The organism is Bradyrhizobium liaoningense, from assembly GCF_018130955.1.
In the GTDB taxonomy this organism is placed as follows: domain Bacteria; phylum Pseudomonadota; class Alphaproteobacteria; order Rhizobiales; family Xanthobacteraceae; genus Bradyrhizobium; species Bradyrhizobium liaoningense_C.
The window spans coordinates 1-48495 of record NZ_JAFCJM010000051.1; the positions used below are offsets into that span (position 1 = coordinate 1).

The following is a 48495-nucleotide window of genomic DNA, read 5'->3' on the forward strand; positions in this document are numbered from 1 at the left end:
CAACAGACCTGAACGAAACAAGAATTGTGTTACCCATGTCGTCGGTTTGAACTGTTACCCATCTCGCCGGTTGCTCAGAAGCGGCCTCAATACAACAAGCGACGTCCCGGGATCGAAGCTGCTACAGTCAGCTTCGCGCGCATGAACCCATGGGAATGAGATGGACGGTCGCAAGCTCCGGATCGCAATCCTTTTCGGCGGACGATCTGCCGAGCATGATGTGTCGCGCGCGTCGGCAGCCAACGTACTGCGCTCCCTCGATCAGGATCGCTACGAGCCGATCCTGATCGGAATCACGCGGGAGGGCCGCTGGATTGCGGCCGACGCCGGCAATGGCGCCGGAACAGGTAGCTCGGCTCTGGTCGTGCCGCAGGACGGACCGCAGGTCTCGCTCCTTCCTGGCGGCGGCGGCAAGGCGCTGCTCACGAACGATACGGGATCGCAGGCCCGTCAGCTTCCCGCCTTCGACGTCGTCTTTCCGGTCCTGCATGGTCCTCACGGCGAAGACGGCACCGTGCAGGGCGCGCTCGAATTGGCCGACGTTCCCTATGTCGGATCGGGTGTGGTTGGCTCTGCGGTCTCCATGGACAAGGACGTCGCCAAGCGGCTGTTGCAGGATGCGGGGCTGCCGATGGCCCGCTTCATTGCGGTCACGGCGCCTTCGGCCATCGACTATGACGACGCCGTCCGCGCTGTCGGCACCAAGGAGCTGTTCGTGAAGCCCGCGAACATGGGCTCATCGGTTGGCGTGTCCAGGGCGCGAACCGCCGAGGAGTTCGTGGAAGCCTGCACGCACGCATTCCGGTTCGACAGGAAGATACTGATCGAGCAGTGCGTGCCGTCGGTGCGCGAAATCGAGTGCTCGGTCCTGGAGGACGCGAACGGCGAGGTGAAAGCGTCCGAGCTCGGCGAAATCGAGCCCGACGACAAGCACGGCTTCTACTCCTACGATGCCAAATACATCGACGCTGATGGCGCCAGTCTCGTCGTGCCTGCCCGGCTCGCGCCTGACCTGAGCGAGGCCATCAAGCTCTTGGCTATCAAGACATTCAAGGTGCTGTGCTGCGAGGGCATGGCACGCATCGATTTCTTCCTGAGCGGTCAGGACGTCTTCGTGAACGAAGCCAACACGCTGCCGGGCTTCACGAGCATCAGCATGTATCCAAAGCTCTGGGAAACCAGCGGCCTGCCGCAATCGAAACTGATGGACGTGTTGATCGCGCATGCAATCGCGCGCCATCGTCGGTCGAAAACGGTCTCGGTGCATCGCTAGCGCCTCGACGCGCCTGCTCACCGAAGTGCTGCTGGAAGCGGCGAGCTAGGCGCGAACAATGAGCTTTTCCCTTCTCCCCTTGTGGGAGAAGGTGGCGCGAAGCGCCGGATGAGGGGTCTGCCTCCGCGAACTCAAGTCGAGAGAGGTTTACATGCGGAGAGAACCCCTCACCCGTCTCAATCGCGCTTTGCGCGATTGATCCACCTTCTCCCACAAGGGGAGAGGGGAAGCACCATCCCGCCTAGCCACCGGCGCTGTCACGAAGGGTTGACCGGGATCAAGGACTGCGTCCGGTGCCGGGATATGGTACTCAAGCCGTGCTGCGGCCCGAAAGGTAAACAGATTACGATGCGGTTCGTCCGTACCATCCTGGCATTCGCGATCGCCATCTCGCTGGCGGTGCTGCCGCTCGGCGCATCGGCGGCCGGCTTCGCGATGTCGTCGGACGACATGCAGGCCAGCATGTCCATGGCTGGCGATGCCGGCATGTCGATGGACGAATGCTGTCCGGACGACATGAAGGGAGCCGCCTCGCAAACCGACAGCCACAAGTGCGGGATGGGTTTCTGCTGCATTGGCGGAACCGTCGCGCTCGGCGACGTCCGATCTGTCGCCTTCGATTTTCTCGCCGTAGCGGCGAGCAAGGTTGCCATTCCCGCGGATCAGGTCGTCTCGTTCCGCGGTGGTAGTCCACCCTTCCGACCTCCTCGAATCTGATCTCGCAAAGCCCGACGCGCGCAGCATGCCTGCTCGCGACGACGACTGACGTGCGCGCACCAATCGCGCCACGGATCGAGATCATTTCATGAGGACAGGACAATGCTTTCCAAATTCACCACCGCGGCTCTCGCCGCCACCCTTTCGCTCGCCGCTTCGGCCGCGATGGCGGGCGCCGGCGATTACACCTTCGAGCCGCTCAATCCGGAGATGAAGAAGGGCGACGACATCACGCTCGCCATTCGCTTGACCAACAAGCGGACCGGCAAGCCGGTGTCTGACGCAGTCGTCTTCAAGACCCGCGTGGACATGGCTCCGGACGGGATGGCCGAGATGGAATCCGCGGTCACGCCGCTGCCGTCCAAGGAGCCGGGCGTGTACGCCTTCAAGACCGACCTGCCGATGGCCGGCCGCTACCAGGTGACGCTGTCCGCGAAGGTGCAAGGCGAGCCGGACACCGTCACCGGCAAGGTGATCGTCAAGGCGACCAAGTGAGCGCTTCGGGCGCCGCGCGACGGCGCCCGATGTCCCCTTTCCATTGATACGGACGCGCGCAACTGAGCGCGCGATACACGCCATGAAAACGCTGCGTCTTCTGACTGTTCTCGCGCTGGGCGGCGGCCTGGCGCTGGGCGCCTATTGGTACGCGGGCGACGGGCACCGGCCTGCGCACGCCGACATCGCCACGGCCGCGGCAGCCGCCGACCGCACGCCGCTCTACTACCGCGACGCGAGCGGCGCGCCGCTTTGGTCGGCCGGTCCGAAGAAGGACGATCGCGGACGGGACTATTTGCCGGTCTACGACGATCCGGCGGTGCCCGAGCCGGCGAAGCCGAAGCAACAGGCGGATTCCTCGCGAAAGATCCTCTACTACCGCAATCCGATGGGACTGCCGGACACCTCGGCTGTGCCGAAGAAGGATCCGATGGGGATGGACTACGTCCCCGTCTACGACGGCGACGATACCGACGACGGCTTGGTAAAACTTTCGCCCGGCAAGATCCAGCGCACGGGCGTCAGGTCAGAACCCGTCGAGCGGCGCGCGATCCGCGTTGCGGTGAAGGCGCCCGGCACGATCCAACTGGACGAGCGCCGCATGTCCGTGATCGCCATGCGCGCCGAAAGTTTTGTGCAGAAGGTCGCCGACGTGACCACGGGGACCCGCGTCAAGGCGGGCCAACCTCTCATGGAGATCTACAGTTCGGCGGTCGCCTCCGCGGCTGCGGAATATCTCGCGACGATCACCTCCAGGACGGTCGGCGGCGTCGAGATGTACGGCCGCGGCTCCCGCCAGCGGCTGATCAATCTCGACGTTCCGGAAGCAGTCATCGCGGAGATGGAGAGGACGCGGATCGCGCCCGTCACCGTGCACTGGTCGGCGCCGCGCGACGGCATTGTGCTCGAACGCAACGCGATCGAAGGCATGCGGGCCAATCCGGGCGACGTACTGTTCCGGATCGCGGACACCTCGCTGGTGTGGGCCCTGGTCGACGTCGCCGAACGCGATCTCGGCAACATCGCGGTCGGCCAGCAGGTGGCCGTCCGCGCGCGCAGCTTTCCCGGCAAAATCTTCGAAGGCAAGATCGCTGTCGTGTATCCGCAGGTGAACCGCGACACCAGAACCGTTCGTATCAGGATCGAGCTCGCCAATCCGGACGCCATGCTGCTGCCGGACATGTATGTCGATGCCACCATCGACACCGCCGATTCCGCACCCGTCCTGGCGGTCCCGGACAGCTCGGTGCTCGACACCGGCAGCAGGCAGGCGGTGCTCGTCGACAAGGGCGACGGGCGCTTTGAGCCGAGGGACGTGAAGCTCGGCCGGCGCGGCGGCGGCTACATCGAGGTGCGCGGTGGCCTTGCGGATGGCGAGGCCGTGGTCACCTCGGCCAATTTCCTGATCGATGCGGAAAGCAATCTGAAAGCGGCGCTCAAGGGTTTTGCGGACGCGGCGCCCCAGGCTCCCGACGCCGGCACCGGCCAAGCGATGGGAGATCACAAGTGATCGCCCGCATCATCGCCTGGTCCGCCCGCAATTTGCTGCTGGTGCTGTTCGGCACCGGCTTTGCGGCGGCCGCCGGCCTCTACGCGCTGGTTCACCTTCCGCTGGACGCGATCCCGGACCTCTCGGACACGCAGGTGATCGTCTACACCGAATATCCCGGCCAGGCACCGCAGGTCATCGAGGACCAGGTCACCTATCCGCTGACGACAGCCATGCTGACGGTGCCGAAATCGAAGGTGGTGCGCGGCTTCTCCTTCTTCGGCGTGTCGTTCGTCTACGTGATCTTCGAGGACGGCACCGACATCTACTGGGCGCGCTCGCGCGTCATGGAGTTTTTGAACAGCGCGGCGTCGCGGCTTCCGGCCGGCGTCACCCCGACCATCGGGCCCGACGCGACCGGCGTCGGCTGGGTCTACCAGTACGCGGTGATGTCCAGGGAATTGAACCTGGCGGACACCCGCACGATCCAGGACTGGAATCTGAAATTTGCGCTGGCCAAGGCCGAAGGCGTCGCCGAGGTCGCCAGCATCGGCGGCTTCGTCAAGCAGTACAACGTCGTGCTCGACCCGCAGCGGATGCGCGATCGCGGCATCAGCATGCAGAAGATCCGGGAGGCCATTCGCGCCAGCAACGCCGACGTCGGCGGCCGCACCGTCGAACTTTCGGAATTCGAATACGTCATCCGCGGCAAGGGCTACATCAAGGGCATCAACGATCTCGGCAACATCGTGCTCAAGACCTCCGGCGGCACGCCGGTGCTGCTGCGCGACGTTGCCCATGTCGAGCTTGGCCCGGACGAGCGGCGCGGCATCGCCGAGCTGAACGGCGAAGGCGAGGTCGCGAGCGGCATCGTGCTCCAGCGCTTCGGCCTCAACGCGCTCGACGTGATCGAGAACGTCAAGAAGCGCTTCAAGGAGATCGCGAGCAGCCTGCCGAAATCGGTCGAGATCGTCCCGGTCTACGACCGCTCGAACCTGATCTACGCCGCCATCGATACGCTCAAGCACACGCTGGTCGAGGAGAGCATCGTCGTCGCCCTGGTCTGCATCGTGTTCCTGCTGCACGTCCGCAGCGCCCTGGTCGCGATCCTGATGCTGCCGGTCGGCGTGCTGATGGCGTTCGGCGCCATGAAGCTGCTGGGGCTGGGCTCCAACATCATGAGCTTAGGGGGCATCGCGATCGCGATCGGCGCGATGGTGGATGCCGCGATCGTCATGATCGAGAATGCGCACAAGCACCTCGAGCGCGCCACGCCGGATCAGTCGCGCGTCCAGATCCTGATTGATGCGGCGTCCGAAGTCGGGCCGGCACTGTTCTTCAGCCTGCTGATCATCACCGTGTCGTTCATGCCGATCTTCACGCTGGAATCGCAGGAGGGGCGGCTGTTCAGCCCCCTGGCGTTCACCAAGACGTTCTCGATGGCCGCGGCGGCGCTGCTATCCGTCACGCTGGTGCCGGCGCTGATGGTGATCTTCGTCCGCGGCAAAATCGTCCCGGAGCACCGCAATTTCATCAACCGTTTCCTGATCTGGATCTACCGTCCGGTGATCAAGGGTGTGCTGCGCGCCAAGACGCTGGTGATCCTGGCGTCGGTTGCGGTGCTCGCCGTCACGATCTGGCCGGCCCGCCAGCTCGGCACCGAGTTCATGCCGGCTCTCAACGAGGGGACGCTGCTCTACATGCCGACGACGTTGCCCGGCATTTCCGTCACCAAAGCGGCCGAGCTCATGCAGATGCAGGACCGGATCATCAAGACCTTTCCGGAAGTCGCATCCGTCTATGGCAAGGCCGGGCGGGCGGCGACCGCAACCGACCCGGCGCCGACCGAGATGTTCGAGACCGTCGTCAACCTGAAGCCGAAGGAGCAATGGCGGCCCGGCGTCACCATCGACAGCCTGATTGCCGAGATGGACAAGGCGCTGCAATTCCCCGGCGTCTCCAACGCCTGGACCATGCCGATCAAGGCGCGCATCGACATGCTGTCCACGGGCATCCGCACCCCTGTTGGCATCAAGGTGATGGGCACGGATCTCGTCGAGATCGATCGGCTCGCCAAGCAGGTCGAACGCGTGGTCAAGACGGTACCGGGCACGTCGTCGGCCTACGCCGAGCGGGGCATCGGCGGCTACTATCTCGAGATCGTGCCGGACCGGGAGGCGCTCGCCCGTTACGGGATCCTGATCCAGGATGTGCAGGACACCATCGCGGCGGCTCTCGGCGGCCAGACGGTGACGACAACCGTGGAGGGCCGGCAGCGCTTCTCGGTGAACATGCGCTACCCGCGTGATCTCCGCGACAATCCGAATGCCGTCGCCAGCGACATCCTGGTGCCGATGCCGGCGGGCGGCGCCGTGCCACTCGGCGAGGTCGCCAGGGTCGAGCCGGCGCGGGGGCCGACATCGATCCGGACCGAGAACGGGCAGCTTGCGACCTACATCTATGTCGACATCCGCGATCGCGACATCGGAAGCTACGTCGCGGATGCGCAACGAGCCGTCACGGAAAGCATCCAGTTTCCGGCCGGCACCTACGTCGTCTGGAGCGGCCAGTACGAATATCTGCAGCGGGCCGCTGCCCGCCTGAAGATCGTGGTCCCGGTGACGCTCACGATCATCTTCCTTCTGCTGTATCTGAACTTCAGGGCCATGACCGGGACCCTGATCGTGATGCTGTCGCTGCCCTTCGCGCTGGTCGGCGGCATCTGGATGATGTGGTGGCTCGGCTTCAACCTCTCCGTCGCCGTCGCCGTCGGCTTCATCGCGCTCGCCGGCGTCGCCGCCGAGACCGGCGTCGTGATGCTGATTTACCTCGATCACGCGTTGGCCGAGATGAAGGCCAGGTGCAGCGCCGAGGGCCGTGCCTTCACGCGCCGGGATCTCCACGATGCCATCATGGAGGGCGCGGTCGAGCGCGTCCGTCCCAAGATGATGACTGTCGTCGCCATCATGGCGGGCCTGCTGCCCATCATGTGGAGCACCGGGACCGGCTCGGAGATCATGCAACGCATCGCCGTGCCGATGATCGGCGGCATGATCTCGTCGACGCTGCTCACCCTGATCGTGATCCCGGCGATCTACGGCCTGGTGAAGGGGCGCGGGCTTTCACGCGAGGGAGAAGCGGCCGACGGACCTGCAGCCGGCGGCGCGCAAGAGGTGCCCAAGGCGGCTTGAACGAAGACGTCGGCGAGCTAGGCGATCGGCTCTTCCCTTCTCCCCCCTGTGGGAGAAGGTGGCGCGAAGCGCCGGATGAGGGGTCTCTGTCCGCGATCTCCATTGTGTGCCGAGTGACTCGCGGATACACACCCCTCACCCGTCTCGCCGCTACGCGGCGAGCCACCCTCTCCCACAAGGAGAGAGGGGAAGCAGGCCGCACTGGCGTTACGCGATCAGCCCGTCGAGATCGGAATAGATGACGTCGGCCGTGCGCTGATAGTGCTGCTGGAGCAGGCGCACGGCCTCTTCGCTGTCCTTGGCGAGAACCGCCTGGAGGATCTCGCGGTGCTCGGCGCCGACCTTGCGCGCGGGATAGGCTTTTGCGATCGACATCATGCGATAGCGATAGAGTCGGTCGGCGAGTTGTTCGCAGAAGCCAAGCAGCGGCCGTGAACCGCATAGCCCGATCAGCGCCGCGTGGAAGGCGCGGTGCACCTTCTCCCAATCCGGATTGTCCTCGAACGTATCGGCTTTCAGCGAACGCGGCGTGCGATCGAGCCGGTGATGTGCCACCAGCAGGGATTCCTCCCAGGCCTGGGTCGCATTCTGCATGGACTCCCGGAGCGCCAGGCCTTCGACCCAGCACTTCGTCTTGGTCAGTTCCTGGAGCTCTTCCCTGCTGACATCCTTCACATAGAAGCCGCGCTGCTCCATGCCGACGACGAACTCTTCGGTCGTCAGGCGGTTGAGCGCCTCGCGCAGCGGGGTCTGCCCGACATTGTACTGCTCCATCAGGAAGCGCGACTGCAGCTTGCGTCCGGGCGGCAGCCGCGTGGTCAGGATGTCGGCCTTGAGGCGCGCATAGATCGTCGTCGCCAGCGTGGCCGGCTGGTCCGCCTTCGGGATTGGCAGGTCAGAGCTCATGGGCGTCCGTCGGAATCGTCGGTCTTTTTTGTACATCAGCGGACCACAGTGCAATAATTTATAAATTCTTTCTTTACTAGCACTTTTTTACATATTAAGGAGCTTGTCAGTTCGCGTCCCCTGACGAGGAAGCCCAATGTCCGATTTTCCGGTTGCGGCCCTGCGCAGCGTCGAGATCACGACGCCGCACCTCGCCGGTTCGGTCGATTTCTACACCGGGGTCTGGGGCCTCGACATCGCGGCGGAGGTGGGCGGCACGGTGTACCTCGCTGCAATGGGAAACGACTTCCATGTTCTCGAGCTCACGCCGGGCGAGGCGACGTCGCTCAAGAAGGTTAGTTTCCGCGCCCGCTCGCGCGAGGATTTGCACCGCCTGTTCGACCGCGCGCGGCAGGCCGGCTGCGAGGTGATCAGTTCGCCCGCGCCATCGCCTGCGCCGTCGGGCGGCGAAAGTTTTGTGGTTCGGGAGCCGCAGGGCTGCGCCATGGAGTTCGTCCACGGCGATCGCACCAAGGCGGCGCGCGTGATTGCTGATCGCCCCGAGCGGCTGGCGCATGTCAACATCAACAGCACTGACGTCGAAAAGCTGTCGGCCTTCTACCAGGACGTCTTGGGATTCCGCCTGTCGGACCGATCGAAGCTGATGGCGTTCCTGTGCTGCAACAGCGACCACCACGCGGTCGTGCTTGCAGAGGCACCTGGCAACGGCCTCAATCACATCGCCTTCCTGATGCCCGATCTCGAATCCGTCATGCGCGGCTCCGGCCGCATGATCGATCACGGCTATCCGATCGGCTGGGGCGTCGGCCGGCACGGACCGGGCGACAATGTGTTCGCCTATTTCGTCGATCCGACCGGGGCCGTCATCGAATACACCGCCGAAGTCTTGCAGATCGACGACAGCTACGTTGCGAAAGGACCCAAGGATTGGGTTTGGCCGCCGGGACGAACCGATCAGTGGGGCATCGCCCCGCCAAAATCCGACGCCTGCAAGACAGCGCAGCTCGCCGTTCCCTTCACGACGGCCCGCGCATGACCGAAGCGGCCGCCACCGACTATGACGTGCTCGTCGTAGGCTTCGGGCCGACCGGCGCTGTTGCCGCAGGCCAGCTTGGCCGCCTCGGTCATCGCACGCTGGTGATCGACCGGCTCACCGACGTCCATGACAAGCCGCGCGCGATCGCGCTCGATCACGAGATCTTTCGGCATCTCGACAATATGGGCCTCGCTGAGGCGATCGCGCCCCATGTCGAGCCCTTCACGGCATCGGAGCATTTTGGCGTCGACGGCCAGTTGATCCGCCGCATCGACATGGTCGCAAAACCCTATCCGCTCGGCTACACGCCGAGCATGGTGTTCAGCCAGCCCGCGGTCGAGGCTGAACTGCGCCGCCACGCGACTGGTTTTTCCAATGTGCGGGCCGAGCTCGGCGTCGAGCTGCTCGATCTCGTCCAGGCGCCTGACGGCGTCGAGGCAAAGCTGAAGGACGCCGACGGGCAGCTCCGTTCCGTGACGGCGCGCTATGTGCTCGGCTGCGACGGCGCCTCGAGCACGGTGCGGGAGATCGCAGGCCTTGCGCTCGAAGACCTCATCTTCGACGAGCCCTGGCTCGTGGTCGACATGCGCGTGAACGAGGCTGCGCTTGCCCGCCTGCCGCAATGCTCCGCGCAGTTCTGCAAACCGGCGCGCCCCGTCAGCTTCCTCATCGGCCCGAAGAACCACCGCCGCTGGGAGATCATGCTGCTACCGGGCGAAGACGCGCGGCAGATGGAACGGCCGGACAACGTCTGGAAGTTGCTCTCGCCCTGGCTCACGCCAGAGGATGGGGAGTTGTGGCGCGCGGCCTCCTACCGCTTCCACGCTCTCGTTGCCGATGTCTGGCGCAACGGCAAAATCCTGATCGCCGGCGATGCCGCCCATCAGCAGCCGCCCTTCATCGGCCAGGGCATGTGCCAGGGCCTGCGTGACGCCACCAATTTGGTCTGGAAGCTGGATCGCGTGCTCAGGGGGGTTTCGCCCCATTGCCTGCTCGACAGCTACACGGTCGAACGCAAGCAGCACGTGATCGAGCTGACCGGCCGGATCAAGGCGATCGGCCAATCGATCTGCGAACGCGATTTTGTCGCGGCGCGCCGGCGCGATGCGCAGATCCTGGCCGATGGCGGCGGCAAGCCGCTGCTGATGACACGGCAGGAGATCATTCCGCCGCTGCGCGCTGGCTTTCTCGGGCAGCACGAAGGGCCGGCGCGCGGCAGCCTGTTTCCGCAGCCACGGATCGCGAGCGCCGGCACGGTCCGCTTGCTGGACAAGGTGACCGGATCAGGCTGGCGCGCGTTCATCGACGGCCGCAGCAATGATGCCGCCGCCCTGCTCGCACTCTGCGCCGCGCGCCCGGACATTTTTGCGGCGGCCATCGCGCCTGCCGGCTCCACCGCGCCGGACGCGCTTGAGGAGACCGAGGGCGTGCTCGCAAACTGGTTCGACCGTCATGGTGTCGTCGCCGCGCTCGTGCGGCCCGACCATTACGTCTTCGGCACGGCGCGCGACGCCGCCGAGCTCGGCGATCTCCTGCGCGAGATCGAGGCGCTCTGCATGACGTCCCGGCCGGGCGAGACAACCACAATTCCGATCTGACAATGGAGAGAACGCCGTGATACTGGCAACTGTAGCGATCGATGGCCGCACCACCTGGGGCCTCGTCGAGGGCGAGACTTTTTTCGATGTCGGTGCCGCGCTTAAAGCCCGCTATGCCGACCTGAAGGCAGCCATCGGCTCCGCGTTCGCAGGCGTTGCGGATGCAAAGTCCGCGGCAGCTAGCGTCCCGGTCTCGAAAGTCACCTGGCTGCCGGTCATTCCGAACCCGGACAAGATTTTGTGCGTAGGCCTGAACTACGAGACCCACCGCAAGGAAACCGGCCGCGCCGAGGTCGAGCACCCCACCATCTTCTCGCGCTATGCCAACAGCCAGACCGGGCATTTGCAGCCGATCGTGCGGCCGCGCGTCTCGACCGACCTCGACTTCGAAGGCGAGCTTGCGGTCATCATCGGCAAAGCGGGGCGCTACATCTCCCGCGCCGACGCCATGGACTACGTCGCCGGCTATTCCTGCTACAATGACGGCAGCATCCGCGATTTCCAGCGTCACACCCATCAGTTCACGCCGGGCAAGAACTTTCCGGACACCGGCGCGTTCGGGCCCTGGATGATGACGCCGGACGAGCTCGGCGCGCTCGGCGAGCTCAAGCTCGAGACCCGCCTCAACGGACAGGTCGTGCAGGAGGCGCGGATCAAGCAGATGATCTTCGATATCCCGCGCCAGATCGAATATTGCTCCACCTTCACGCGGCTCGAGCCCGGCGACGTCATCGTCAGCGGAACGCCCGGCGGCGTCGGCGCGCGGCGTGAGCCGCCGCTCTGGATGAAGCCCGGCGATGTCGTCGAGGTCGAGGTCGAACGTCTCGGCGTGCTCAGGAATGTCGTCACCGACGAAACCTGATCGACAGGCGGCAGCCCGCGATCGCGCGGGCTGCGCGCTCATGTACGCCTCAAAACGACAAGAGCCCGAAAAGGGCACCCTCCAGGAGGAACACCATGTCAAAGCTATCCCGTCGCCTGCTGCTCGCCGGAGCTGCCCTTTGCCTCTCCTTTCCGGCCTTCGCGCAATCATGGCCGCAACGGCCCGTGACGGTGATAGTCCCCCAGCCCGCGGGCAACAGCCCGGACGTGATGTGCCGCCTGATCGCTGACAAGCTATCCCGGGCCTTCGGGCAGCAATTCGTTGTCGAGAACCGCGCCGGCGCCGCAAACCTCGTCGGCACGCAGTCGGTCGCCCGTGCCGCAGCAGACGGTTACACATTCCTGTTTGCCACGTCGGCCGCGCTCGTCACCAACCCCTACACGTTCAAGAAGCTGCCCTACGATCCCGTGAAGGATTTTGTCCCGGTCGCGATGGCGGCCCGCAGCAACCACGTCCTTCTCGTCAATCCCGAGGTGAAGGCCAAGTCGCTGCCGGAATTGATCGCGCTGGAAAAATCGGCACCCGGCACATTGAGCATGGCCGTCGACGGCGCGCGCAACCTCTCGGGCCTGATCGCGCAAGCCATCAACAAGCACGCCGGCACCGGCTTTGTCCTCATCCCCTACAACACGACGACGAACGCAATCCAGGACGCCGTGACGGGCCGCGTTCAGGTGACGATCCAGGCGGCGTCGATCGCAGAAGCCTTCATCAAGGCCGGTACGCTTCGCCCGATCGCCGTTGCAGGCGCCAAGCGGATCGACACCCTGCCGGATGTTCCCGCGATCGCCGAAACGCTGCAAAGCGTTGATCTGCAGGGCTGGTTCATGTTCATGGCGCCTAGCGGCACGCCCGCCGACATCGTCGACAAACTGAGCGCCGAGATCGCAAAAGCCCTGGAGTCGCCGGAGGTGCGCGAGCGCGCCCCTGCCCTCGGCTTCGACGTCCGCATCGGCGATGCGGTGACGCCTTCAGGCGCAAAGCGCTTCCTCGACGGCCAGCTCGCCTCCTCCGGCAAGATCATTCAGGCGCTTGGTATCGAACCTGAATAGCCGGGCCGCCGGGCCGTCACTGCATTGCGACAAAGAACCTCGCCGGCGGCCGCGATCGCCGTTGATCTACGTCAACGTTTCCGGCTCCCGGCGCTCATGTACTTCTCGCGTCGCAATAGCTCCGCCACCTTTGGTTCGCGAGCGCAAAGGAGTATCACCATGCATGCGAGGAAGCGTCTTTCGATCAAGTCGATGACAGCTGCAGGAATTGCTGCCAGCGCCCTGCTGGGAGTTGCAGGTGTTACTCTCAATCCCGCACCGGCCGGGGCGGTCGTGTATTGCCAGTATGTCGATTACCCGCCGAGCTGCGTTGCGAGACCCGGTGTCGTGCTCAGGCCGCGCCCCGTGGCGCGTGCAGCTGTCCGGGCTGGCACGGCGAGCCCAACCAATCTGAATGGCGGCGTCAATCGCGTCGGCGTGCGGCGGTAAGGACTTGCGGGTCACGAGCCTGGACGGCAAGTGACGCGAGCCCGAGGATCGGTCCGTCCAGCACGGTCGACATCCGGCTTACATTGTTCTCACCAGCGGCTTAGTGTTCGCGCTCCGGAGCGTCGCGACCAAAAGCCTCTGGATGAGGTCTGCCATGCTAACACCGGACATGAAGAGACTGATCGAGGAGCAGCGCCTCGGGTTTGTTGCGACAGCGTCGCTCGATGGAATGCAGAACGTCTCGCCGAAGGGGACCTTCGCCGTCCTGGATGACCGGACCATCGCATTCGGCGAGATCCGTTCACCCGGCACGATCCGAAACCTCAAGGCGAATCCGCGCGTCGAGGTCAATTTCGTCGATGCTTTCGTGCGCAAGGGCTATCGTTTCGCTGGCATGGCCACCGTGGTGGAACGGGGCGAGCCCGCCTTTGACACGCTGCTTCCGAACTTGCGCAGTTCGCTCGCGCACAGAATCCGCGCCATCGTGACGATCGCCGTGACCAGGGCGTTGCCCCTCACTTCGCCAGCCTATGATGAGGGAACGACCGAACCGGAGCTGCGCCGGGCCTGGACCACCCGCTTCCGCATGCTCCAGCCATCCGGGCGGTTCGAGGAGTGACCATTCGACGGTGCAATCGGGTCAGCTTCCGGCCCGCGGCAAACATTCGCCAGGTCCAAGTTTTCCAGTGGCAATGCAACTCCTGCTCGTAGTAACATCGTCGAACCGGATGTCCTCGAGCCCGCCTGCCTGAACTTCATGACATCAAATGGAGGAAGGGAAAATGTCGGTCCCTTGCAAGTTCGAACGCAGCCTGCTCAGCCACGAAGAATATGAGACGATCCGTCTCACGCACCATCCCGCCATCTATGACATCGAGGCAGCTGAGCTTGAGGCCATGCGCCCCCGCTTGCGCAAGATGCGCGACAAGGAGCGAACGCAGAGCCGGCACAAGCAGCGAGAGCAGCGCGGGAAAGGCGAGGCCCGCGGCGCAAGCTTTCCAGGCACCGCCGAGCACGCATCCAAACGCAAGCAGGTCTTCGCCGCGGCGCTCAAGCGGGTGAATTCCGAGGTCAGGCGTCTTCACAATTTGGCAGCCAAGACCGCAAATGTCGAAGCAGCTCGAAAGGCTCTCGCGCTGCATCGAGCCGCCAACTTCATGACCTATCCCGCCGCCGGAGCTACGGCGAACGAAGGCATGGCGCCGAACCCGAGTTCGCGCCGAAGAAAGATCATCACAGGTGCAAAAATCGGGCGAGTGTCGCAGTCGACGAAGGTCGCACAAGCGGTGCGCGACGCGCGAGGCGCGGCTTAGCGGACCTAACGCTTCCGCTCTCCCCGCCACATTAGCTCAACCGAAGAGCATCGAGCGAGTGTCATTCAATCCCGGTGTGCCCCTTCCCACTCTTTTGCAGCCTTCACCGACTCTTCGAAGGCGCCCCCGCTTTCGAGCAGCGCACGTTTGAGCGCGGGGTCGAGCAGCTGTTCGATTCCGCTATCGTCGAGCGGCATCCTGTCCTCGCGCACCGCCGCCATTAGCCGGGCGATTTCGCCTGCTGCGTGGGCCGGTGTATGCATCAGCACCAGCCGGCGCATCTTCCAGGGGTTGTTCGGCACGTGGCAGCTATCGCACTGCGCGTCGCGCATCCGTAGCGCCAGGGTCCTGTATGTGACGTCGAGCTTCTGCAGATAGGGATTGTCTTGCCGGAACAAGCCGTCGAAAAGCGTCACGCGCGGCTGGATGCGTCCCTCCTTGTCCGTCCACATCCACTTGCCGTCGAACTTGGGCCTTATCGGTTGCGTGGAGACGACAGGGCTTCCGTTGCCCCGCTCCGTGAATTGCCCGATGACGATCTTCGCGGTCTTTGGATTGACCCAGAGCAGAACCGAATTGGCGGCCTGATAGACACCCCACTTCGCCTCGTCGTGCCAGAACGGATACGGAAAATTCCCTGGCGCCAAAAGGTTGCGGAACCCTGCTCGCAGACGCATCACGTACAATCGCTCGCGCTCGACGTACTCGATGCTGTACTCGCCGCTATACATGAACAGCGAGAGGTAGAGCCCGGCAATCACATCGGGCGCAAACTGAGTGAGATTGGTGTCCTTGAGTGCTGCCCCGGCGTCCTGATTCCGACGGCCCCACAGGAGCCTCGGCGCGAGGCTCCGCCTTAGCGCGGAGTCGCCAAACAGACTGCGCCGGCATCGGTCGAAGGCTGCCTCGTCTGAGGGTGACGCTGGCGAACAGACTTGCTGCAGCTCGAGTGCGACCTCGGAGGCCATCTGCGCGATCTGGTCAGCAAGGTCGGGAAGATCGTCGTCGTTTTCCGCGGCGTCCACGGTCAGCAAAGCGGCGAGCAGCAGTGCGCCGCTTGTTACCAGGCGCCTGGCGATGGCGCCGAACATGGATTTACCTCGTCGGTTTCATATAATTTGCGACAACATGGTCGGCGATCTTGTGACCCATCGCTTCTCCGGTCTCTAGCGAATTGCGGAAATGGATACCGCCCCAGATACGCACCTCCTTGTGCTCCTGGTCCATCTGCGCAAAGCTGGCGAATTGGCGTGACAGGCGCGCATCGGAAGTGTCAGTCACGACGAAGCCTTCCGGCCCGCTGCCGAAAACAGCTTCCAAAACACCACGCGCCGCACCCGCGTTGATGCCCGCTTGCGACGGGTATTCCGGATGCATCGGTGTCGTGTTTAGAGGCTGCCAGCCTGCATCGCGTTCGGTCGCATCGTTGCCGTCCTGGTCGCCGTTGCGGATCGCGGTGATCGGCCGCCAGAAGTTGTACTGGAACTTGGCGTCCCAATCGACGATGAAGCAGTTGGCGAGGGCCATGGACATCAGCGCGAACACTCGCGCACTTTCTGCCAAAGAGAGGCCGCGACGAGCAGAAACCTGCCAGGCTGCCTGGTACCATGCCGGCCCAAGGTTAGCCTGCGTCCAGAAGCGCACGGCGTCGGACTGCGCGTCGGTCCGCTTCGTGCTCTTCACTCCGCCCATTTCCTTGGTTTCGTTGTAATCACGCGCGTACAGAGCACTTTCGAGAGCAGGCGGTGGACCCGGGCGGAACTGACTTGCGCTGTCCATGCCCCACGGCTTGGCCGTCGCATATTGTGGGAACAGGGGCGGCGTTGTCGGCACCCAGACGCCAGGCGTGGTGAGCGGGCGGTATGTGTCGGGCGTGTTTGTCGCATCGCTCTGCCGTTCGGTGAAAACGGCGGCCGCGACCTTTTCGCCTAAAGCAATGCCCGCGACCCGCGCCGAGTTGTTCGGAATGCTTTGAATCGTCTCCGCGAAGGTTGCATCTATCCGTGCCTTCTGGCCGGGATATTGACGCATCAGAATTTCGCGTGCAGCAGCTGCCGCCGCGGCCTCGGCCGAGGCGTTCGGGTCAACTGGAAGCTCCGTCGACGCGTAACGGGAATATCGATTCTGCACCGAGTTGACCGCGTCAGACATGGATACGTTCACCAGAGCCATGCTGCGCGTCCACGGATTACCCGCCACGTTGACCGCCTTCATCACGTCCATGGCTGTGATGTTCCAATCGGCGATGACGTCGGCGCGGACCAGTGTATCGCCCGAAATCAGGGCTAAGCCGACGATTGCAGCTTTCAACACGTTCATCGTTGCCTCCTTCTCCGAAAAAGAATCCTTCAGACGGCCGCCGATGTGGTGCGAAATGTATCCCGATTATCCTTTTGAACGTGCGCGCAGTGGCGCCTTACCACACGAAGCGTCGCTGCGCTCGCGCGGGGCGACTGCTCTGGAATGGTTTCGCGGAACCATAACTCCGCCAGCAGCCGAAATCGCTACCGATGTTAGTCCCTGAAGTCTCCGAAAGGTTCAACGCGGACCGATGATCCGATGGGTCAAAGTGACTGCACCTCTGGCCGATTGCAAGAGATCCTCAGCTTCTGACGGATGTGAATGCAAGCGATGTGATCGAACAAGACGTTCAAACAGGTCGCTGCAGCCCGCAGAGCTAGCGGATGTCGCGAGAGGGTCGGCGAATGTCTTGTGGCCCCAACCTGACATCGCGGATGTCTGAGTGCCTGCCTACTCCCGCCTGCGCCGCAGCCCCGCGACCAGCACGAGCCCCGCAACCCACGACACCGCGGCAAGGCCGCCCCACACCAAGCCGGCCTGTTCGAGATACACGTCTTGCGAGACCGGATCGTAGCAGCGGCCGAGCTCGTTGAAGCAGTCGCGCCAGCGCCAGTAGCGCGCCTCGAAAGCGAGCGCGAACAGCGCACCCAATCCGATCAGAACGGCGGCGAGACCACCCCTCAGCCAGCGCAGCATCGGCGACGTTACCGCGGCGTCTTCATCTTCGTAAACCGCACGCTGGTGCCATCCGGCATCCGCACCGCCTTGAAGCCCGCGGCAAGAACCGCCTCGCGTTGCGGCATCTGGATGTCGGGGCTGCGCAGGCTGTCCCACCACGAGGCACGTTGCGCCGCACGCGGCAGCGCAGCGCCGATGATCTCCTCGATCTGTTCGAAGCTCAGCACGAATTCGGCCTGCTTCTGCCGCTTCAGATAATCGCGCAATGGATCGTAGTCGTTCACCGCAGTCCTCGAGCCGTTCGTCCGCACCGCTTTTGCCTGAAAGCGACACGGGTGGAAACCATTTCTTAACCGATCGCGGCAGGAACGTCGCGGCTTAAACACTACGCAAGAATTCAGGCGCATCCACTAGTATCGGGAGCAGACGATGCGGTTCGGATGGCGCGACGGCACGGCCAGGCGGACGTGGCGGATTTCGGCGAAGCTGCTGATCATCTCGTCGGTCGTGACGGTGATCGGCTTTTCGGCCATTTGTGTCAACGTCATGCTCGACATGCGCCGGGGCGAGGAGGCGCTGGCCCGCCAGACGCTGGAAAACCTCGCCACCACCATCGAGGCCGACATCGGCCGCAACATCGAGATCTACGATCTTTCGCTGCGCGCGGTCGCCGGCAACATGCTGCTGCCGGAGATCTGGGCGGTCTCGAAGCCGATCCGGCAACTCATCCTGTTCGATCACGCCACCACGGCGCGCCACTTCGGCGCCATCCAGGTCTTCGACACCGAGGGCAGGCTGACGATCGACGCCTCCACGCTCGATCCGGTGCCGGAGAACCGGAGCGATGAGGACTACTTCAAGGTCCATCGCGACAACCCGAACGCCGGCCTGTTCATCAGCCGCCCGATGCTGTTTCGCGGCGCCTACGCCATCGTGCTCTCCCGGCGCGTCAGCGACCAGGACGGCGGCTTCATGGGCGTCGTCGCCGGCTCGATTCGCTTCAGCTATTTCCACGAGCTGTTCGAGCGGCTGACGCTCGACCCCGAAGATACCATCACCGTGCTCAAGCGCGACCGCACCATCATGATGCGGCGTCCGTTCGATCTCGACATCATCGGCAAGAATCTCAGTGATCGCGCCAACTGGAAGGCCGACAATCTCAAGGCCGGCGGGACCTATTCCGGCCAGGGGCCGGTGGATGCGACGCCGCGGCTTTACGCACGCAGCAGCGGCAGCGGCCCCCTGTTCGTCGTGGCCGGCAAGCCGCTGAGTGCCGTGTTCGCGCTGTGGAAGACCGAAGCTTTCCGGATCGGCGCCGTGGTGCTGACGCTCATCCTGTTCGTGCTGGGCTCGACGCTGGTGCTGGCCCGCGAGATCCGCCGGCGCGCCGATGCCGAAAACAAGCTCGAGGAAATGGCAACGACGGACGCGCTGACGGGCCTGCGCAACCGCCGCAAGTTCGATTCTGTGATCGACGTCGAATGGCGGCGCGCGATGCGCCAGCAGACGCCGGTGGCGCTGTTGATGATCGATGCCGATCACTTCAAGGCCTACAACGACACCTATGGCCACCAGGCCGGCGACCAGGTGCTGGTCGGTATCGCGATCTGCATTTCCGACTCCGTGCACCGCGCCGGCGATTGCGCCGCGCGCTATGGCGGCGAGGAGTTTGCCGTGCTGCTGCCGGATACGGCGGCGGACGATGCGTTCAAGGTCGCCGAAAAAATCCGCGGCAAGGTGCAGGGCTGGTCGGACGACGGCGCGATGTCGACCGTATCCTGCGGTGTCGCGAGCCTCATTCCCACGGCCGGAATGGACTGGTCGATCCTGGTCGCCGCCGCCGACAAGGCGCTCTACGCTGCCAAGGCCGGCGGCCGCAACCAGTCCGTGGTCGCGAACATTCCGAAACTGTCGCTGGTGGCGTAAGGCTGCCCGCTGCTCGCGAGCAATCTCCACTCACTCGATGTCGTCCCGGCCTTTGCCGGGACGACGTTGGAGAGATGGCACGCCTTCGCTGCGAATTTGCGCCTGAGCTGCCGATTTATCCGACGCATCAAGCACTTTCGCAGCATGAGTTCGCCATCACGCCATCAACCCCACGCTACTGTGCATGGGGTTGTTTTCGACACTTTGTCGGAGGGGCCTCAAGTGCCCCAGGGCTTCACTGCCCCAGATACTTCTTCATCTCCGCGATCAGCCCGTCGCGCAGCTCGGGGCGCTTGAGGCCGAAGGCGATGTTGGCGCGCAGGAAGCCGGCCTTGGAGCCGCAATCATGGCGCTCGCCCTCGAACTCGACGCCGTAGAAGGCCTGCGACTTGGCGAGCGTGATCATCGCATCCGTCAACTGGATCTCGCCGCCGGCGCCGCGCTCCTGCGTCTCCAGGATCTTGAAGATCTCCGGCTGCAGGATGTAGCGGCCGGTGATGGAGAGGTTGGAGGGCGCGGTGCCCTTCGGCGGCTTCTCCACCATGCCGTCGACCTCGAAGATCTTGCCGGTGCGTTTTCCCACGCCGCAGATGCCGTATTGATGCGTGAGCTCCGCCGGTACCGGCTCGACCGCGATCAAATTGGACTTTTCGCCGAGCTTGCCTGCGGCCTCGATCATCTGCTTCAGGCAGCCCGGCGTGTTCAGCACCAGCTCGTCGGGCAGCACGACCGCGAACGGCTCGTTGCCGACGATGTCGCGCGCGCACCACACGGCGTGTCCGAGGCCGAGCGGCGCCTGCTGGCGCGTGAAGCTGGTGGCGCCGGCCGGCGGCTGGTTCTCCGCCAGCACGTCCTGCTCGGCCTTCTTGTTGCCGCGCGAGGCCAGCGTCGTGTCGAGCTCGAACATGCGGTCGAAATGATCTTCGATGACGGCCTTGTTGCGTCCGGTGACGAACACGAAATGCTCGATGCCGGCCTCCCGCGCCTCGTCATAGACGTACTGGATCAGCGGCTTGTCGACGATGGTCAGCATTTCCTTGGGCATCGCCTTGGTGGCGGGCAGGACGCGGGTGCCGAGGCCGGCGACCGGGAATACAGCTTTGCGGATTTTCATGGGATGGATCGAAGACCTTGGAACGTGAAGGGAGCAATGGATGTGATGCCAGCCGCTTTGCAGCCGGCAACAAAGGCGGATGTTGGGCCCCCGCCCGAAAGACTTTAGACGGGGAGCGCCTACAAAACTTCACCTTTGTTAAGATATTGGCAACCGTAACAGGGCCTCCTGATGCCGGATTTTGGAGGAAACCAGGTGGGAACGATGCGACCGACGGCGGGACTGGCAAAATTGTCCGGCGCGACCATGATGGCGGCTGCGCTCCTGTTCCCGCTCGAGGTGCGCGCGCAGGCCTCCAACAACGGCCTGTCCAACCTGTTTGGCGGGATCTTTTCCGGCCCAAACGCCGGCCCATCGCAACCGGCGCAAGGAACGGATGGACCAAAGGACGGACCAAAGCCTTGGAGCGGCGAGGACGGCGCCTCCGGCCATCCCCTGATGACGGCGGCCGCGATCCGCCAGGCGGCGGCGAACTTCGATGCTTGTGTCCAATCGATGTGGCCCGATGCCGCACGGCGCGGCGTGACCCAGGAGAATTTCCAGCGCTTCACGACCGGGCTCTCGCCCGATTTGCGCATCATGGACCTGATGGATTCTCAGCCGGAGTTCACCAAATCGATCTGGGACTATCTCGACATCCTCGTGAACGACAACCGGCTCGCCAAGGGCAAAGAGGTCCTCGCCAAATACAAGGCGCAGTTCGACGCGACGGAGAAGACCTACGGCGTCGACCGCTACATCATCGCCTCGATCTGGGGCATCGAATCCAACTACTCGACCCAGATGGGCGATCGCAGCGTGCTGCAATCGACCGCGACGCTCGCCTGCATCGGCCGCCGCCAGGCCTATTTCAAGGACGAGTTTCTCTCCGCGCTGGAGATCCTCAATCGCGGCGATCTCAGGCCAGAGCAGCTGCGCGGCTCCTGGGCCGGCGCGTTCGGGCCGACGCAGTTCATGCCGACCGCCTTCAAGCGCTTTGCCGTGGACGGCGACGGTGACGGGCGGCGCGACGTCGTCGACAATCCGACCGATCTGATCGCATCGACCGCCAACAATCTGAAGAAGGACGGCTGGCAGGCCGGCCAGACCTGGGGTTTTGAGGTCACGGTGCCCCAGGGCTTCAACTACATGCTGGCCGACCGCGCCAAGGTGATGACGATCGCGCAATGGGAGAAGCTCGGCGTCGTCAGGGCCAACCGCCAGCCGTTCCCGCACCCGGCCGAGAAGGCCTATCTGCTGGCGCCCGCCGGCGCCGCCGGTCCGGGCTTCCTGATGCTGCAAAACTACCGCGTGATCATGAAGTACAACCCGGCCGAGGCCTATGCGCTGGCGATCGGGCACTTTGCCGATCGGCTGCGCGGCGGCCAGCCCTTCGTGCAGCCCTGGCCGCGCCAGGAACGCGAATTATCCCGGACCGAGCGGCTGGAGCTGCAGCAGCTCCTGGCCCAGCGCGGCTTCTACAAGGGCACCCCGGACGGCCAGTTCGGCGGTCAGACCCGGGAGGCCCTGCGCAACTTCCAGGCCTCGATCGGGGCCCCCGCCGACGGATTTGCCTCCTCGGACATGCTGGAACGGCTCCGCGGGCGCTGAAAGGCGGCCAAAAGTAACCCTGAACGCGGAATTCGGCCCAAATCCTTGACGGGACTGGCCGACCGCCGGTGTATGACGTAATCAAATCTGCCCGTTTGCGGCCCGATTCCGCTATTATATTTGCCGTCTCCAAACTCCCTTGTCCGACGATCGCATGTCGAAGCCGAAATCATTCTTCAGAGCGTTGACCCAGACCGGCCCGTTGATCGCGCTGGCGACGGCGCTTGCGATTCTGGTTTCGATTGCGGGGCCCGCCTCGGCGCAGTTCTTCAACTTCCCCGGCTTCGGCGGACCGTCGCGACCCGCGCCACCGCGCAGCGGCGGTGGTGGCGGCGGCTGGTTCGGCGGCGACTTCTTCGCGCCCTTCCAGCAGCAACAGCCGCAGGCCCCGCGTCAGGATTTTTCGCGCGCACCGGCACCGGCCAAGCGCGACACGATCCCCGAGCGCAACATCCTGGTGATCGGCGACGGCATGGCAGACTGGCTAGCCTACGGCCTGGAAGACGCCTACACCGAGCAGCCCGACATGGGCGTGATCCGCAAGCACAAGACCACGTCGGGCCTGATCAAGTACCAGCCGAAGGGCGAGCCTTCGGACTGGGCAGCCGCTGCGAAGGGCATCCTCGAAACCGAAAAGCCCGACGCCATCGTCGTCATGCTCGGCCTCAACGACCGCATGGCAATGCGCGAACCCGCCGCCGACAAATCCGACAAGGCGACGGACAAGAAGAACGACAAGACCGCACGCGGCAAGCCGCCGGCCAAGCCGGGTGATGCCAAGCCGGACGCTGCCGCAAAATCCGACGACAAGCCGGCTGATGCCGACCTGCCGCAGGATGACGCCGACAATGCGGATACGCCGCAGGTGACGGCGCCGGAGAAAACCGCGCGCTCGCCCAACGGCCTCTATGAATTCCGCGACGACCGCTGGGTCGAGCTCTACAGCAAGAAAATCGAGGAGCTGATCGGCGTGCTCAAGGCCAAGGGCGTGCCGGTGCTCTGGGTCGGCCTGCCCGCGATCCGCGGGCCGAAGGGAACGGCCGACATGCTGTTCCTGGATTCGCTGTATCGCGAAGGCTCGAACAAGGCCGGCATCACCTATGTCGACGTCTGGGACGGCTTTGTCGACGAGGCCGGGCGCTTCCTCCAAAAGGGCCCCGACTTCGAAGGCCAGATCCGCCAGCTGCGCACCGGTGACGGCGTCTATTTCACAAAGCCCGGCGCGCGCAAGCTCGCGCACTATGTCGAGCGCGAGATCACGCGCCTGCTCGCTGGACGCTCCGGCCCGATTGCGCTGCCGAGCGAGCCCGCCACGCCCGACACCAGCGCCGAGCCCGGCAAGCCGGCGCCCCGGCCGCTCGCAGGACCGATCGTGCCGCTGGTTGCGGCTTCGATCTCGACCGATCAATTGCTGGGTGGACCGGGATCGCGCCCCGCCGCCGTCGATGCGCTTGCCGCGCGCACGCTGGTGAAGGGTGAGCCGCTCAGCGCGCCCGCGGGCCGCGCCGACGATTATGCCTGGCCGCGCCGCGAAGTCGGCCGCGAGCAGGCCAAGGGCGATACGCCTGTGGCAGCGACCACGCCGGGCGAGAACGGTGCAAATCCGGGTGCTGCGGCCGCGATTGCGCCGCCAAAACTGTTGCCGAAGAAGCCGCCGGTGCAGCAGCCCGCGCAGCAGGCAACACCGTCGCTGCGCGATTTCTTCGGCTTCGGCTCGCCCTCTCCGCCTCCGCAGCCGCGGCAGTTCGCGCCTCAGCCGCGCAATCCGGCCAACCCGGCGATCCCGCGTCCGCCGGGCAGCATCGGCCGATCGGCCGAACTCCCCGGCACTCCGGTGCGCTGATCGCACTCGTGTCCCGGACGCGGCACAGCGCGTAGCGATACGCCGCAGAGCCAGGACCCGCCTGCACACCCTCTCAAGAATAGGCCCCGGCTCAGCAGCGCAGCACTTCGCGCCGCGCTGCAATCCGGGGCACGATATTTGGCTGACCTCGACTTAGCCGTAGTAGCGCCAGCGCGGCGGCGGACGGCGCGCGGGGCGCGACATCAACAATGCAAGCGCAAAGCCGATGCCGCCTGCGATCAGCAGCGCGCCGAGCGGATTGTCATGCACCTTCTTCGCGAGCGCCTGCGAGCCGTCGCGCAGCGTCTCGCCGCCGCTCTCATAGGCGTCCTTCGCGTAAGCGGCCGCGGTCTCGCCGGCTTCGCGGGCGGCGTCCTTCGCCTGGCCGTACAGATCTTGCACGGAGCCGGCGGCCTCGCGTGCGCGGCCGGAGGCCTGCGTCCTTGCATCGCCTGCGACATCGCCCACGGCACCTTCGACGCGTCCGGCAAACTCCTTGGCTGATCCGACGATCCGATCCTTGTCCATGATGGTTTTCTCCCTCGGGGTCAGCCGAGGTAACCGATCAGGCACGGCGCGGTTCCAAGCGCGATATTTGAGATGTACCCCGGATGGAGCGCAGCGAAATCCGGAAGGCAAGCAGGACGCCTCGGCCCCGGATTACGCTTCGCTCCATCCGGGGCTACAAGATAAGCCCGCCATCGACCACGAGGGTCTGGCCGATGATGTAGGACGACAAGGGCGACGCCAGGAACAAGGCCGCGCCCGCCATGTCGGCGGGCGTGCCCAATCGCCGCAGCGGAATGCGCGACAGCGCGCCTTCGAGCCGCTTGGGATTTGCGGTCGTCACCTTCGTCATCTTGGTATCGACGAGACCCGGCGCGATACCGTTGACGCGAATGTTGTCCTCCGCCCAGGCCTCGCCGAGCGTCCGCGTCAGACCGACCGCGCCGGTCTTCGACGCGTTGTAAGCCGGGTTGCCCATGGTGGAGTGATAGGCTGCGGTCGACGAGACGATAATCAACGAGCCGCTGGAATCCCGCAACATGGAATGAAAGCGCGTGGCGCACGCCATCAGGCTCATCAGATTGACCTCGACGACCTTGCGAAATCCCGCCATCTCGAATTCACCGCGGCGATAGATCACGGCACCCTGCGCGAGCACCAGCACATCCAATCGGTCGAAGGACGGCTTGAACGTTTCGATCGCGCTGGCATTGCTGACATCGAGCTGCGCGTAAGCGAGGCCTGTAAGGTCGGAGCCGTCCTCCGGCGAATAATCCTTTGCATTGGCGCGCGTGCCGCAAACCGCCACCTGCGCTCCCTTGGCGCGAAAGGCTTGCGCGATGCCGTTGCCGATGCCGCTGGAACCGCCGACGACCAGCACCTGCTTGCCGCTGAAATCGAGCTCGTTCATCGCGTGATCCTCCGCTTCTTATTGGTTTGTTTGACCTGTGTGCGGATCGGTGCCAGCCTTGTCAATCGCATAACAAGAAACGACGAAGCCCGGGGAAACAGCATGTCCGAGTTCAGGGAGCTCAGCCGGTCCGTGAAGGGACTGACCGTTCTCGTCACCGGCGCGGCCAGCGGCATGGGACGCGCCACCGCGCGCGTCTTCGCCGCAGAGGGCGCCAATGTCGCGGTCACCGATTACGACGCCGCCGGTGCGGAAGCCGTCGCGAAAGAGATCGCGGATAGCGGCGGTTCGGCAAAAGCCTGGAAGCTCGACGTCTCCGACGCGCGCGAAATCACGCGCGTGGTCGATGCGGTCGCCGCGCAATTCGGCGGGCTCGACGCTGTCGTCAACAATGCCGGCATCTCCGTGCGCGTGCCGATCGATGATCCAGGCTATGAGGACGCCTGGGCAAAGGGCATCGCCGTGATGCTGACGGCGCATCCGCGCATCATCCGGGCGGCGCTGCCTTACCTGCGCAAGTCGAAGAGCCCGCGCATCGTCAACATCGCCTCCACCGAAGCGCTCGGCGCCACCGCAACGCACAGCGCCTATTCGGCCGCCAAGGGCGGCGTCGCCAGCCTGACGCGCTCGCTGGCGGTCGAACTCGGCCGCGAAGGTATTACGGTGAACTGCATCTGTCCGGGCCCGATCCGCACCGCCATCACCGATCGCATCCCGGAGGAGCACAAGACGATCTATGCCAAGCGCCGCACCGCGCTCGGCCGCTACGGCGATCCCGAGGAGGTCGCGCACATGACGCTCAGCCTGTGCCTGCCGGCGGCCTCCTTCCTGACCGGCGCGGTGATCCCGGTCGATGGCGGCCTGATGGCGCGCAACGCGTAAGAGGTATGCCGCCGGAGCGTTGACATCGCAGGGCGCGAGAGTAGCTTTTTCCGTGACAGAGCGGGGAAACCGCTCGCGCCCGCGGGAGAAAACGCCATGACGATCGCCATCCGGCAGCTTCATAAGCATTTTGTCGGCGAGGTCTCCGGCCTCGATCTGCGTCAGCCGCTGACCAACGAGCAGGCGCGCGAGGTCGAGGCAGCCATGGACAAATATGCGGTGCTGGTGTTCCACGATCAGGACATCACCGACGAGCAGCAGATGGCTTTTGCGCTCAACTTCGGCCAGCGGGAAGACGCGCGCGGCGGCAACATCACCAAGGAGAAGGACCACCGGCTCACCTCGGGGCTAAACGACGTCTCCAACCTTGGCAAGGACGGCAAGCCGCTCGCCAGGGACAGCCGCGCCAATCTGTTCAATCTCGGCAATTGCCTCTGGCATTCCGACAGCTCGTTCCGGCCGATCCCGGCAAAATTTTCGCTGCTGTCGGCGCGCTTGGTCAATCCGAAAGGCGGCAACACAGAATTCGCCGACATGCGCGCGGCCCATGATGCGCTCGATGACGAGACCAAGGCCGAGATCGAGGACCTGATCTGCGAGCACTCGCTGATGTATTCGCGCGGCTCGCTCGGCTTCACCGAATATACCGACGAAGAGAAGCTGATGTTCAAGCCGGTGCTGCAACGGCTGGTGCGCACCCATCCCGTGCATCGCCGCAAATCGCTGTATCTGTCCTCGCACGCCGGCAAGGTGATCGGCATGAACGTGCCCGAGGGGCGGCTGTTGCTACGCGATCTGAACGAACACGCGACGCAGGCAGACTTCGTCTACGTCCATAAATGGAAGCTGCATGACCTCGTGATGTGGGACAACCGCCAGACCATGCATCGCGTCCGCCGCTACGACCAGTCGCAACCCCGCGACATGCGCCGCGCCACGGTCGCCGGCACCGAGCCGACAGTGCAGCAGCAGGCAGCGGAGTAGCTGCGTATTCCGCCGTCGTCCCGGACAAGCGAAGCTCCAGACAACGCGCAGCGTTGTCCGGAGCGGAGCGCAGATCCGGGACCCATAACCACAGGAAGTGGTTTGGCGAAGACTGGAAGTTTACCTTGGTACTCGCACCGCGCGCACTCGATAGACCTCGCGGTGGGTCCCGGCCCCCGTGCGCAATTGCGCACTAGGCCGGGACGACGATGCTGAGCTACGCGTGCCCTGCCTCGTTCGACAACATGCCGGGATCGATGCCGATCTTGCGCAGCGCGCGGGCGTACTTCTCCTCGACATCGTCGCCGAAAATCAGATCGGCGTCCGCGTCGCAATGCAACCAGCCATTGCTCTGGATCTCGGTCTCGAGCTGCCCCGGCGCCCAGCCGGCGTAGCCGAGCGCGAGGATGGCGTGCTTCGGGCCGGAGCCGTTGGCGATGGCTTTCAGGATGTCCACGGTCGCCGTGAGACAGACGCCGTCGTCGATCCGAAGCGTCGCATTTTCGATGAAGAAGTCGCTGGAATGCAGCACGAAGCCGCGGCCGGTATCGACCGGGCCGCCGCGCAGCACCTTCATGCTTTCGGCGTTTTCCGGCAGCTTGATCTGCGCGCCCTTCTTGATGATGCCGAGTTGCATCAGCAGTTCGGGAAAATCGATGCTGCCGGCCGGATGATTGACGATGATCCCCATCGCGCCCTCGGCGGAATGGGCGCAGAGGTAGATCACCGAGCGTTCGAAACGGGAATCGCCCATGACGGGCATTGCGATCAGCAGCCTGCCGTCGAGATAGCCGGCCGAATTAGGGACCGCTGGGCCGGCCGTTGCGGTGCTGTCGCCAGTCCTTTTACCTTCAGGAGCCATGGTGAAGCACTCCGGTTTGAATTCCTATCCTGATGTCGGGCTGGGCGGCTGTCAAATCAAGGCTTGCCCGCACGGATTTCCGAGGCATCCTTCACAAGCAATTCAATGGTTTGCGCCGGGGCGACCCTGTAAAGACGTGCCATGTTCAGCATAGTTCCCCAGCGCGCCGCGATCGCCGTCGCCGCAACCCTGCTCGTGTCGGCGCAATCGACCATCGCCCGTGCCGACGATTCCTCGCCCTGGCAGCGCGACAGCCATTCCGCCGTCCGCCTGCTGGCGGGATCGCGGAGCGGCGCGGTCCTGCTCGGCGGGATCGCGTTCCAGCTCCAGCGCGGCTGGAAGACCTATTGGCGCATGCCGGGCGATTCCGGCGTTCCGCCGCGGTTCGACTTCTCGAAGTCCGACAATGTCGAGGCGGTGACCGTGCTCTGGCCGGCGCCGCTGAAATTCGACGACGGCGCCGGCGGTCATTCGATCGGCTACCACGACCAGATCGTCCTGCCCTTGCGCATCGTCGCCAAGACCGCCGACAAGCCGGTGACCCTGCGCGCCGAGATCAACTATGCGGTGTGCGAGAAACTCTGCATCCCCGTCGAGGCCAAGGCCGAACTCGGTTTCAGCAGTGTGGCCTCGACCGAAGACGCAGCGCTGTTCGCTGCGCTCGATACCGTGCCCAAGCCCGCCAATATCGGCGACCCCAATCCGCTGACGATCCGCGACGTCAAGCGCGAGGGCGCCGCCAAGGTCGTGGTTGACGTGGTCACGCCAGATGCGCGCGACGTCAATCTGTTCGTGGAGGGCCCGACGCCCGACTGGGCGCTGCCGATCCCGACACCGCTCGAGCGCAGCGCGGCAGGCGTCAAGCGCTTCACCTTCGACCTCGACGGACTGCCGCCCGGCGCCAAGCCGGATGGCGCGGCGTTGAAGTTCACGCTGGTCGGGCCCGAGAAGTCGTACGAGTTCAATATCAATCTGGATTGACGCTCCGCGTATTCCGGGGCGCGCGTTAGCGCGAACCCGGAATCTCGCGCCATAACCTCTGGATTCCGGGTTCGATGCTTACGCATCGCCCCGGAATGACGAGGCACCGTTTCTTAACGAATGGTTGCTAGGCCAGACCCTGCCGCATCGTGCGGGACGTTAAGGGGTAGCTTCGACGTGGCCGTGATGGACGCACAAGGCGCAACGACGGAGCCTGTCGGCCTGATCGCGCGACTGCGCGCGAAACTGGCTGGTGGTGGTGGCGGCGGCACGAGCGAGGCCTCGCTGACCCGGCGGCTCGCCGGCACCATCTTCATCATCCGCGTGATCAGCGCGGGGATGGCCTATCTCTCCCAGATCCTGCTCGCGCGCTGGATGGGCACCTCGGACTATGGCGTCTACGTCTATGTCTGGACTTGGGTGCTGCTGCTCGGCAGCATGATGGATTTTGGCATCTCGGCCTCCGCGCAAAAGATCATTCCGGAGTACCGCACCAGCGGCGAGCATGCGCTCTTGCGCGGCTTTCTCTCGGGCAGCCGCTGGCTGACCTTCATCGTATCCGCGCTGGTCTCGCTTGTATTGGCCGGCATCGTCAAGCTGCTGTCGCCGTGGATCGATCCCGCAGCGCAACTGCCGCTCTATATCGGTTGCATGACGCTGCCGGCTTTTGTCGTCGCCAACACCCAGGACGGCATCGCGCGCTCGCATGACTGGATGCAGCTCGGCCTGATGCCGCAGTTCATCATCCGCCAGGCGCTGATCATCGGCATCACGGCTGCCGCCTTCGTGCTCGGCTTCCATCTCGGCGCCACCGCCGCAATGGTCGCAAGCGCAGGCGCGGTGTGGATCGCGATGGCCGGACAAATGGTGGTGCTGAACCACAAGCTGTCAGGCCATGTCGAGGCCGGCCCCAAGGCTTACGACATCCGTGGCTGGCTGGCCGTCTCGCTGCCGATCCTGCTGGTCGAGAGCTTCTACCTGCTGCTGTCCTACACCGACGTGCTGGTGCTGCAGCAGTTCCGCCCGTCGGACGAGGTCGGCGTCTACTTCGCTGTCGTCAAGACGCTGGCTCTGGTCTCGTTCATTCACTACGCGATGTCGGCGACGACGGCGCACCGCTTCTCCGAATACAACGCGCTCGGCGACAAGGCACGGCTGTCGGCCTACGTGGCGCACGCCATCAACTGGACATTCTGGCCGTCGCTGGCCGCGACGATCGCGCTGCTCGCCGTCGGCAAGCCGCTGCTCTGGCTGTTCGGGCCGCAATTCGTCATTGGCTACGACATCATGTTCGTGGCCGCGATCGGCCTCGTGGTGCGGGCCGCGATCGGCCCGGTCGAGCGCCTCCTCAACATGCTCGGCCACCAGAAGGTCTGCGCGCTGGCCTACGCGCTGGCGTTCGTCATGAACGTCATCCTGTGCATCGCGCTGGTGCCGCGCTTCGGCGGTCACGGCGCCGCCGCCGCAACCTCCATCTCGCTCACCTTCGAGACCGTGCTGCTGTTCTGGATCGTACGGCAGCGGCTCGGCCTGCACGTGCTGGCGTTCGGGCGGTAGGCTGGTCCGGGCCATCAGCGCCCTGCAAAACGCCCGTTTCGCCAAATTGCATCCAGAAGGTCAATTCGGCTACCGAATCTGACGCGGAAGCACTATTTTTCTTTTTTGGATCCAGTCGGTTGCGGTCGGGAGCAAGTTTATTCTACGTCGTATTGCCTGACCCACGAGATGGACCTAAATTCCTCCCAGACATGATTGATCCGCTTTACGTCGCATCGGGCTTCGGCGTCGGCCTGCTCGTCGGAATGACCGGTGTCGGCGGCGGGTCGCTGATGACGCCGCTGCTGATCCTGTTGTTCGGCGTGCACCCGTCGACGGCCGTCGGGACCGACCTGCTGTACGCCGCCGCCACCAAGGCAGGCGGCAGCGTCGTCCATGGCTGGTCGCGCAGCGTGCATTGGCCGGCCGTGCTGCGGCTCGCCTGCGGCAGCCTCCCGGCGAGCGCGCTGACGCTGCTCGTGCTCTGGAAGCTCGACCTCAAGAGCGATACCGAGCGCAGCCTGGTCAATCTGGTGCTGTGCTTTGCACTGATCCTCACTGCGACGTCGCTGATCTTTCGCAACTCCATCATGGAGCGCTACCGCCGGCGCCTGGAAGGCGTCGACGATCGCACCACGGCGATTGCCACCGTAATCACCGGAGCGGTGCTTGGCGTGCTGGTCTCGATTTCGTCGGTCGGCGCCGGTGCAGTCGGCGTGACCGTGCTGCTCCTGCTCTACCCTCGCCTGCCGATGGCGACCATCGTCGGCTCCGACATCGCGCATGCCGTGCCGCTGACGCTGGTGGCCGGGACCGGACACTGGGCGCTCGGCGACGTTGACTGGTCGCTGATGGGCGTGCTGCTGATGGGCTCGCTGCCCGGCATCGTCATCGGCAGCTTCAGCGCAACGCGCGTGCCGGAGACGGTGCTGCGGCTGACGCTTGCCAGCGTCCTCTTCGTGGTCGCCGGCAAGATTGCCTTTGCAGAGCTCAACCTGTCGTCAGCCATCGTGACGGCGCTGGCCTGGACGCATTGAGGCGGGAACGGCGGACGTCCGCCATCCCCGACAGAGTTTTCCGGCCTACGCCGTCCAGCCGCCGTCGATCGAGAGGTTGGCGCCCGTGATCTGGGCGGCGGCGTCGCCGCACAGGAACAGCGCGAGGGCTGCAACCTGCTCCGAGGTGACGAATTCCTTGGTCGGCTGCGCGTCGAGCAGCACGTCGTTGATGACCTGCTCGCGGGTGAGGTTGCGCGCCTTCATGGTGTCGGGGATCTGCTTCTCCACCAGCGGCGTCCAGACATAGCCGGGGCTGATGCAGTTGCAGGTGATCTTGTGGGTCGCGACCTCCAGCGCCACGGTCTTGGTTAGGCCGGCAATGCCGTGCTTGGCCGACACATAGGCCGACTTGAAGGGCGAGGCGACCAGCGAATGCGCCGAGGCCGTGTTGATGATGCGGCCCCAGCCCTTTTTCTTCATGCCGGGCACCGCGGCGCGGATGGCATGGAACGCCGAGGACAGGTTGATCGCGATGATCTGGTCCCACTTCTCGATCGGGAATTCCTCGATCGGCGAGACGAACTGGATGCCGGCATTGTTGACGAGGATATCGACCGAGCCATAGGTCTTCTCGCCTTGCGCGATCATCCCGGCGATCTCCGCCGGCTTGCTCATGTCGGCGGGCGAATAAATCGCCTTCACCTTGAACTCGGATTCGATCGCCGCGCGTTCCTTTTCGATGTCGGCGGGCGCGCCGAAACCGTTGATGACGACGTTGGCGCCGGCGGCGGCGAAGGCGCGTGCATAAGCGAGCCCGATACCGCTGGTCGAACCGGTCACAACGGCGTTCTTGCCTGACAGACTACCCATTTCACTTGCTCCTGGTTGAGGCCGGGGGCACGGAGACATCCCCCGTGAGATCGTAAGTCACCATGGTCTCGCCGGATTGCGGCCGCTCGAGCCAGTCCTTGTGGCGCATCGAAAGATGGACATCGCGCACCCCGGATTCCCAGTGCTCGACCATGGCAACATGCGAGAAGTCGTAATCCTTGGACGAGGATTCGTAGTTTTTACTGCGATAGATCAAATGAACCACGGTGACGGTGCTTTCGCGGGCCGCCTTGCAGAGGATTTCGACCGACGGATCGTTCCTCAGATAGTCCGGCAGCTTGCCGATCAGCTCGCGCAGCGCCATGCGCGCGTTGTGCAACTGCTTGTTCTTGTCGGTGTTCATCCGCGTGCGGCTGGAATAGCGGATATCCTTCTCGCGCTCGGCGGCATCAAGCAGCGAGTTCGGCAACTCGCCGCGTGCGGAAAACAGGTCGACCTGGAAGATCAGGAGGTCGCGATCGGTCTCCGCATCGAGCACATAGTCGAGCGGCGTGTTGGAGGCGATGCCGCCGTCCCAATAATGCTCGCCGTCGATCTCGACGGAGGGAAAGCCCGGCGGCAGCGCGCCCGAGGCCATGATGTGCTCGGGACCGATCTTCTTGCCGAGCTTCTTGAACTCATAGTTATCGAAATATTTGAAGTTCCCGGAGGCGACGCCGACGGCGCCGACCGAGAGCCGCGTCTTCAGGTCGTTGATGCGGTCGAAATCGACCAGGCGCTCCAGCGTCTTCTTCAGGGGCGCGGTGTCGTAATAGCTCTGCGACTGCGAACTTCCCGGCGGCCACAGCGGCGCGGGCGGAATGCGCGGGGTGAAGAAGCCGGGCACCCCGAAGGTCGCAATCAAGGCGGCGCTCGTCGAGTTGAACAGCTCGCGCTGATGGCCGTCGTTGTTGAGCGGCTTCCACGGCACCGGGGCCGAGACCATCTCCCAGAATTCCTTCAGCCGATCGACGCGGGTGTGCCCCTCATTGCCGGCGATGATGGCCGCGTTGATCGCGCCGATCGAGATGCCGGCGACCCAGTCGGGATCGAAGCCGAAATGGCACAGCGACTGAAAGGCGCCGGCCTGATACGAGCCGAGCGCGCCGCCGCCCTGGAGCACCAGGACGCGCTGTGCGTTGGCGGGAATTCTGCTCGATGCCGGCCTGGGGTGATCGGTCATTGGGGATCAATTATGAGGGATCAACAGAAAATGGCGCGCCACCGTGACGTCAGTCCATGACGGCGTCAATGCATCCGGAGATCAAGACTGGCTTATCGGGGGTCCGTTGACGCCAGAATCATCGTCCAGAACACCTTGTACTTGGTGCCCGGAGCATAGCCCGCCGCGATGCCCAATTTTGTGACACCGCTCTTGAGCATATTGGCCCGGTGAGGGGGCGAGTCGCGCCAGCCGGAAAACGCTTCCGCCAGCGTGTGATAGCCGGCCGAGACGTTCTCGACCGCGACGGTGGCCGGGTAACCGCCGGTATTGAGGCGCTTGGCGAGCGGCGCACGGACGTCGTGGTCCATCTTGTTGGCGGCGGCCATCGCCTGTGACTGGGATTCCGCCAGTTTCATCAGATCGGGGTCGACGATGACGGTGCCGAGCCCGTTGTTCTGGCGGTATTGCGAGATCATCACGGCGGCGGCTTGCGCATCGAGCCGCGCACCGGGGGCGGCCATGTCCGTGTACATGGACGGTTGCTGGACCGGCGTTTCGGTGCCCGCGCAGCCGGCGAGAAGCAAAGCGATGAGAATTGCGGCCGCGGCGCGCATGAATCAGCCCCCAGGAGACGGGCCGTTGTTGCATACCAACCGTGGCTGAAAGGTGAATTTTGCGGAAAAAGTCAGCCGTCGGCAGAACCGCCTAGCCCGCAAAGATGCGGTAGCGGCGCGGCTCCAGCCCGACGCGATCGCCGGTGCGCAGTTCCCTGTCGCGGGGGGCATCGATCTCGATGGTCTCGCCGCCGAACAGCGCGACCTCGGCGCGCTGCACGGGGCCAAAAGTCCGCACATGCTGCACGGCGCCCTCGAAGGCACCGCTGCCGGGCGGGCCGACCAGCATGTCGTGTCGCCGTACGAACAGTTTTGACGCACCAGGCGAGAGCCCGTCGACAGCAAGCGCAAGCGGCCGGTCACCGAGCCTGACAGCGCCGTCGGCGACATCCACCGGCAGCACGATGGATTCGCCGATGAAGCCGTGCACGAAGGCGGTGGCGGGATTGTCGTAGACGTCGTTGGGCGAGCCGATCTGCTCGATCCTGCCCTTGTCCATCACCACGACGCGGTTGGCGACTTCCAGCGCCTCCTCCTGATCGTGAGTGACGAAGATCGAGGTGACGTTGATCTCATGGTGCAGCGAGCGCAGCCATTTGCGCAGCTCTTTTCGCACCTTTGCGTCGAGCGCGCCGAAGGGTTCGTCGAGCAAGAGGATGCGCGGCTCGATCGCCAGAGCGCGTGCCAGCGCAATGCGCTGGCGCTGCCCGCCGGAGAGCTGGCCCGGATAGCGGTCGGCGAGCCAGTCGAGCTGCACGAGATCGAGCAGCTCCTTCACCCGCGCGCGGATCGCGGCCTCGTCCTTGCGAACGGCGCGCGGCTGCACGCGCAGGCCGAAGGCGACGTTCTCGAACACCGTCATGTGGCGGAACAGCGCGTAGTGCTGGAACACGAAGCCGACATGCCGCTCGCGTGCGCCCTGCGCCAACGCGTCCGCGCCGTTGAAGGAGACTTCGCCGGAGTCGGGCCAGTCGAGGCCGGCGATGATGCGGAGCAGCGTAGTCTTGCCCGAGCCGGAGGGACCGAGCAGCGCCACGAGCTCGCCATTGTCGACCTTGAGGTCGACGCCGTCGAGCGCTGCAAAGGTACCGAACTTCTTGACGAGATTCTTGACTTCAATGGTCACGGGGCTCGTGTCCTTCGTCCAGATGACGTTCGAGAACGGTTTTGGCAATCAGCGTGATCAGCGCCAGCAGCGCCAGCAGCGAGGCGATCGCAAAGGCAGCGACGAACTGGTATTCGTTGTAGAGGATCTCGACCAGGAGCGGCATGGTGTTGGTCTCGCCGCGGATATGGCCGGAGACGACGGACACCGCGCCGAACTCGCCCATCGCGCGCGCATTGCAAAGCAGGACGCCGTAGAGCACGCCCCATTTGATGTTGGGCAGCGTGACACGGAAGAAGGTCTGCAAGCCGGAAGCGCCGAGCGAGATCGCGGCCTCCTCCTCCTGCGTACCCTGCTCCTGCATCAGCGGGATCAGCGCGCGCGCCACGAAGGGGAAGGTCACGAAGGTGGTCGCGAGCGCAATCCCGGGCACCGCGAACAGGATCTGGATGTCGTGCTCGCGCAGCCACGAGCCGAAATAACCCTGCGCACCGAACAGCAGCACGAAGACCAGGCCCGAGATCACGGGGCTGACCGAGAACGGCAGGTCGATCAGCGTGATCAGGAACGTCTTGCCCCTGAACTCGAACTTTGCGATCGCCCAGGCTGCGACGAGGCCGAAGACGAGGTTGAGGCCGACCGAGATTGCCGCCACCAGGAGCGTCAGCCGGATCGCGGCCAGCGCTTCCGGCTCCGACAACGCCGCGAGATAGGCCAAAATGCCCTTGGAGAAGGCCTGGGCGAACACCACCACCAGCGGGAGCACGACGAAGACGGTGAGGAATAGGATCGCGGCCGAGATGATGGCGATGCGGACCGCCGGAGGTTCGGTGCGAAGGTTCTTCCGCGCAGCCTCCGCATGCGCGCGCGCCTTGGCCTCGGGCGAGGCTAGCGCGACGGCATCGGTCAGTTGCATCGTCATCTCTTGGGTCCTCAGCGCGCCGGAACCCGGTTCTGCGCCCAGCGCTGCAACCGGTTGACGGCGAAGATGGTGACGAAGGATACGACCAGCATCACGACCGCAATCGCGGTCGCATCGGCGTAGCGGAATTCGGAGAGCCGGATCACGATCAGGAGCGGCGCGATCTCGGATACGTTCGGCAGATTGCCGGCGATGAAGATCACCGAGCCGTATTCCCCGACCGCGCGGGCGAAGGCGAGCGCCAGCCCCGTGAGCAAGGCCGGCGCGAGCGACGGCAGGATCACGCGCCTGATGGTCTGCAAGCGGCTCGCGCCAAGACTGCCGGCTGCCTCCTCGATTTCAGGATCGAGGTCCTGCAACACCGGCTGCACCGTGCGCACCACGAAGGGAATGCCGATGAAGATCATGGCCACGAAAATGCCGATCGGCGTGAAGGCGACCTTGATGCCAAGTGCGGCAAGTGGTGCCCCCAGCCAGCCCTTCTCGGCAAACAACGACGTCAGCGCGACGCCCGCAACGGCGGTGGGCAGCGCGAAGGGCACGTCGACGATTGCATCGAATATCCGCCGGCCGGGGAAGCGATAGCGCACCAGCGCCCAGACGATGATGCTGCCCATCACGAGATTGACAGAGGCCGCCGCGAAGGCGAGCCCGAAGGAGACCCGCAGCGCGTTCAGCGTCCGGCGGCTGGAGAGGATGTTCCAGAACTGCTCCGGGCTGAGCTCGAGCGAGCGCAGGAAGAGACCGGCCAGCGGAATCAGGATGATGATGGACAGCCAGGAGAGCGTCAGTCCCATCGTGAGACCGAAGCCTGGCAATGTCCGGCGTCGTGCTGCGCTTCCGCTCACCCGGCCCCCTGCTTTCGGCCCTCCAACAACAGCGCGGATCAGTTCTTGTAGATCTGATCAAAGACGCCGCCGTCGGCAAAATGTTCCTTCTGCGCCTTGGTCCACCCGCCGAAAACGTCGTCGATCGTGAACAGCTCGACCTTGGCGAAGGAGTTTTCGAACTTCTTCGCGATCTCGCCATCACGCGGACGATAGAAATTGCGTGCGGCAATTTCCTGACCTTCCTTGGTATACCAATACTGAAGGTAGGCATCGGCGACGCTGCGCGTGCCCTTTTTATCGGCAACCTTGTCGACGATCGTCACCGGCGGCTCCGCGAGGATCGACAGCGGCGGCGCCACGATCTCGAACTTGTCCTTGCCGAACTCACGCTGCGCCAGGAACGCCTCGTTTTCCCAGGCGAGCAGCACGTCGCCGACGCCGCGCTCGACAAAGGTGACGGTCGCGCCGCGCGCGCCGGTGTCGAGCACCGGGACGTTTTGATAGAGGTTTGCGACGAATTGCTTGGCCTTGTCGGCGGAGCCGAACTTCTTTTGCGCAAAGCCCCAGGCGGCAAGATAGTTCCAGCGCGCGCCACCCGACGTCTTCGGGTTCGGAGTGATGACGGCGACGCCCGGCTCGACCAGATCGTCCCAGTCCTTGATGCCCTTGGGATTGCCCTTGCGCACCAGGAATACGATGGTCGAGGTATAGGGCGAGGCATTTTGCGGCAGGCGCTTCTGCCAATCGGCAGCAGTCAATCCCTTGGCCGCGATCGCGTCGATATCGTAGGCGAGTGCGAGCGTCACCACGTCGGCCTGCAGACCATCGATGACGCTACGGGCCTGCGATCCGCTGCCGCCATGCGATTGCTTGATCTCGACGCTCTTGCCGGTCTCCCGCTGATAGGCGTTCGCAAACGCCTTGTTGAACTCAACATAGAGCTCGCGCGTCGGATCGTACGATACGTTCAGCAGATTGACGTCAGCAGCGAGAACCGAATTTGCCCAGAGAAGGCCCGCAACGATCAGCGCAAGACGGCGGATCATATTTCTCTCCATTCACCTCAACGACGTCAGTGTCGATGAGGGCATGCGGACATAACTCGGCACGAAACGGCTCCAAGTCAACGGAACCGGATTTTCTTGTTCGTAGCGTCGCAGCCTTGTTGTGCTACGAAATCTTCATCGTGTGAATGCCGCATTCTGTCTTGGCCTGACCGCGCCAGCGACCGGCCCGCTCATCCTCACCTTCGGTCGTTCGGCTGGAGCAGGGCATGCAGCCAACAGACAGGAAACCTGACGCGACAAGTGGATGCTGCGGCAATTTGGCGCGTGCGTAGATCGCGTTGATCTCCTCGCGCGAAACGTCGGCGAACGGGTTGAACTTCAACCGCGCGCCGTCTTCCTCGACGACTGGAATCTCGGCACGCGCACCGCCCTGAAAGCGCTTGCGGCCGTTGATCCAGGCGGAGAACGGCTTGAGCGCCCGCGCCAGCGGTTCCACCTTGCGGATGCGGCAGCAGGCGTCGGGATCGGAGAACCACAGATCGCGATCGGGATCCTCGCGCGACAACGTCTCTTCCAACGGCTTGATCGAGCGCACGTCGCGCAAGCCCAGCGTCGCGATCAGCGTATCGCGATAGGCGAGCGTCTCCTCGAACAGCCATCCGGTATCGAGAAAGATCACCGGAATTGCCGGATCGACGTCGGCCATCACCTTGAGCAGCGCCGCCGACTCCGTGCCGAAGGATGAGACGAGCGCAAGCTGCTCGCGCCCCACCGTCTTCAGCGCGGCGGCGATGACCGCTGCCGGCGACGCGCCGCGAAGCTGGCGATCGAGCTCCGCCGCGAGCGGCAAAGCACTCGGCGAGGACGTAGCAAACTGTGACATCATCGCATTCACGTGCCGACACCTTCCGAATGGCGCAGTTGCATACGCCGGTGCAGCGCGGTGACGCGGCCGTCGCCGGTCGGCTGGTAGAACACCGAATAGCGCTTCACGGTCTGCGCAAAGGCTTCCGCGTCGGCCTGCTTCTTGACCTCGAAACTGTCGAAGCCCGCGCGCAGCATGAACACGAACTGGTCGCGCAGCACCTGGCCGGTCGCTCGCAGCTCGCCGCGATAGGCGTAACGCTCACGCAGCAGCCGCGCCTGGCTGTAGGCGCGTCCGTCGCGGAAGGTCGGGAACACCAGCGCGACCGCGGCGAGCCTGACAAGATGAGGCACCAGCTCGTCGATGTCGCGGCTGTTCGGCCAGATCACACCGACCTTGCCCGCGCGCGCGAGCAGAGCGTCCGTGTCCTTCACGAAGCGGTCGGCCGAAAGCAGGATGTCGCCGCTTGCAGGAAGCGGCGCATCGTCGGCCAGCCTGGTAAAAGTGTCGTCGGCGATCTTTCCGCCCTTAACGAGTGGCATAGACCCGCTCCTTGAATGGTTCAACGCCGAGGCGCTTCACGGTATCGATGAAAAGCTCTTCCGGCCGCTCGCGCAGCGCCAGATAGGCTTCCACGACATCCTCGATGACGTCGGCGACTTCCTCGAATTTCACGCCGGGTCCGATCAGATTGCCGAGCGCGGCGTTCTCGTCGGCACGGCCGCCGATGGTGATCTGATAGACCTCCTCGCCGTTTTTCTCGACGCCGAGAATGCCGATATGGCCGACGTGGTGATGGCCGCAGGCATTGATGCAGCCGGAGATGTTGATGTGGAGACGGCCGATCAGATTGGCGAGCTCGTGATTGGCAAAGCGCCGCGTCAGCTCCTGCGCGATCGGAATCGAGCGCGCATTCGCCAGCGAGCAGTAGTCCAGGCCTGGGCAGGCGATGATGTCAGAGATCAGGTTGACGTTCGGCGTCGCGAGCCCGAGTTTGTCGAGCGCCCGCCATAGTGCCGGCAGGTCGCGCTTGGCGACGTGGGGCAGCGCCAAATTCTGCTCGTGACCGACGCGGATCTCGCCAAAGGAGTATTTGTCGGCGAGATCGGCGAGCGCATCCATCTGCTCGGCTGTGGCGTCGCCCGGGGGGCCGCCCACGGGTTTCAGCGAGATGGTGACGATCGAATAGCCCTGGACCTTGTGCGGGGCGACCGAATTTTTCCGCCACGCCTCGAATGCGGGATCGGCCGCGGCCTGGCGCAGCTCGTCCGGCATGTGCGGCAGCTTTTCATAGGCCGGATAGCTGAAGCGCGAGCGAATGTCCTCGATCACCGCGTCGTCGATCTGGAGCGAGGAGTTGCGGATGTGCTGCCACTCCTCCTCGACCTCGCGCGAAAACTTCTCGATGCCGAGCTCGTGCACCAGGATCTTGATGCGCGCCTTGTAGATGTTGTCGCGGCGGCCATACTGGTTGTAGACGCGCAGGATCGCCTCGACATAGCTCAGGATGTCGCGGCCATGCACGAAGTGCTTGATGGTCTTGGCGATGAACGGCGTGCGGCCAAGGCCGCCACCGACCAGCACCTCGAACCCGGTCTCGCCCTTCTCGTTCTTGACGAGGCGCAGGCCGATGTCGTGGATCTTGATCGCGGCGCGGTCGTGATCGGACGCGGTGATCGCGATCTTGAACTTCCGCGGCAGGAACGAGAATTCCGGATGCAGCGTGGTATGCTGGCGCAAGAGCTCAGACCAGATGCGGGGGTCCTCGATCTCGCCCGGCGCCACGCCGGCCCACTGGTCCGAGGTGACGTTGCGCATGTTGTTGCCTGAGGTCTGCATCGCATGGATGCCGACTTCGGCGAGATCGGCCAGCGCGTCCGGCAATTCGGCGAGCTTGATCCAGTTGAACTGGATGTTCTGCCGCGTGGTGAAGTGGCCGTAGCCGCGGTCGTAGCGCCGCGCGATGTGCGCGAGCCGGCGCAATTGATCCGACGACAGGGTGCCGTAGGGGATCGCGACGCGGAACATGTAGGCGTGCAGTTGCAAATAGACGCCGTTCTGCAGGCGCAAGATCTTGAACTCGTCCTCGGTGAGCTCGCCGGAAAGGCGGCGCTTCACCTGGTCACGAAATTCCGAGACGCGCTCGTTGACCAGCGTGCGGTCGATTTCGTCGTAAGCATACATGGGAGATTGCCTTAAACCTGAACCGGCAGCCCGATGGTCACGCCGGTGCGGCGGATCTGTTCGCGCAGATTGCCGGGTGCGATCGTGCCGTCATCGTCGACCTGGACCGGCGCGATATAGGCACCGACGGCGCCGAGATCGTCGGCGACGGATTCGGCAAGCAGGGCCTTGGCATCGTCCGAGTTGCGCACGATCGCGGCATCCGTCAGGTCCGCCGACCAGTTCCTGGCGGCGGTGCGATAGATCACCGCGCCATCCCAGGTGCGGTTGGCGGTCACGACTGAGGGGCCGGCAATTCTGATTTTCTTCTGTTCAAGCGGAGAGGTCATGCGGCTGCTTCCAATAGATCCGAGATGATTTGTGTGGGGTTTTGGCGCGTGGTGCCGGCATGCCGGATCACGTCGCCGATGATGAGAATGGCGGGACCACCTTCGATCCGCGCGACGAGCTCGGGCAGCTCGCCGAGCGTGCCGATCGCCGCTTGCGCATCGGGCCGCGTGACCCGCGCGAAAACGCCAACCGGCGTTTCCGCAGAGCGGCCAGCAGCCAACAGGCCCGCGCGCACCGACGGCGCGGCGGTCATGCCCATGTAGACGACCACGGTTGCCTTGGTGTCCGTCAGGGTCGACCAGTCGACGGTCTCGGCGTCCTGCGCCTTGTGCGCGGTCAGGAAGGTGATGCGCAGCGCTTCCTGGCGGAAAGTCAGCGGCACTTCGAAATCCGCCGCACCGCCGATGGCTGCGGTGATGCCCGGTACGATCGAATAGGAAATGCCGGCCGCACGCAGTGCTTCGACCTCTTCGCCGCCGCGGCCGAAGACGAGGGGATCGCCGCCCTTCAGCCGCACGACGCGCTGGCCGGCTTGCGCGGCCTCGATCATGAGTTCGTTGATGGCATCCTGGCCGATGCCGGGCTTGCCGACACGGCGGCCGACGGCAATACGCGCCGTATCGCGGCGGATGCGGTCCAGAATTTCCGGCGAGACCAGTTCGTCATAGAGGACGAGGTCGGCGTCCTGGAGCGCGCGCAACGCCTTGATGGTCAGGAGATCGGGATCGCCGGGGCCGGCGCCGACCAGCGCGACGGAGCCTTCCGGCTTGCCGGCGCGGGCAAAGGCGGACGGGTCGGAAATCCTGTCGAGCGCGGCTTCGGCCTCGGCCTTGCGTCCGGCGAGCACCAGCGCGCCGATCGGGCCGTCGATCACGCGTTCCCAGAACCTGCGGCGCAGCGGGAATTCAGGAAGACGCGCATGAATGGATTTGCGGAAACCGCCGATGAATTCGGCAAGCTCGCCGATCCGCGCCGGCAGCAGCGCCTCGATCTTCTCGCGCACGCGACGCGCCACGACGGGCGAGGAGCCGCCGGTGCCGACGGCGACCACGACCTCGCCGCGATCGACGATCGCCGGGAAGATGAAGCTGGAATGTTCGAGGTCGTCCATCACATTGACGGGCAGGCCGAGCGATTTTGCGCGCGCCGACATTGCAACGCCGATGTCGCCGGCGCCCGCGCAGACGATGGCGATGATGCCGGCGAGATCGGCCGTCAAAGGATCGCTGTCGGCGAAGACAACGCGCGCCGCAACGTCATCGGCTAGGCCGGTGAGATCGCGATTGCCGTCGATCGCATGCACGCGCAGGCGTGCACCGGCGGCGGCGAGCACGCGCAACTTGGCGCGCAAAAGCTCGCCCGAGCCGATGAGAACCACCGGACCGGCCTTGAGATCGAGGAACACCGGCAAGAACCGCATGCGATACTCGCTTCCCCCACAAACGGGGTTGACTGGAATTATTTTCTATATATGTCTCGTTTCGAGCGCGCAAAGAGAAAATTTTTTCTTCTCTTTTGCAGCGCAGCTATAGAATTTTCGCCTCCCAGGGCAAAGGGCCAGAGATGCATCTTCTCAAGGACGATTCCGCCGCTGACGGATTGCGCAGACCTGCGCTCGCAGAGCAGGTTAACGCACGAGAATTTTCTGCTCATTTGGCGGCATCACCACCGAGCATGGACCATCTCGATCAGCTCGAAGCGCAGAGCATCTACATCTTCCGCGAGGCGTTCGCCCGGCTGAAGAAGATCGCGCTCTTGTGGTCGCTCGGCAAAGACTCCAACGTGATGATCTGGCTGGCACGCAAGGCGTTCTTCGGGCGCATGCCGTTCCCGGCGCTGCATGTCGACACCGGCAAGAAATTTCCGGAGATGTATCGCTTCCGCGATCACTACGGCAAAGAGTGGGAGCTCGATCTGCGCGTCGAGCCCTGCCCGCCGATCGACGCCGTCGATCCCACGCTGCCGCCGGCCGCCCGCTCGGCCGCGCGCAAGACCGAGGGCCTGAAAATGGCGCTCGCCAAATACGGCTTTGACGGCCTGATCGCCGGCATCCGTCGCGACGAAGAGGCGACCCGCGCCAAGGAGCGCGTGTTCTCGCCGCGCGGCCTGGAGGGCAATTGGGACGTGCGCGACCAGCCGCCGGAATTCTGGGATCACTTCAACGCCTCGCCGCCGCAAGGCGCTCACTTACGCATCCATCCGATCCTGCATTGGACCGAGGCCGACATCTGGGCCTACACCAAACGCGAGAACATCCCGATCATTCCGCTGTATCTCGCCAAGGACGGCAAGCGCTATCGCTCGCTGGGTGATCAGGACATCACCAATCCGGTCGCTTCGACAGCGTCCAGCATCGACGAGATCCTGGTCGAGTTGGAGCAGACCAAGGTGCCGGAGCGCGCGGGCCGCGCGCTTGACCACGAGACCGAAGATGCCTTCGAGCGGCTTCGCGTCGCTGGCTATCTCTGATTTGAGGACGCGAGCGTCGTATGAACATGATCGTCACCTCCGCTTCGCCGGCCACCCCGAACGGCACCACCCGGCCGCAAGTCCGCATCGTCATCGTCGGCCATGTCGACCACGGCAAGTCGACCCTGGTCGGCCGCCTGCTGCATGAGACCGGCAGCCTGCCCGAAGGCAAGCTCGAAATGCTCAAGGCCGTCAGCGCGCGGCGCGGCATGCCGTTCGAATGGTCGTTCCTGCTCGACGCGCTGCAGACCGAGCGCGACCAGGGCATCACCATCGACACCACGCAAATCCGCTTCCGCACCAATTCGCGCGACATCGTGCTGATCGACGCGCCCGGCCACGCCGAATTTTTGCGCAACATGATCACCGGCGCCTCGCAGGCCGACGGCGCGGTGCTGATCATCGACGCGCTCGAAGGCGTGCGCGACCAGACCCGCCGGCACGGCTATCTCCTGCACCTGCTCGGCGTGAAACAGGTCGCCATCGTCGTCAACAAGATGGACCGCGTCGATTTCAGCGCCGATCGATTCAAGGAGATCAGCGACGAGATTTCGGCGCATCTCAAGGGCCTCGGCGTCACGCCGACGGCGGTGATTCCGATCTCGGCGCGCGACGGCGACGGCGTCGCCGTCCGCACCGATCGCATCGGCTGGTACAAGGGCCCGACCGTGGTCGAGGCGCTGGACCGGCTCGAGCCGGCGCGGCCGCTGGAAGCTCTCGCCCTGCGCCTGCCCGTGCAGGCGATCTACAAGTTCGACGACCGCCGCATCGTGGCGGGCCGCATCGAATCCGGCAGCTTAGCTGCCGGCGAGGAGATCGTGATCATGCCGGCCGGCAAGATCGCCAAGATCAAGTCGGTCGAAAGCTGGCCGGCGACCCCGGTCGCGGGCCGTCAGGGTGCGGGCCGCTCGGTCGGCATCACGCTCGACCGCGAGCTGTTCATCGAGCGCGGCGACATCATCGCGCATGCGGGAACGAGCCCGCGCGAAACGCGGCGCCTGCGCGCGCGCATTTTCTGGCTGCACGACAAGCCGCTCAACAAGGGCGACCAGCTCCTGGTGCGTTGCGGGCCGAAGGAAAGCCGCGCCACCGTCGTTGCAATCGAGAAGGCGGTCGATCCCGGCGAACTCGAAAGCAGCGAGAACAAGGCGATCGGGCGCAACCATGTCGGCGAGATCGATATCTCGCTCTCCAATCCGATCGCGACCGATCCCTATACGGAGAATCCGCGCACCGGCCGTCTCGTGATCGAGGTGTCCGGGCGCATCGCCGGCGGCGGTCTCGTGCTGTCGGTCGACGCCGGTCAGCGCGCCGTTCCCGTCGACATCGTGCCGGTCGAATCCGCACTGCGTCCGGACGAGCGCTCCGCACGCTACCGTCACAACGGCGCGGTGGTCTGGCTCACCGGCCTGCCGGCCTCCGGCAAATCGACGCTGGCGAAGGCACTGGAGCGGCGGCTGTTCACGAATGGCGGCTCGCCGATCCTGCTCGACGGCGACACGCTGCGCGCCGGGCTCAACGGCGATCTCGGCTTCTCCGCGCAAGACCGCAGCGAGAACATACGCCGGCTCGCCGAAGTCGCCACGCACCTGGCGCGCAACGGCCACATCGCGATCGTCGCGGCCGTCTCGCCCGCGCGCGAGGATCGCGCCACCGCGCGCCGCATCGCCGACACGGCCTTCCGCGAAATTTTCGTCGCGACGCCCGCGGAAGTCTGCGAGAGCCGCGACCCCAAGGGTCACTACGCCAAAGCACGCGCCGGCACGCTCGCCTCCTTTACCGGCATCGGCAACGACTACCAGAAGCCGGAAGCCGCCGAACTGACCATTGACACGTCGACGCGTTCGATCGCTGAGGCGGCCGACGAGATCGAGCAGATGCTGAAGATCACCGGCGTGCTGTTCGACGAACTGGCCGATCTCGCCGCGAATATTTGAGGCGCGCACTTCCGCTGGTGTGCACACCGCCACCACGAAAACAGTGCGTTCCCTCCCCCCTTGCGGGGGAGGGCTAGGGAGAGGGGTCCACTCGGGGACTCTCTCCGCCGGCGCGAGCTGGTTTTGCCGTCAATTCCGACACACGTTTTTCCGGGGCTACCCCTCCCCCCTACCCCCGCAAGGGGGGAGGGAGCGCAGTTGTGCGCGTGGCGGGAAGCCGGGCCTGAGCCTGTAAAACGAGCGGCCTCCCCCACATCATCTTGACATTTTGACAAGCCCTTAGGGGTCTTCTCAGACCCCGGCTTTTGGGGCTAATAGGGCCTCCGAAAGCCGCCCTTTATGGGCGCATTATGCCGCCGTCGGGTCAAAGGCAGCCAAAAACAGCCAATTTCCAACAAGAAAGCCCATCATGAAACGCGTCGACGCCCACGGACTGAAGATCGCCCCTGTTCTGTTCGATTTCATCGCCAAGGAAGCCGCCCCGAAGACGGGAGTAGCCCCTGACGCGTTCTGGGCCGGGCTTGCCGCGATCATCCGCGATTTGGGTCCGAAGAACCGCGAATTGCTCGCCTTCCGCGACACGCTCCAGGCTAAGATCGATGACTGGCATCGCGCCAGCAAGGGCAAGCCGTTCGACATCGAGGCCTATACCGCGTTCCTGAAGCAAATTGGCTACCTCGTCCCCGAGCCCGCGACGCAGAAGGTCGAGACCGCCAACGTCGATGATGAAATCGGCAAGATCTGCGGCCCGCAGCTCGTGGTGCCGCTGACCAACGCCCGTTACGCGCTGAACGCCGCGAACGCGCGCTGGGGCTCGCTCTATGACGCCTTCTACGGCACCGACGCGATCCCGCATGATGCAAGCGACACGGCAAAGGGTTACAGCAAGGCGCGCGGCGACAAGGTGATCGCCAAGGCAAAAGCCTTCCTCGATGCGGCTGCGCCGCTCGCGACCGGAAGCCACACCGACGTCACCGCCTACAGCGTGGTCGCGGGCCAGCTCGCGGTGAAGCTGAAGAGCGGCAATGCCACGGCGCTGAAGAACGCCGCACAGTTCGCCGGCTACCAGGGCGATGCCGCGGCGCCGAGCGCGGTGCTGCTCGTCAACAACGGCCTGCATGTCGAAGTGAAGATCGACCGCAGCAACACGATCGGCAAGGACGATCCGGCCGGCGTTGCCGACGTCAACATGGAAGCCGCCGTCTCCACCATCCTCGACATGGAAGACAGCGTCGCCGCCGTCGACGCCGAGGACAAGGTGCTGGTCTATCGCAACACGCTCGGCCTGATGAACGGCACCCTGTCGGCCGATTTCGAGAAGGGCGGCAAGACGCTGACCCGCGCGCTCAATGCCGACCGCGTCTATAAGACGCCTGATGGCGGCGAGTTGAAGCTGCACGGCCGCAGCCTGCTCTTGATGCGCAATGTCGGCCATCACATGTTCACCGATGCCGTGCTCGACGACAAGGGCGAGGAGATTCCGGAAGGCCTGCTCGACGCCGCCGTCTCCGGCCTGCTCGCGATCCACGACCTTAAGGGCAACTCCAAGACCAAGAACAGCCGCACCGGCTCGGCCTATATCGTCAAGCCGAAGATGCACGGCCCGGACGAAGTGTCGTTCACCTGCGAGATCTTCGACCGCGTCGAGAAGATGCTGTCGCTGCCGGAGAACACGCTGAAGGTCGGCATCATGGACGAGGAACGGCGCACCACCGTCAACCTCAAGGCCTGCATCCAGCGCGCCTCCAGGCGCATCATGTTCATCAACACCGGCTTCCTCGACCGCACCGGCGACGAGATCCACACCTCGATGGAAGCGGGTCCGATGATCCGCAAAAACGAGATGAAGGCGCAAGCCTGGATCAAGGCCTATGAGGACTGGAACGTCGACATGGGCCTGATCGACGGCCTGCCCGGCCATGCCCAGATCGGCAAAGGCATGTGGGCGGCCCCCGACAAGATGGCGGACATGCTGCAACAGAAGCTCGCCCATCCGCAGGCCGGCGCCACCACCGCCTGGGTGCCGTCGCCGACCGCCGCCACGCTGCACGCGCTGCACTACCACCAGGTCAACGTGATCGCGCGGCAGCAGGAGCTCACCAAGGGCGGACCGCGCGCAAAGCTCTCCGACATCCTCACCATTCCGGTGTCGAAGTCGAACTGGGCGCCCGACGACGTCAAGCAGGAGATCGACAACAACTGCCAGGGCATTTTGGGTTACGTCGTGCGGTGGATCGACCAGGGCGTCGGCTGTTCCAAGGTGCCCGACATCCACGATGTCGGCCTGATGGAAGACCGCGCGACCTTACGCATCTCCAGCCAGCATCTGGCGAACTGGCTGCACCAGGGCGTCATCACGGAAGCGCAGGTGATGGAGTCGCTCAAGCGCATGGCCGTCGTCGTCGACAAGCAGAACGCGGGCGATGCCCTCTATAAGCCGATGGCGCCGGCCTTCGACGGCACAGCCTTCAAGGCGGCCTGCGACCTCGTCTTCAAGGGGCGTGCGCAGCCGAACGGCTACACCGAGTACATCCTCACCGCCCGCCGCCGCGAGGCGAAGGCGGCCGGCTGATCGCGGCAGGCATTCGACACGAAAAGCCCCGGCTCACGCCGGGGCTTTTTTGTGTGTGCCGAGTATGAACGACAGCTTGGAGGTGGAAGTCCTCTATCCAGCCTGATGACGGCGAAGGATTAGCGAAGCGC

44 protein-coding genes are annotated in these 48495 nt (G+C 64.5%); 23 read left to right on the forward strand and 21 right to left on the reverse strand.

The genetic code is table 11. The features are described from left to right. Positions 1-160 precede the first annotated feature (160 nt). From JQ632_RS29645 to JQ632_RS29665, 5 genes are all read left to right on the forward strand, one after another. Positions 161-1273 (forward strand): D-alanine--D-alanine ligase family protein, encoded by a 1113-nt coding sequence (locus tag JQ632_RS29645; protein WP_212406188.1) that lies wholly within the window; start codon positions 161-163, stop codon positions 1271-1273. A gap of 348 nt (positions 1274-1621) precedes the next feature. Then, positions 1622-1990 carry a hypothetical protein gene (locus JQ632_RS29650; RefSeq protein WP_212406229.1) on the forward strand — a complete coding sequence of 123 codons (369 nt, stop codon included), beginning with the start codon at positions 1622-1624 and terminating at the stop codon, positions 1988-1990. A 102-nt stretch (positions 1991-2092) separates the two neighbouring features. Continuing rightward, complete coding sequence (locus tag JQ632_RS29655; RefSeq protein WP_212406189.1) at positions 2093-2485, forward strand: FixH family protein; 393 nt, start codon at positions 2093-2095, stop codon at positions 2483-2485. An 82-nt stretch (positions 2486-2567) separates the two neighbouring features. After that, positions 2568-3995: an efflux RND transporter periplasmic adaptor subunit gene (locus tag JQ632_RS29660; RefSeq protein ID WP_212406190.1), complete on the forward strand. Its 1428-nt coding sequence runs from the start codon at positions 2568-2570 to the stop codon at positions 3993-3995. After that, positions 3992-7165 (forward strand): efflux RND transporter permease subunit, encoded by a 3174-nt coding sequence (locus tag JQ632_RS29665; protein ID WP_212406191.1) that lies wholly within the window; start codon positions 3992-3994, stop codon positions 7163-7165. The genes JQ632_RS29660 and JQ632_RS29665 overlap by 4 nt, the downstream gene beginning before the upstream one ends. A 207-nt stretch (positions 7166-7372) precedes the next feature. Here the strand turns inward: JQ632_RS29665 and JQ632_RS29670 are convergent, their stop codons facing one another. Further along, positions 7373-8071, reverse strand: a complete 699-nt coding sequence (locus tag JQ632_RS29670; protein WP_212406192.1) for a GntR family transcriptional regulator — start codon at positions 8069-8071, stop codon at positions 7373-7375. A 136-nt stretch (positions 8072-8207) separates the two neighbouring features. On the opposite strand from JQ632_RS29670, the gene JQ632_RS29675 reads away from it, so the two are divergent. The 7 genes from JQ632_RS29675 (at position 8208) to JQ632_RS29700 (ending at position 14382) form a co-directional block, all read left to right on the forward strand. Continuing rightward, positions 8208-9107, forward strand: coding sequence for a VOC family protein (locus JQ632_RS29675; protein WP_212406193.1), 900 nt, complete (start codon positions 8208-8210; stop codon positions 9105-9107). Further along, the gene (locus JQ632_RS29680) at positions 9104-10705 is read left to right on the forward strand and encodes a bifunctional 3-(3-hydroxy-phenyl)propionate/3-hydroxycinnamic acid hydroxylase (RefSeq protein WP_212406194.1); all 1602 of its coding nucleotides are present in this window, start codon (positions 9104-9106) and stop codon (positions 10703-10705) included. The genes JQ632_RS29675 and JQ632_RS29680 overlap by 4 nt, the downstream gene beginning before the upstream one ends. Positions 10706-10721: 16 nt before the next feature. After that, positions 10722-11567, forward strand: coding sequence for a fumarylacetoacetate hydrolase family protein (locus JQ632_RS29685; RefSeq protein WP_212406195.1), 846 nt, complete (start codon positions 10722-10724; stop codon positions 11565-11567). Between the two features lie 95 nt (positions 11568-11662). After that, positions 11663-12640 (forward strand): tripartite tricarboxylate transporter substrate binding protein, encoded by a 978-nt coding sequence (locus JQ632_RS29690; protein ID WP_212406196.1) that lies wholly within the window; start codon positions 11663-11665, stop codon positions 12638-12640. Positions 12641-12799: 159 nt separating this feature from the next. Continuing rightward, complete coding sequence (locus JQ632_RS39730; protein ID WP_249152623.1) at positions 12800-13069, forward strand: hypothetical protein; 270 nt, start codon at positions 12800-12802, stop codon at positions 13067-13069. Between the two features lie 154 nt (positions 13070-13223). Further along, positions 13224-13688, forward strand: coding sequence for a pyridoxamine 5'-phosphate oxidase family protein (locus JQ632_RS29695; RefSeq protein WP_212406197.1), 465 nt, complete (start codon positions 13224-13226; stop codon positions 13686-13688). 289 nt (positions 13689-13977) lie between these two features. After that, entirely contained in the window at positions 13978-14382 is a 405-nt protein-coding gene (locus JQ632_RS29700; RefSeq protein WP_312015678.1) for a hypothetical protein, read from the forward strand. 65 nt (positions 14383-14447) lie between these two features. Here JQ632_RS29700 and JQ632_RS29705 read toward each other — a convergent pair whose 3' ends face one another. From JQ632_RS29705 to JQ632_RS29720, 4 genes are all read right to left on the reverse strand, one after another. Continuing rightward, positions 14448-15473 (reverse strand): hypothetical protein, encoded by a 1026-nt coding sequence (locus tag JQ632_RS29705; protein WP_212406199.1) that lies wholly within the window; start codon positions 15471-15473, stop codon positions 14448-14450. Positions 15474-15477: 4 nt separating this feature from the next. Then, a complete protein-coding gene (locus JQ632_RS29710; protein WP_212406200.1) occupies positions 15478-16701 on the reverse strand; it encodes a vanadium-dependent haloperoxidase in 1224 nt (407 codons plus the stop codon). 432 nt (positions 16702-17133) lie between these two features. Then, positions 17134-17379 (reverse strand): hypothetical protein, encoded by a 246-nt coding sequence (locus JQ632_RS29715; protein WP_212406201.1) that lies wholly within the window; start codon positions 17377-17379, stop codon positions 17134-17136. Positions 17380-17387: 8 nt separating this feature from the next. Then, a complete protein-coding gene (locus JQ632_RS29720) occupies positions 17388-17645 on the reverse strand; it encodes a hypothetical protein (protein WP_212406202.1) in 258 nt (85 codons plus the stop codon). Between the two features lie 145 nt (positions 17646-17790). Between JQ632_RS29720 and JQ632_RS29725 the strand changes: the two genes are divergently transcribed. Continuing rightward, the gene (locus JQ632_RS29725) at positions 17791-19287 is read left to right on the forward strand and encodes a sensor domain-containing diguanylate cyclase (RefSeq protein WP_212406203.1); all 1497 of its coding nucleotides are present in this window, start codon (positions 17791-17793) and stop codon (positions 19285-19287) included. A 235-nt stretch (positions 19288-19522) separates the two neighbouring features. On the opposite strand, the gene JQ632_RS29730 is transcribed toward JQ632_RS29725, so the two are convergent. Next, the gene (locus JQ632_RS29730) at positions 19523-20401 is read right to left on the reverse strand and encodes a UTP--glucose-1-phosphate uridylyltransferase (protein WP_212406204.1); all 879 of its coding nucleotides are present in this window, start codon (positions 20399-20401) and stop codon (positions 19523-19525) included. Between the two features lie 204 nt (positions 20402-20605). On the opposite strand from JQ632_RS29730, the gene JQ632_RS29735 reads away from it, so the two are divergent. Beyond that, complete coding sequence (locus JQ632_RS29735) at positions 20606-21991, forward strand: lytic murein transglycosylase (RefSeq protein WP_212406230.1); 1386 nt, start codon at positions 20606-20608, stop codon at positions 21989-21991. 154 nt (positions 21992-22145) lie between these two features. After that, on the forward strand, positions 22146-23834 hold the full coding sequence (locus JQ632_RS29740; RefSeq protein ID WP_212406205.1) for an SGNH family hydrolase: 1689 nt from the start codon (positions 22146-22148) through the stop codon (positions 23832-23834). A gap of 153 nt (positions 23835-23987) precedes the next feature. On the opposite strand, the gene JQ632_RS29745 is transcribed toward JQ632_RS29740, so the two are convergent. Then, the gene (locus tag JQ632_RS29745) at positions 23988-24362 is read right to left on the reverse strand and encodes a CsbD family protein (protein WP_212406206.1); all 375 of its coding nucleotides are present in this window, start codon (positions 24360-24362) and stop codon (positions 23988-23990) included. Positions 24363-24516: 154 nt separating this feature from the next. Then, the gene (locus JQ632_RS29750; RefSeq protein ID WP_212406207.1) at positions 24517-25251 is read right to left on the reverse strand and encodes an SDR family NAD(P)-dependent oxidoreductase; all 735 of its coding nucleotides are present in this window, start codon (positions 25249-25251) and stop codon (positions 24517-24519) included. A 102-nt stretch (positions 25252-25353) separates the two neighbouring features. Here JQ632_RS29750 and JQ632_RS29755 point away from each other — a divergent pair, with 102 nt between their 5' ends. Together JQ632_RS29755 and JQ632_RS29760 are read left to right on the forward strand one after the other, a co-directional pair. After that, positions 25354-26133, forward strand: a complete 780-nt coding sequence (locus tag JQ632_RS29755; RefSeq protein ID WP_212406208.1) for an SDR family NAD(P)-dependent oxidoreductase — start codon at positions 25354-25356, stop codon at positions 26131-26133. Positions 26134-26229: 96 nt separating this feature from the next. After that, on the forward strand, positions 26230-27117 hold the full coding sequence (locus JQ632_RS29760) for a TauD/TfdA family dioxygenase (protein WP_212406209.1): 888 nt from the start codon (positions 26230-26232) through the stop codon (positions 27115-27117). Positions 27118-27334: 217 nt separating this feature from the next. Here the strand turns inward: JQ632_RS29760 and JQ632_RS29765 are convergent, their stop codons facing one another. Beyond that, positions 27335-27979: a YqgE/AlgH family protein gene (locus JQ632_RS29765; protein ID WP_212406210.1), complete on the reverse strand. Its 645-nt coding sequence runs from the start codon at positions 27977-27979 to the stop codon at positions 27335-27337. A gap of 141 nt (positions 27980-28120) precedes the next feature. On the opposite strand from JQ632_RS29765, the gene JQ632_RS29770 reads away from it, so the two are divergent. From JQ632_RS29770 to JQ632_RS29780, 3 genes are all read left to right on the forward strand, one after another. After that, on the forward strand, positions 28121-28960 hold the full coding sequence (locus tag JQ632_RS29770) for a protein-disulfide reductase DsbD domain-containing protein (RefSeq protein ID WP_212406211.1): 840 nt from the start codon (positions 28121-28123) through the stop codon (positions 28958-28960). A 177-nt stretch (positions 28961-29137) separates the two neighbouring features. After that, positions 29138-30517, forward strand: a complete 1380-nt coding sequence (locus JQ632_RS29775) for a flippase (protein ID WP_212406212.1) — start codon at positions 29138-29140, stop codon at positions 30515-30517. Positions 30518-30708: 191 nt separating this feature from the next. After that, entirely contained in the window at positions 30709-31533 is an 825-nt protein-coding gene (locus JQ632_RS29780; protein WP_212406213.1) for a sulfite exporter TauE/SafE family protein, read from the forward strand. Between the two features lie 45 nt (positions 31534-31578). Here JQ632_RS29780 and JQ632_RS29785 read toward each other — a convergent pair whose 3' ends face one another. The 12 genes from JQ632_RS29785 to cysG form a co-directional block, all read right to left on the reverse strand. After that, entirely contained in the window at positions 31579-32364 is a 786-nt protein-coding gene (locus JQ632_RS29785) for a 3-hydroxybutyrate dehydrogenase (protein WP_212406214.1), read from the reverse strand. Between the two features lies 1 nt (position 32365). After that, positions 32366-33547 (reverse strand): DUF3734 domain-containing protein, encoded by a 1182-nt coding sequence (locus tag JQ632_RS29790; RefSeq protein ID WP_212406215.1) that lies wholly within the window; start codon positions 33545-33547, stop codon positions 32366-32368. A 92-nt stretch (positions 33548-33639) separates the two neighbouring features. Further along, entirely contained in the window at positions 33640-34143 is a 504-nt protein-coding gene (locus JQ632_RS29795; RefSeq protein ID WP_212406216.1) for a CAP domain-containing protein, read from the reverse strand. Positions 34144-34234: 91 nt separating this feature from the next. Further along, positions 34235-35269 (reverse strand): sulfate/molybdate ABC transporter ATP-binding protein, encoded by a 1035-nt coding sequence (locus tag JQ632_RS29800; protein ID WP_212406217.1) that lies wholly within the window; start codon positions 35267-35269, stop codon positions 34235-34237. Continuing rightward, positions 35259-36170, reverse strand: a complete 912-nt coding sequence (gene cysW, locus JQ632_RS29805) for a sulfate ABC transporter permease subunit CysW (protein ID WP_212406218.1) — start codon at positions 36168-36170, stop codon at positions 35259-35261. Before cysW ends, JQ632_RS29800 begins: the two co-directional genes overlap by 11 nt. Before the next feature lie 11 nt (positions 36171-36181). After that, positions 36182-37018 (reverse strand): sulfate ABC transporter permease subunit CysT, encoded by an 837-nt coding sequence (gene cysT, locus JQ632_RS29810; protein WP_212406219.1) that lies wholly within the window; start codon positions 37016-37018, stop codon positions 36182-36184. Positions 37019-37056: 38 nt separating this feature from the next. Then, entirely contained in the window at positions 37057-38058 is a 1002-nt protein-coding gene (locus JQ632_RS29815; RefSeq protein WP_212406220.1) for a sulfate ABC transporter substrate-binding protein, read from the reverse strand. Between the two features lie 112 nt (positions 38059-38170). Beyond that, entirely contained in the window at positions 38171-38890 is a 720-nt protein-coding gene (locus tag JQ632_RS29820; protein WP_249152627.1) for a phosphoadenylyl-sulfate reductase, read from the reverse strand. A gap of 8 nt (positions 38891-38898) precedes the next feature. After that, positions 38899-39414, reverse strand: coding sequence for a DUF934 domain-containing protein (locus JQ632_RS29825; protein WP_212406222.1), 516 nt, complete (start codon positions 39412-39414; stop codon positions 38899-38901). Continuing rightward, positions 39401-41056, reverse strand: coding sequence for a nitrite/sulfite reductase (locus tag JQ632_RS29830; RefSeq protein WP_212406223.1), 1656 nt, complete (start codon positions 41054-41056; stop codon positions 39401-39403). Before JQ632_RS29830 ends, JQ632_RS29825 begins: the two co-directional genes overlap by 14 nt. A gap of 11 nt (positions 41057-41067) precedes the next feature. Next, positions 41068-41385: a DUF2849 domain-containing protein gene (locus JQ632_RS29835; RefSeq protein ID WP_212406224.1), complete on the reverse strand. Its 318-nt coding sequence runs from the start codon at positions 41383-41385 to the stop codon at positions 41068-41070. Then, the gene (gene cysG, locus JQ632_RS29840) at positions 41382-42806 is read right to left on the reverse strand and encodes a siroheme synthase CysG (RefSeq protein ID WP_212406225.1); all 1425 of its coding nucleotides are present in this window, start codon (positions 42804-42806) and stop codon (positions 41382-41384) included. The genes JQ632_RS29835 and cysG overlap by 4 nt, the downstream gene beginning before the upstream one ends. 254 nt (positions 42807-43060) lie before the next feature. Here cysG and cysD point away from each other — a divergent pair, with 254 nt between their 5' ends. The 3 genes from cysD to JQ632_RS29855 all read left to right on the forward strand — a co-directional run bounded on the left by cysD (position 43061) and on the right by JQ632_RS29855 (position 48364). Further along, the gene (gene cysD / locus JQ632_RS29845; protein ID WP_212406226.1) at positions 43061-43855 is read left to right on the forward strand and encodes a sulfate adenylyltransferase subunit CysD; all 795 of its coding nucleotides are present in this window, start codon (positions 43061-43063) and stop codon (positions 43853-43855) included. 20 nt (positions 43856-43875) lie between these two features. Next, positions 43876-45792 (forward strand): adenylyl-sulfate kinase, encoded by a 1917-nt coding sequence (gene cysC / locus JQ632_RS29850; RefSeq protein WP_212406227.1) that lies wholly within the window; start codon positions 43876-43878, stop codon positions 45790-45792. 409 nt (positions 45793-46201) lie between these two features. Continuing rightward, entirely contained in the window at positions 46202-48364 is a 2163-nt protein-coding gene (locus JQ632_RS29855) for a malate synthase G (protein ID WP_212406228.1), read from the forward strand. Positions 48365-48495: the final 131 nt, after the last annotated feature.

Coding starts and splice junctions, on each gene's coding strand:
- JQ632_RS29645 (WP_212406188.1), top strand. CDS start 161: ATGGACGGTCGCAAGCTCCGGATCGCAATCCTTTTCGGCGGACGATCT.
- JQ632_RS29650 (WP_212406229.1), top strand. CDS start 1,622: ATGCGGTTCGTCCGTACCATCCTGGCATTCGCGATCGCCATCTCGCTG.
- JQ632_RS29655 (WP_212406189.1), top strand. CDS start 2,093: ATGCTTTCCAAATTCACCACCGCGGCTCTCGCCGCCACCCTTTCGCTC.
- JQ632_RS29660 (WP_212406190.1), top strand. CDS start 2,568: ATGAAAACGCTGCGTCTTCTGACTGTTCTCGCGCTGGGCGGCGGCCTG.
- JQ632_RS29670 (WP_212406192.1), bottom strand. CDS start 8,071: ATGAGCTCTGACCTGCCAATCCCGAAGGCGGACCAGCCGGCCACGCTG.
- JQ632_RS29675 (WP_212406193.1), top strand. CDS start 8,208: ATGTCCGATTTTCCGGTTGCGGCCCTGCGCAGCGTCGAGATCACGACG.
- JQ632_RS29680 (WP_212406194.1), top strand. CDS start 9,104: ATGACCGAAGCGGCCGCCACCGACTATGACGTGCTCGTCGTAGGCTTC.
- JQ632_RS29690 (WP_212406196.1), top strand. CDS start 11,663: ATGTCAAAGCTATCCCGTCGCCTGCTGCTCGCCGGAGCTGCCCTTTGC.
- JQ632_RS39730 (WP_249152623.1), top strand. CDS start 12,800: ATGCATGCGAGGAAGCGTCTTTCGATCAAGTCGATGACAGCTGCAGGA.
- JQ632_RS29695 (WP_212406197.1), top strand. CDS start 13,224: ATGCTAACACCGGACATGAAGAGACTGATCGAGGAGCAGCGCCTCGGG.
- JQ632_RS29705 (WP_212406199.1), bottom strand. CDS start 15,473: ATGTTCGGCGCCATCGCCAGGCGCCTGGTAACAAGCGGCGCACTGCTG.
- JQ632_RS29710 (WP_212406200.1), bottom strand. CDS start 16,701: ATGAACGTGTTGAAAGCTGCAATCGTCGGCTTAGCCCTGATTTCGGGC.
- JQ632_RS29715 (WP_212406201.1), bottom strand. CDS start 17,379: ATGCTGCGCTGGCTGAGGGGTGGTCTCGCCGCCGTTCTGATCGGATTG.
- JQ632_RS29725 (WP_212406203.1), top strand. CDS start 17,791: ATGCGGTTCGGATGGCGCGACGGCACGGCCAGGCGGACGTGGCGGATT.
- JQ632_RS29730 (WP_212406204.1), bottom strand. CDS start 20,401: ATGAAAATCCGCAAAGCTGTATTCCCGGTCGCCGGCCTCGGCACCCGC.
- JQ632_RS29735 (WP_212406230.1), top strand. CDS start 20,606: ATGCGACCGACGGCGGGACTGGCAAAATTGTCCGGCGCGACCATGATG.
- JQ632_RS29740 (WP_212406205.1), top strand. CDS start 22,146: ATGTCGAAGCCGAAATCATTCTTCAGAGCGTTGACCCAGACCGGCCCG.
- JQ632_RS29745 (WP_212406206.1), bottom strand. CDS start 24,362: ATGGACAAGGATCGGATCGTCGGATCAGCCAAGGAGTTTGCCGGACGC.
- JQ632_RS29750 (WP_212406207.1), bottom strand. CDS start 25,251: ATGAACGAGCTCGATTTCAGCGGCAAGCAGGTGCTGGTCGTCGGCGGT.
- JQ632_RS29755 (WP_212406208.1), top strand. CDS start 25,354: ATGTCCGAGTTCAGGGAGCTCAGCCGGTCCGTGAAGGGACTGACCGTT.
- JQ632_RS29760 (WP_212406209.1), top strand. CDS start 26,230: ATGACGATCGCCATCCGGCAGCTTCATAAGCATTTTGTCGGCGAGGTC.
- JQ632_RS29765 (WP_212406210.1), bottom strand. CDS start 27,979: ATGGCTCCTGAAGGTAAAAGGACTGGCGACAGCACCGCAACGGCCGGC.
- JQ632_RS29770 (WP_212406211.1), top strand. CDS start 28,121: ATGTTCAGCATAGTTCCCCAGCGCGCCGCGATCGCCGTCGCCGCAACC.
- JQ632_RS29780 (WP_212406213.1), top strand. CDS start 30,709: ATGATTGATCCGCTTTACGTCGCATCGGGCTTCGGCGTCGGCCTGCTC.
- JQ632_RS29785 (WP_212406214.1), bottom strand. CDS start 32,364: ATGGGTAGTCTGTCAGGCAAGAACGCCGTTGTGACCGGTTCGACCAGC.
- JQ632_RS29790 (WP_212406215.1), bottom strand. CDS start 33,547: ATGACCGATCACCCCAGGCCGGCATCGAGCAGAATTCCCGCCAACGCA.
- JQ632_RS29795 (WP_212406216.1), bottom strand. CDS start 34,143: ATGCGCGCCGCGGCCGCAATTCTCATCGCTTTGCTTCTCGCCGGCTGC.
- cysW (WP_212406218.1), bottom strand. CDS start 36,170: ATGACGATGCAACTGACCGATGCCGTCGCGCTAGCCTCGCCCGAGGCC.
- JQ632_RS29815 (WP_212406220.1), bottom strand. CDS start 38,058: ATGGAGAGAAATATGATCCGCCGTCTTGCGCTGATCGTTGCGGGCCTT.
- JQ632_RS29820 (WP_249152627.1), bottom strand. CDS start 38,890: ATGTCACAGTTTGCTACGTCCTCGCCGAGTGCTTTGCCGCTCGCGGCG.
- JQ632_RS29825 (WP_212406222.1), bottom strand. CDS start 39,414: ATGCCACTCGTTAAGGGCGGAAAGATCGCCGACGACACTTTTACCAGG.
- JQ632_RS29830 (WP_212406223.1), bottom strand. CDS start 41,056: ATGTATGCTTACGACGAAATCGACCGCACGCTGGTCAACGAGCGCGTC.
- JQ632_RS29835 (WP_212406224.1), bottom strand. CDS start 41,385: ATGACCTCTCCGCTTGAACAGAAGAAAATCAGAATTGCCGGCCCCTCA.
- cysG (WP_212406225.1), bottom strand. CDS start 42,806: ATGCGGTTCTTGCCGGTGTTCCTCGATCTCAAGGCCGGTCCGGTGGTT.
- cysD (WP_212406226.1), top strand. CDS start 43,061: ATGGACCATCTCGATCAGCTCGAAGCGCAGAGCATCTACATCTTCCGC.
- cysC (WP_212406227.1), top strand. CDS start 43,876: ATGAACATGATCGTCACCTCCGCTTCGCCGGCCACCCCGAACGGCACC.
- JQ632_RS29855 (WP_212406228.1), top strand. CDS start 46,202: ATGAAACGCGTCGACGCCCACGGACTGAAGATCGCCCCTGTTCTGTTC.